Source organism: Pseudoalteromonas translucida KMM 520 (assembly GCF_001465295.1).
GTDB classification, from domain to species: domain Bacteria; phylum Pseudomonadota; class Gammaproteobacteria; order Enterobacterales; family Alteromonadaceae; genus Pseudoalteromonas; species Pseudoalteromonas translucida.
In genome coordinates this window covers 2882668-2939008 of record NZ_CP011034.1, presented here as the reverse complement: position 1 = coordinate 2939008, position 56341 = coordinate 2882668, and the positions used below count along the sequence as shown (strand labels likewise).

Sequence of the window (56341 nt, the reverse complement as noted above, 5' to 3'; positions counted from 1 at the left end):
AAGTGCTGTTTGTTGTACTAAGCGACGTGCATCTGCATCGTTAAAGCCCAGTGCTTTGGCTTTCTCTTCTATGGCTTCCATAAATAAGAAAAAATAAGCAGGCGATGAGCCTGTAACCGCAATAATATCGTTAATTTGCGATTCTTGTTCAACCCACACTACAATGCCAGTGCATTCAAAAACTTGTTGTACAAATTCGTGCTCGCTTGGCGTTTCGCCAGCGCCATATAAACCCGATACACCACGGCCAAGCAGTGAAGGCGTATTAGGCATACAACGTATCATTTTAACGTCTTGGCCAAGCATTTCGCGCAAACGTTTTACGGTTAAACCAGCTGCTACTGAAATAAACAGTTTATCGCTAAAGTCGACACCCGATTCTTGAAACGATTTACATAAATCGCCCATCATTTGTGGTTTAACAGAAAGAACAATTACGTCAGCATCGCGCAGGGCTTCGTTATTGTCACTGGTGGTTTTTACCTTGAAATCGGCTGCTACTTTGGCCAGCTTTTCTTGGTTACGGTTTGTGGCAATAATATTGTTTGCATTAAACCCATTTTTTACCATGCCACCAATAATGGCGTAGCTCATATTACCTGTGCCTATAAATGCGATTGTTTTATCTGACATATATCTGTTATCACCTTTTAAGTTCGTGTGCCAAAAATGTCTGTGCCGATCCTCACCATGGTTGAGCCTGCACTAATTGCAGCTTCAACATCATTGCTCATCCCCATCGACAAAGTATCTACTTGAGGATATTGGGTCTGTAGTTTATCAAAGCAAGTTTGTAATTGCTTAAAATATTGAGTTTGCGTTGTAATATCGTCACTTTTAGCCGGAATAGCCATCAGCCCGCGTAAAGTTAATTGCTCACACTGGTTAATAAAGCTGGCCAGTTCGGCTACTTCATTAAGCTGGCAACCCGACTTAGCTTCCTCATTACTAATATTTACTTGAATAAGCACATTAAGCGCGGCTTTATTGGCTGGTCGTTGGTTGTTTAAGCGTTTCGCTATTTTAATCCGATCAACACTTTGTACCCAAGCAAAATTGGCGGCCACTAGTGCGCTTTTATTTGATTGAATAGGGCCAATGAAATGCCAAATGATATCGCTATATGTGTGTAGTTGCGCTATTTTATCTACAGCCTCTTGAACATAAGACTCACCAAATTGGCGTTGGCCATGCTCGTAGGCAGCAATAATATCGGCACTTGGTTTGGTTTTTGATACTGCAAGTAAGGTTATTTCGTTACTATTTCGTTGGGCATTTTTTGCCGCGCTAGCAATTCTAGCGTAGGCGGATGTAAGTCGTTCTGCTATTGTAACCATATATTTATCAGTTAGTTGTGGAGTCATAAATGGATATTACCGAATTATTGGCGTTTAGTGTGCAACACAAAGCATCCGATTTACATTTATCATCAGGGGTTTCACCTATGATACGCGTAGATGGCGATGTGCGGCGTATTAATATACCAGCACTAGGAGACAAAGATGTAAACAACTTAGTTTACGATATTATGAACGATAACCAGCGCAAGGACTACGAACAAAATCTCGAAGTGGATTTTTCATTTGAAGTGCCTAATTTAGCACGTTTTCGTGTTAATGCCTTTAATACTCATCGTGGTCCAGCAGCCGTATTTCGTACTATTCCCAGTGAAGTGCTCACACTAGATGATTTAGGCGCCCCCGATATTTTTAAAACCATTGCCGATAACCCTCGCGGCTTAGTATTAGTAACAGGGCCTACAGGGTCAGGTAAGTCGACAACACTAGCGGCTATGGTTGATTATATAAATCAAACAAAACATCACCATATTCTCACTATTGAAGATCCAATCGAATTTGTCCACGATAATAAATTAAGTCTGATTAATCAGCGAGAAGTACATCGCGATACACATAGCTTTAAAAATGCGCTACGCAGTGCACTTCGTGAAGATCCAGATGTAATATTAGTTGGTGAATTACGTGATCTGGAAACCATTCGCCTGGCAATGACAGCAGCCGAAACCGGTCACTTAGTATTTGGCACTTTGCACACCACCTCTGCACCTAAAACCATTGACCGTATTATAGATGTATTCCCAGGTGAAGAAAAAGCCATGATTCGCTCTATGCTCTCGGAATCGTTACGCGCGGTAATTTCGCAAACCCTGCTTAAAAAAATTGGTGGTGGGCGAGTAGCTGCTCACGAAATTATGCTTGCGGTACCTGCTATTCGTAACTTAATTCGTGAAGATAAAGTGGCGCAAATGTACTCGTCTATTCAAACTGGCGCTTCGCATGGCATGCAAACGATGGATCAATGTTTAACAAATTTAGTTAATCATGGCATTGTTACTAATATTGCAGCGCAAGCTAAAGCGCAAGACAAAACTCAGTTTGGTGGTTAAGGAATACTAATGGCTTTATCTTTAAATAACTTTTTACAAATAATGATAGATAAAAAAGGCTCTGATTTATTTGTTTCAAGCCAACTGCCTATCAGCGCTAAAATTAATGGTGAATTAACCCCACTTGATGATGAGCCGCTCAGCGATGAGCAATCACTTGAGTTGGTTGAATCGGCAATGAGTGAAAAACAAAAAGCCGAGTTTCATGCAACCAAAGAATGCAACTTTGCGATTGCCACTGACGAAGGGCGTTTTCGTATTTCGGCATTTTGGCAGCGCGATAAAGCGGGCATGGTTATTCGTCGTATTGTTACTAAAATACCTGAAATTGGCGAACTTGGGCTGCCGTCTACACTTACCGATGTGATTATGTCGAAACGTGGTTTAGTGCTATTTGTGGGGGGAACAGGTACGGGTAAGTCAACCTCACTTGCTGCACTTATTGGCTATAGAAACCGTAATCAGCGCGGTCATATATTAACCATTGAAGACCCGATTGAGTTTGTACACGAACATCGTAAAAGTATTATTACTCAACGCGAAGTAGGGCTAGATACCGAAAGCTTTGAATCAGCACTTAAAAGCTCGTTACGCCAAGCACCCGACGTAATATTAATAGGCGAAATACGCTCACAAGAAACCATGGAGTATGCATTAAGCTTTGCAGAAACAGGGCATTTATGTGTGGCTACCTTGCATGCAAACAACGCTAACCAAGCGATAGATCGGATCATGCATTTAGTGCCAAAAGAAAAACACGATAAGCTTAAATACGATCTAGCATTAAATTTACGCGCTATTATTGCCCAGCAGCTGATCCCCACATCTGACGGGCAAGGCCGAGTTGCTGCTATTGAAATATTACTTAATTCACCTATGGTTGCAGAGCTAATTAAAAATGGTGATATAGGCGGTATTAAAGAAACCATGGCTAAATCGAAAGAAATGGGCATGCAGACCTTTGATCAGGCCTTATTTGAATTGTATAAACAGCAACGAATCAATTATGCAGATGCGTTGCACCATGCCGATTCGGCGAACGATTTACGCTTAATGATAAAGCTGCGCAACAATGAGCAGCAAGGGGCGGGCTTTTTACAAGGGGTCACTATTGATGGCCTTGATGATAAAGGCAATATTAGTTAATTTAAGTTAAAGACTTTAGGTATCAGCTTAAAAGCTCTGATACCTAAAGCCTAATACCTAATATTTTTACTCACCGTAACTCGTTTCAAAAAAGCTCTCTAAAATAATCACCGCAGACATGTTATCTACTTTGCCTTTGCCTAAGTTTTTATAACCGCCTTGTTCAAACAGGCGCGCTTTAGCATCGGCGGTGGTTAAGCGCTCATCTTGTGTTTCTACTGGTATGGCATAGTGATTATGCAATCGGTTAGCAAACTTTTTAGCTTTAAAGGTTACCTCTTGGGCGGTGCCATCCATATTTAGCGGTAAACCTACCACCATTAAATCGGGTTGCCATTCGTTTACTTGTACTGCTATGTCATCCCAATTAGGAATGCCATCTTGTGCTTTTACAGCTTTAAGGCTCGATGCGCTGCCAGTGAGCTCTTGACCTATAGCAATACCAATACTTTTGGTGCCAAAGTCAAAGCCCATTACAGTACGCTGGCCTTGCGGCTTGAAGTTTTTTTTTGTCATAAGTTTATCTTGTTAAGCATGACCAGCTTCAGGGCTGAGTTGGCTTATATCAAAGCCCAGCATAGAAACTGCTTTTTCCCAGCGTTTTTCAACGGGGGTGTCAAAAATAATTTTCGGATCGGCTTTAATTATCAACCAGCTATTATCAAGTAGCTCTTGTTCTAATTGACCTTGTTCCCAGCCAGAGTAGCCCAAAGTAATAATAAATTGTTCAGGTGCTTGTGCTGTGGTTAACGAAGCGAGTACATCTTTGGAGGTGGTGATCATGATATCACTGCTGAGCGTTTGGCTCGCAGAGTAACCATGCTTTGGAGAGTGCAGTACAAAACCACGGTCGGTTTTAACCGGCCCGCCAGCATATACGCTAACTTGCGCTGCTTGCTGAGTTTTGTCGTTATCAATTTCTATTTTATCGAGTAATTCACCTACGGTAATATTAATAGGCTGGTTGATTACCAAGCCCATAGCCCCGTCTTCATTGTGCTCACAAATATAGGTAACAGCACGTTTAAAAAAAGGGTCTTGCATCGACGGCATTGCGATTAAAAAATGATTTTCTAATGACTGCATAGATTTCACCCTTTTTAGTTAATGAATTTTTAGTATGGCACATACCCATGTTTTTAAAACAAAATAAGCACTTTCATACGATTTAAAAATAATAAATATTTTAAACCTTACAATATGAAAGCACTTTTAATAACGCTAACTTATTTAGCGAGTCGTTTTTCAATTGCGTCAAACAAAATACCCGTAATTGAAATATCGTACGCTGCTTCAATTTCTTTAACACAGGTTGGTGCGGTCACGTTAATTTCGGTTAATTTGTCGCCAATAATATCTAAACCGACAAAAATTAGGCCTTTTTCTTTAAGTGTTGGTGCAACAGCTTGTGCAATTTTTAAATCGGATTCACTTAGAGGGCGTGCTTCGCCGCGTCCACCTACAGCTAAGTTACCGCGTGTTTCACCGTTTTGTGGAATACGCGCTAAGCAATATGGAATTACTTCGCCATCAACAACCAATACGCGCTTATCGCCTTGAGTGATCTCTGGGATATAATTTTGTACCATGGCAAAGCGGCTGCCATGCTCGGTTAATGTTTCACAAATTACACCAATGTTAGCATCGTCTGCTTTAACTCTAAAAATCGACGCGCCACCCATGCCATCAAGCGGCTTTAAAATAATGTCTTTATGCTGCGCTAAAAACTCACGAATTTGCTTTTGGCTGCGCGTTACTAAAGTGTCGGGCGTGTATTCGCTAAACCAAGCTGTAAACAGCTTTTCGTTTGCATCGCGCAGGCTTTGTGGCTTGTTAACTATGAGCGTACCTGCTTGCTCGGCACGCTCTAAAATATACGTTGCGTATATGTATTCGGTATCAAAAGGGGGATCTTTACGCATTAAAATAACGTCTAAATCGCTAAGTGCAATAGTGGCTTTTTGTTCAAGCTGGTACCAATTGTTTGGATCGTCAAAAACCTGTGCTTTTGCAGCTGTAGCATATGCCTGACCTTGGCGTAGTGAAAGATCATCCATTTCCATATAGTAAATTTCATAGCCACGTGCTTGCGCTTGCATCATCATTGCAAAACCGGTGTCTTTTTTAATATTAAATCCGCTAATAGGATCTGAAATAATGCCTAACTTAATTGCCATGCGCTGTGCCTTAATATGAATATTAATATATATATGTGGGTACTTTTAGTTATTTCAATTAGCTAAGTCGCCAAACTGCAGCTGTAATGCACTTAAAACAGTTAACGCTGCTGTTTCGGTGCGTAATACGCGCGGGCCTAAGCGAATATCTACAAAGTTTTGTTGCTTTGTTTGCGCCATTTCCTCATCAGTAAAGCCGCCTTCAGGGCCAACTAAAAAGCGTACGCCATCTTTGGGTACGGTAATTGTTTTAATACTGTGCTCGGCACGTGGATGCAAAGTGAGCTTAATTGCTGCACTTTGCTGTGCAAGCCATTGCTTTAGATCTACCGGCGGGTGAACAACAGGTACAAAGTTACGCCCAGATTGCTCGGCGGCGGCTATGGCTATTTTTTGCCATTGTTGGTGTTTTTTATCAAGTCGATCGCCCATTAATTTAACGCCGCAACGCTGACTAAAAATAGGGGTGATTTCGGTAATCCCAAGTTCTACCGATTTTTGAATGGTAAAATCCATTTTATCGCCACGTGATACGCATTGGCCCAAGTGAATTTTTAAGGGAGACTCTACATCATGAGTATTTAGCTGTTGCGGCATAACCACGACATTTTTTTTAGTCACCTCAATAATTTCACTAAGGTATTCACCGCCTTCACCATTAAAAATAGACACGTGCTCGCCTACTTTCATCCGCAATACTCGGCCAATATGGCCTGCAGCGTCGTCATCTAATGTAACTGGAGTGTTTAAGGCAATACTCGATGCCTGATAAATATGAGGAACTCGCATGTGGTGTCACTTATTGGTTAGTGCATAAACGTTATATGCCGCTATGGTAAGTAAGCTGTGAGCTAGGTGCAATTATTTATTTTTATTAAATTGCTCACCAGTCTCTATTAGGTTTAGTGACGCTTGTGCTATATCGGTATGGCACGATAAGTGATTTGAATGCCCTGGGTCTGTTACTGGGCTAAACGAAAAGCCATTTTCGTCTTGGCTAACTAAAAAGCGATTTTTGTGTAGTGAGTTATAAATAAAGCGCTGTGTATCATCACCAAGTAAGTAATCAACACGATTAAATAATACGCCTTTAATTTTATGATGATCATGCAAGTAGGTAGCGAGCTCTGACACACTAATTTCATTTTCAAAGTCGCAATAGCAGTAATCTTTTATAAGTTCATCAAACATCATTTTTACTAACTGACGGGTATGGCTACCAGCGGCTATTAATCCGCTGGGTGATTGGCTCTGAGCATGATTAAAAGAGTACTCAGCAAATGCTCTGCTAAACTCATTATCTATATCAACTAACAGATAATTGGTTACATCAAATAGCATAAAGCCCCATTACACTTACGTAAAGTGTTCACAAACTGATTAAATATAGAGTCGTTGTATTTAATCAGTTTGGTGTTAAATTGAAAACATACTAATAAGTAAATAACCTACAGCACAAAAAACCGCAAACTCGATACAAGCAATACCAATATTATCTTGATGATCAATTTCCAGCGAAGTATCGATATTTGGTAACGAAATCTTTTTTATTACATAAGTTAAACTGTAAAGTAGCACCCACATTACACCGCAATGCATCACGAGTGTAAATAAATTTTCGACCATCTTACCATTTTGAAACGCTGCGCTGGACAAACCAGCATACGCGGCCAGCGATAAACCAATTGATTTACCCGCGTAGCGAATACCAATAGAGGTATTTTCAAGGCCAAAGTTACTTTGTAGTGATGCGCCTTGATTAGCTTTGGCAAAGTAGTATTCACGTATTTTACTATCAAAAGCAAACATGCCTTGTAGTACAAAAAAACTTACAAAGGCAATGAGTAAGCTGCTAAAACCTTGAGTGTGAGTCCAAGTATAAAGCCCTAAAGTAATAATACAGTTGGCAATTAACATACCTGAGTCGACCAGTGCGGCGCAGACATTTTGTTTTAAAATAGCGGCTTCTTCATTAAAACGATGCAAAATCCATTTACGATGAATTAAGTGACCTACTTTAATAAATAAAAATAATAAAACGATTAAAAAAATCACTTTTAATGGATTCGATTGCGCAGTGCTTATACTTATTTCATCAAATAAAAATGCTACTGAGGCAATCACTACCGATATTTCTGAGGCAAAACTAATCCCCATTGCAAAGTTATCATGCTGCGCTAACTCATCTTTAAGCGCTTGTTTTGCTTTTAGTTGAGTGATTATTCTTAAGCTCATTATGATCACGCAAATAACAATAAAACTAATAGCAATCGCAAGTAAACTAGTGTTAGATAATGACAAATATGACATGGTTTTCCTAAGTAGTATTTACCTTAATAGGTTTTTAATCATTCTAGTACGGTTATTGATGATATAAAAGAGAGTATTGATGAGTAATGTAAAGCAGCTTCCCATTCAATTACAAAAACTTGGCGAAACACGCTTCGAACAGCTTTATCCACAACAAAAGCAAGAACTAGCACTAGTACGGTTATTAGCCTTGAGTGACTTTGCATGGCGTTGTTTAACATCGCAACCTGAGCTAAAAAACTGGTTACTGTGTAACACCGAAATTAAAAATAGGGTGGTTGTTGCTCCTTTTATTGACTTAGAGCTAAATGATATTGATGAGCGCGATTGCCATAGATTACTGCGGCAATACCGAGAAAAGTACTGGCTTAAAGTGGCTTTTTTAGATTTATGTTGCGACAACCCAATTGCCGACAGTATCAAGTATGTAAGCCAATTAGCAGATAACCTAATAGAAAGTGCAAATCAGTGGGCTTATACACAAGTGGCAAAAACCAATGGCGAGCCTTTAAATGAACAAGGTCAGCCATTACCTTTAATGGTGTTAGGAATGGGTAAGCTTGGCGGGCAAGAGCTGAACTACTCATCAGATATAGATCTTATTTTTGCCTATCCTCGCAATATTAAAACCCAAGGCGGGCGTCGCTCGCTCGAAGCCCAAGTGTTTTATACCAAAGTGGCACAAAAGTTAATAACCGCACTTAATCAAGTGACTGTTGACGGCCAAGTATTTAGAGTAGATATGCGACTGCGACCTTTTGGTGAAAGTGGCCCGTTAGTTATGAGCTTTAATGCAATTGAAGATTACTACCAAGAGCAAGGCCGTGATTGGGAACGTTATGCCATGTTAAAAGGGCGCTTAATTGGCACGCCTAACATTTATTTTAACGAGTTTAACCAGTTATTAAAGCCGTTTGTATATAGACGCTATATAGATTTTTCGGTGATTGAGTCGCTGCGAAAAATGAAATTGATGATTGCTCAAGAAGTACGTCGTAAGCGCCTAACCAATAATATAAAATTAGGTGCAGGCGGAATACGAGAAGTTGAATTTATTGTACAAGCGCTACAAATGGTACGTGGTGGGCGAGAGGCTAATTTGCAAACTCAATCATTATTACATGCCCTTAAAGAGCTTAGTTTAAGTCAAGTAATTGATGATCTTGAAGCAAAAGATCTGCAAAAAAACTACTTGTACCTGCGTAAAGTTGAGCAGTACCTACAAATATTTGATGACCAACAAACGCAAACCCTCCCGGATGAGGAGCTAAATCAGCAACGTTTAAATTATTTACTCAATCAGCCCGACTTTAGCGCTACGTTAAGCTATTTAGAGCATGTAATGGGGCAAATTCATAATGAGTTTAATCATGTAATAGGAGAGGAAACCGAACCGCTAGATACGTGCGAAGGCGCATTTATTAGCGCTTGGGATCATGGAGATGTGAGTTTTTTAAATGATCCCAGGGAAGATTGGCAAACACCACTACACGACTTTAAACAACGTATATCTAAAGCAAAAGTGGGTAATCGAGGGCGTAATATTCTTGATAAATTAATGCCGGTTTTACTCAAACAAATGAACGACTTTAATGCCACTGCCGAAACATTTAATGTTATTTGCCAAATACTCAATAAAATAATTTCGCGTACCGCCTATTTAGAGCTGTTATACGAAAATCCAGGCGCCTTAAAGCAGTTAGTATTATTGTGTTGTTATAGTAAATGGATAGGTGAGCATATTTCGCTTTACCCTATTTTGCTTGATGAGCTAATAGACCCCGCAGTACTTTATAAGCCAACACCTTTAAGCGCCTATAAAGACGAAATTAGGCAGTATTTTTTACGTATTGAGCCCGACGACTTAGAAATGCAAATGGAAGCGTTACGGCAGTTTAAACAAACGCATCAGTTACGTATTGCCGCTGCCGATGCCACCGATGTTATGGATGTAATGAAGGTGAGCGATCATTTAACGGCACTGGCGGAGGCGATTGTTGATCAGGCCGTTAATATTGCATGGCACAACTGTGTAAAACGCTTTGGTATGCCACCTGGTACTAACGACGAAAGCAAAGGCTTTGCGGTTATTGCCTATGGTAAAACCGGTGGCTTTGAAGTGGGTTATGACTCTGATTTAGATTTAGTATTTGTACATAACCACGATGGCAGCAGCCAAACTAATGGTGTAAAGCCAATAGACTCAAGGCAATTTTATTTAAAATTGGCGCAACGTTTAATGCATTTATTTAATACCCGTACCGCCTCGGGTATTTTATATGAGCTTGATACACGACTACGCCCTGAGGGGGCATCGGGGTTGTTGGCAATTAACCTAGAGAGTTTTAATCATTACCAACAAACACAAGCATGGACATGGGAGCATCAAGCGCTAGTACGAGCGAGGCTGATTTTAGGGCAAGCTGAATTTGTTGAGCGTTTTGCGCAAATTCGTAAAAATATACTGTGCCAGCCACGCGATACAAAAGTGCTTAAAGACGATGTCATAAAAATGCGTGAAAAAATGCGTGAACATTTAGCAACAGGAAATGAGCAGCAATTTGATTTAAAACAAGATGTTGGCGCAATGACAGATATTGAATTTATTACTCAGTACCTAGTGCTAAATTATGCGCAACAATTTGAAGAGTTATGTGTGTATTCCGATAATGTCAGAATTTTAACTGATGCTGCAAAGCTTGGCTGCATTACTAAGGCGCAAAAGCAGCAATTAATTCAGGCGTACATTAATTACCGTTCGCGCTATCATGTGTTGAGTTTAGATCAGCAAGGGCGCCGCACAGAGCGAGCACAATTTAGTGATGACATTAAAAACGTAACTACAATTTGGCAAACCGTATTTGAATTAAGTTAGCGCGCGTCACTTTGATACTCAAGTGAGTATCAAAGTGCTAATTATTAAGTTCAAGTTTTAAGCTGTAAGCAGTTAGTGCGAACAAATTCAGAAGGTAGTTCAGTAATTACGGCCGCGCGCTGTTTATGGCATAAGTAAGTGTATACTTCGTTTTCAAAGTCGTCGTTAATTGCACGCCCTACTTGATACAAGGTAGAAATGAAATTGCTGTCTACTCTAAAATGATCTTTAACGACGTAATCTTTACTTAAATACCAATATAGCTCTATGCCTTCATTACTGGCATATTGCGATAACGCCTTTTTTAGTGTTGATCCGTTTTCAAAGCGTCGAGGTTCAACTCTGCCCTTCCAGGTTTTTGGAATCGGTTCAACAATACGCATGCGCTCAGCTAAAACAAGATCGAGAGTTTGTTCTGGCTTTTTAAGCTGCAATACAAACTTACCTTGCTCGTCGCTCACTTTATTACGAATTGATGAGTAAAACCGGCTTAATCCTTGCGCCGCTGCATTGTTTGATTCTTTAAAATCAAATACTGGACCATCACCTAATAAAAAGTAGACTGCGAGAATTATTAGCCCCGCAGCCAGTGATAAATGTTTAACCCAGAACCACATAGTTGATACTCATTTTTATTTTTATTGTCTATTGTTATACCACTACTTTTAATAAAAAGAAGCGCTATTTTCATCGGGGCGTGTTTTAAAACGGCGGTGTAGCCACATATATTGCTCAGGAGCGGCATTAATTGCTTGCTCTATACGTTGGTTAACACGAGTGACGTCGGCTCTGTTGTCGCCACTGGGGAAGTTTTCAAGTTCAGGTAATACCTCTAAGTGGTATTTACCGTGTTCGTCGCGACGGCTAACTAAACTAACTGTTTCACAGTGTTTGCTGGCTGCGAACATTAGCGTTCCTGTGGTTGTTGCTGTATCGGGGACGGCATAAAAAGGCACAAACTCACAATGCTTACGACCGTAATCTTGATCAGGTAAGTAGTAACATATTTTTTTGTTTTTAAGTGCTTTTAATAAACCTTTTACGTCTTTTCGGCCAATTAAATATTCGTTAGAGCGCAAGCGACCATTGGTAGTAAAGTATTCCATAAGCGCATTGTTGTGCGGGCGATAAAAGCCTAAACCTTGGTATTTTAATCCCATTACACGGCTCGCCATTTCAAGATGCAAAATATGCGGGACTAGCATTAACACGCCTTTGCCCGACGCTTGAATGCGCTCAAAGTGTTCAAGCCCTTTAATTGACCCGTAAGCTTTTTGCACTCGCCACTTTGGCCACCACCATGCCATACCAGTTTCGACCATGGCCATTCCGGTATTTTCCATGTTTTTTAATACTAATGCTTGTTGATCTGCTTCGCTCATATCTGGGAAGCAGTGTTTTATATTTACCTCAGCAATATGGCGGCGTCGTTTCATATATTTATGCACTAATCGGCCAAGTTGCTTGCCCATTGCTAGTTGTAGCTTTTGTGGTAGCCACGAAATTAAATATAAAAAGAAAACACCCACCCAAGTTAACCAGTAACGAGGACCCAAAAAAGATATTTTAAAAGGAGATGAGGTAACCACAAAAAAATTCTCTAATAATAAAAACGCTAGTTTAACGCTAAGCGCTATAAAACACAAAAAGCCAGCAAAATGCTGGCTTTTAATTAAAACCGTCAACCTATTTCAGGACGGGACACTAAGCTGTGTTAAATTGCGTTTAAACCTTTATTAATCGCCATTAAGTCAGCATTTGTAAGTGTTCCTGTTGCTTGTTTTAAGCGCAGCGTAGATACCACATAGCGGTAGCGAACATTGGCAAGGTTACGTTTTGCATTGTACAAGTTTTGTGTACTAACAAGTACATCAACAATAGTACGAGTACCTACTTCAAAACCTGCTTCAGTTGCTTTAAGTGCACTTTCGGCAGATATAACCGCTTGCTCTAGCGCTCTAAAGGTCGCTATATCTGAAACCACTTGATTATAAGAAGTAATAACTGTGCGTGTAACTGCGCGATAGTTAGTTTCGTAATCTTGGCTTGCAGCGACGTAAAATGCACGTGCTTGATTAGTTGCAGCAACCGTGGCACCACCTGAGTAGAGAGGCACACTAAAGTTAATACCTATAGTGGTCGAATCGGCACGAGGTTGGTTATCAAAACTTGTACCATTTATGTCGCGATTGGTTAAAGAGTCACCGTAACGCGCATCAAGTGTTAATTTTGGGTAGTGGCCTACTTTCGCTAACTCAATTTGATCTTTAGCTATATCAACTGTGACTTTTGCTACTTGTAAATTTAAGTTTTTTTCTTCAGCCACTTTAACTAAGTCGCTAGAGGGTTTATTTGGCTTTACAGTTGAAAATGTTTCGGTATTTAAAACGTCAAGTTTTGCGTGGTACTTACCTGTTATTTCGCGTAGTAGTTCACGCGCTGTTTCTACGGCATTACCGGCAACAATTTCTTGTGCTACTGAGTTATCAAACTGAGCTTGAGCTTCGTGTACGTCGGTAATTGCAGTTAGGCCTACCGCGTAGCGTTGCTTTGTTTGCTCTAATTGGCGTTCAATAGCGCGCTTTTCAGCTTTAACAAATTCAAGGCTATCGATAGCACTTAATACATTAAAGTAACCATCGGCAACACGCACTATTAAATCTTGTTTGGCAAAATCGTACTGTGCACTGGCTTGTAGAGCTTGTTTATCAGCAATACCTAGGTTATTCCATGCGCCTAAATCAAACAGTGTTTGGCTTAAGCTAACACCACGAGTGAATTGGTCAGTATCGCTTTCTAGTTTAACTTGGTTGAAAGTACTTTCATCAACTTGAAAAGAGGTAGAGTCACTTTTTTCGTAGCCTAAGCTTAAACCAATTTGAGGTAATAATGCGCTCATCGCACGATCACTTTGATAAGATTGCGCATCCGCTTGGGCTTTTGCCTTTAACACGGTAGGATCGTTTGCTGTCGCAATTTCAAAAACTTGTAGTAAATCTTCTGCGTGAGCAGCTGTAGCGCCAATTGCGCATGATAAACTAACCAGCGCCGCAAGGATGTTCTTTTTCATGTGTGGTTCGGTCCTTAGACAAATTTTATACTATTGGGCATGTTAACCTGTTTTGGCTAATAACTAAAAAATAATTTAGTAAAACAATGTTTGTAAGTGTAACAGAATATATTAATCCACTTTAGTTTATTAAAATAAGTAAGAGGTAGTTATATGACCAATAAAAAGTTGATCGAATTTACTCACCAAGATCTGAGATTAAAACCTATTACTAACCTTTACGATGGTTTTTTTAAAATTAACTTATACCAATTTGAACATGCATTATTTGCCGGTGGCGAGTCGCAACTCATTAGCCGTGAAATTTTAGAACGCGGTGATGCTATTGCCGTACTGCCTTACGATCCTGTAACCGATACAGTGTTATTAATTGAGCAAATACGCATTGGTGCAATAAAAAGCAAACACTCCCCATGGCTGTTAGAATGTATTGCAGGTATGACCGACGGCAGTGAGGATTATGCAGCGGTAGTAAAAAAAGAAGCCTATGAAGAAGCCGGACTTAATTTAACCGAGCTCGAGTTTATGCTTTCTTACCTTTCAAGCCCAGGGGGCACGACTGAGCGGTTACATTTATATTTAGCCCGCGCCGATTTAAGCCAAGTACACAGCGGAGTTTACGGCTTAGAAACAGAAGGGGAGGATATTAAAACCCATATATTAACGCTAGATGATGCATTGGCACGGCTTAATAATGGGGAAATAGACAATGCCGCAACGGTTATTTGTTTGCAATGGTTAGCGCTCAATCGTGATGGTATGATCAACAAGTGGGCATAAACTTAATACATAAATAGTAATTTATAAATTGTAATGGCGGTACTTTGACAGCACTTTTAGCAACCCAAAGATATATTCAAAACCTTCCAAAGTATTTAACACTTTGCGAGCATAATTACGTGCGGCTTTTAAAATTATTACCAAGCGAGCAAACTAAACAAAGTATTCGCGAGGTAAAGTTGGGTAACAGTGAGTTTGCTGTAAAAATAGATGATATGGCTAAATACACTATGGATGTGTCAATTAAACAGCTATCAGGAATGGTAAAAGGCATTACCCCGTTATACTTAACCGTTAGGCTTTATAATGACGCGAAAGTGGCCGAAATTATTCATCACGACTATCATCAGCGCATAAAACCTTCTTACGGCTATCCTAATCCTAAAATGCACCAAAAAGATGAAAAATATCAACTTAACGCCTTTTTATATGATTGGCTTGTGGCGTGTGTTGAACATGGCCAAGCCACGCTAAATTGGGATGTAAATAATGGCTTGGTTTGATAATACTTATACTTTTAATAAGCCATCTTTACGTATTGCTCATGTTACAGATTGCCATTTATTTGCTGATAAAAACGCTGAATACTTTGGAGTAAACACCGCCACATATTTTCAACAAGCACTTGAGCATATGGCGTTACAACAACTTGATGCAGTGGTATTTGGCGGTGATTTAACACAAGATCATAGTGTAGAGTCTTACTTATTATTTAGTGAGCTTATAAGCAACAGTACACTTACTTGCCCAGTATTTTGGCTACCAGGTAATCATGACGAGATTGCCTTGCTTGAGCAAATAAGTGGTGGGCAAATAAAAGCAGCAAAGCGCTTGGTGGCTAATAACCTAACTAATAACGCGAGTACTGATATTGAGCTATTACTTATTAACTCCAAAGGGCTCACTCCAGCCGGTTGGGTGACAAGTGAGCATTTAAATGAAATATCCGATTGTTTAACGCAGCCAGTTAGCAAGCAGCTAGTATTTTGCCATCATAATCCGCTGCCAATAAACGGTTATTTAGATAAACACATGCTTGAAAATGGCCCGCAACTGTTAAATACGCTGGTTAATAATGGCAACGTTGCTGCGCTTATTCATGGTCATGTGCATAATGATTATACGCAATGTTTTAGAGGGCTTGATATTTACGCTACGCCGGCAAGCTCAGTGCAATTTACTAAGCAAAGTAAAGTGTGGCAACAGCAAAATAATGGCCCAGCTTATAGAATGCTTTATATACACTCATCGCAAGGGCAAGTGCATATAAATACGGACGTGATATGGTTAAGCGCGTAATTTATATTCACGGTTTTAATAGTTCTGAAAAATCATATAAAGCTGTGCGCTTTGGTGAGCTTATGGCACACTATGATGTTGACTATTATGTACCGCGTTTAAACCACGAACCTCTGCAAGCTATTATCGAGTTAGAGCAGTTAATCACACCTAATACCGCGTTATTAGGTAGTTCATTAGGCGGTTTTTTTGCCACCTATTTATCGCAGCGTTATCATATTCCTGCGGTGGTTATTAACCCAGCGGTAGCACCGGGCAATTTATTACAGCCTTTACTTGGGGCAAATTATAATCCGTATCAAGATTATAATTATGAACTAAACAACCGTCATATAGATGCTTTAAAAGTATTAACATTGAGCGAGTTAAAGCATCCTGAGTTGTTGTACTTGTTGCAACAAACGGGTGATGAAGTGTTAAATTTTCAACACGCAGTAAATTATTATTCACACTGTAAGCAATTAATAGAATTTGGTGGTGATCACAGCTTTATTGGCTTTGAGCGCACTATTGCAAGCATTGTCGATTTTCTTAAATTAAATAAAACTAGTTAGCGCATATAAAGATAAAAATTATGAGTCAGCAAAATTATAACGCCGAAGCTATTGAAGTACTCAATGGGTTAGATCCGGTAAAACGCCGCCCCGGTATGTATACAGATACCTCGCGGCCAAATCATTTAGGCCAAGAAGTTATCGATAATAGTGTCGATGAAGCAATGGCCGGCCATGCCACTCGAATAGATGTGATCTTACACGAAGATAACTCGCTCGAAGTGAGTGACGATGGCCGTGGTATGCCTATTGATATTCACCCTGAGGAAGGTATTCCAGGGGTTGAGCTGATATTTACCAAACTGCATGCTGGTGGTAAGTTTTCTAACAAAAACTATCAGTTTTCTGGTGGTTTACACGGCGTAGGTATTTCGGTTGTAAATGCGTTATCAACCCGTGTAGAAGTGACCGTTAGACGGGATGCCCAGCAATACAGAATGGCATTTGAAAATGGCGACAAAGTTGAAGACCTAAGCGTAATTGGCGTGGTAGGTAAGCGTAATACCGGTACCACAGTACGCTTTTGGCCAGACGTTAGTTACTTTGATTCGCCCAACTATTCAATCACTAAACTTAATCACTTATTAAAAGCCAAAGCCGTGTTATGCCCAGGCTTACGCATTAAGTTTGTTAATAAGCAAACTAAAGAAACCCAAGAATGGTTTTACGAAACGGGTTTAAAAGATTACTTAATTGAAGCCATTAAAGGCTACGAAACATTACCAGATGTGCCCTTTGTAGGTGAGTTTTCAAGCTCAATTGAAGGTGCTGACTGGGCATTGATTTGGCTACCTGAAGGGGGCGAGTCAATAGCCGAAAGTTACGTAAACTTAATACCTACCGCACAAGGCGGTACTCATGTAAACGGTTTGCGCCAAGGTTTACTTGAGGCAATGCGTGAGTTTTGTGAGTTTAGAAATTTATTACCGCGAGGTGTAAAACTCACCCCAGATGATATTTGGGAGCGTTGTAGCTATGTGCTTTCAGTTAAAATGCAAGATCCGCAGTTTGCCGGTCAAACTAAAGAAAAGTTATCGTCGCGCTCATGTGCGGCATTTGTATCGGGCGTAGTAAAAGACTCCTTTAGTTTATGGCTAAACGAGCATACCGATATTGCCGAGCAACTCTCTGAACTGTGTATCTCTAATGCACAGCGACGTTTACGTGCTGCTAAAAAAGTGATCCGTAAACGCGTAACCGCAGGGCCTGCGCTTCCGGGAAAATTAACCGATTGTAGCGCCGCAGATAACGATCGCACCGAGCTGTTTTTAGTAGAAGGTGACTCGGCAGGTGGCTCGGCTAAGCAAGCGCGAGATCGTGAGTTTCAAGCAATAATGCCGCTGCGGGGTAAAATATTAAATACTTGGGAAGTTGATTCGGGGCAAATATTAGCATCGCAAGAGGTGCACGATATTTCGGTGGCATTAGGTATAGACCCAGATTCAGACGATTTAACAGCGCTGCGCTATAATAAAATATGTATATTAGCCGATGCTGACTCGGATGGGTTACACATAGCTACCTTATTGTGCGCCTTATTTGTGCGCCACTTTAAGCCACTAGTAAAAGCAGGGCATGTGTATGTTGCTATGCCACCACTTTTTAGAATAGATATTGGTAAAGATGTTTATTACGCACTAGATGAAGACGAAAAAACCGGTATTTTAGCGCGCATTGAAGCTGAGAAAAAACGCGGTAAAGTAAACGTACAGCGATTTAAAGGTTTGGGTGAAATGAACCCGTTGCAACTGCGTGAAACCACTATGGATCCAAATACCCGACGCTTAGTGCAACTCACCTTGGATGAAGAAGAATTAACCATGGAAATGATGGATATGTTACTGGCTAAAAAGCGCTCTGCAGATAGGCGTCAATGGCTAGAGGATCACGGTAACAAGGCACAAGTTTAATTAGCGTCTGCGTTTAAATAAACAAGGAGAATATATGAATACGGTACTAAAAATAGTGCTATTACTAGGTTTAACTAGCAATACCGTAATGGCTAAAAATATATTAGATAAACTCACGGTAGCCCCGGGGTTTGAGCTTAGCTTATTTGCCAGCGATGTTGAAAATGCACGGCAAGTTGTAGTATCAAAAAAAGGCATAGTATATGTTGGCTCGCGCAAGGCAGGTAATGTGTATGCACTTATTGATCATAACAGCGATGGCGTAGCAGATAAAAAAATGCTGGTTGCAGAGGGCTTAAATATGCCTTCAGGTTTAGCAATGAAAGATGGCGATTTATATGTTGGTGAAGTACACCGCATCATTCGTTTTAAAAATATTGATACGCAACTAAAAAACCCACAGTTTGAGGTGCTTTACGATGCGCTGCCATCAGAGCGCCATCATGGTTGGAAATTTTTACGCTTTGCCCCAACTGGCGAGCTAATAATTCCGGTTGGTGTACCTTGTAATATTTGCGCTGAAGACGAGCGTTTTGGCCGTATTTTTGCGTTAAACGTAGAAACCAAGCAAATTACTACACTGGCGCAAGGCGTACGTAACTCAGTAGGATTTGACTTTCACCCTAGCACACAAGCGTTATGGTTTAGCGACAATGGTCGCGACATGATGGGTGATGACATTCCGCCAGATGAGCTAAATAGAGTCACTAAAGAGGGCGAGCATTTTGGTTTTCCGTATATTCACGCGGGCGCAATTATTGACCCTGAATTTGGAAAAGGTAAAAAAATTGCTGACTATACTTCACCTGCACTAGCCTTACCGGCGCATGTAGCGCCTTTGGGTATTCATTTTTATAACGGTAAACAATTTCCAGCAAACTATAAGCAGCAATTATTTGTTGCTGAACATGGCTCGTGGAACCGTTCTAAAAAGTCAGGTTATAAAGTGGCATTAGCGACTATAGAACAAGGCCGTGTAACTAAATATACGCCATTTATTACAGGCTTTATGCAAGACGAAACAACATATGGACGCCCTGTTGCATTTGCAGAATTAGGTGACGGCAGTCTATTGGTAAGCGATGATTACGCCAATGTGATCTACCGTGTAAGCTATAAGAAAAACTAGGTAAGCTTTAATGAGTGATACAGATACCTTGCTAATGCAAGGAATTGAGCAACAAACAATGGGTCGTTTTACCGAAGACGCCTACTTAAACTATTCTATGTACGTCATTATGGATAGGGCATTACCCCATGTGGGCGATGGCTTAAAACCAGTACAGCGACGTATTATTTATGCCATGAGCGAGCTGGGGTTATCAGCTAATGCTAAGTATAAAAAATCAGCCCGTACCGTGGGTGACGTACTAGGTAAATACCATCCCCATGGTGATAGTGCCTGTTATGAAGCCATGGTATTAATGGCGCAGCCGTTTTCTTATCGTTATCCATTGGTTGATGGGCAAGGAAACTGGGGCGCGGCCGACGATCCTAAATCGTTTGCGGCAATGCGTTATACCGAAGCACGTTTATCTAAGTTCTCTGAAATACTCCTCAAAGAGCTAGGCCAAGGGACGGTAGATTGGACGCCAAACTTTGACGGCACCATGGATGAGCCTGTGGTACTGCCATCGCGTTTACCGCATATATTACTCAATGGTATAACGGGTATTGCAGTTGGTATGGCAACCGATATTCCGCCTCATAATGTGCGTGAAGTAGCCAGTGCCTGTTGCTTATTACTTGATAAACCAAAAACTGAGCTTGAAGAATTACTTACTTTAGTAAATGCGCCAGATTACCCGACAGACGCAGAAATAATTACCCCAAAAGCCGATATTCACAAAATTTATAAAACCGGGCGTGGTTCAATAAAAATGCGTGCGGTTTATACGCAAGAGCAGGGTGATATAGTTATTACTGCACTGCCACATCAATGCTCTGGCGGTAAAGTACTGGAGCAAATAGCAGCGCAAATGAACGCTAAAAAGCTACCTATGGTAGCCGATTTACGCGATGAGTCTGATCACGAAAATCCGACTCGTATCGTCATTATTCCGCGTTCAAACCGCATTAAAGCTGAGCCATTAATGGCGCACTTATTTGCCACCACAGATCTAGAAAAAAGCTATCGTGTAAATTTAAATATGCTTGGCCTAGATGGGCGTCCGCAAGTTAAAGATTTACTGACTATTTTAACCGAGTGGTTAGTGTTTAGACGCGAAACAGTACGTCGACGCCTACAATATCGTTTAGATAAAGTGTTAGCGCGTTTACATATTTTAGAAGGCTTATTAGCAGCCTTTTTAAATATTGACGAAGTGATTGAAATTATTCGCAGCGAAGATAAACCAAAGCCAGTTTTAATGGAGCGCTTTGATTTAACAGACATACAAGCAGAAGCTATTTTAGAGCTAAAACTTCGTCATTTAGCCAAGCTTGAAGAGTTTAAAATACGTGGTGAGCAAGATGAACTAGCTAAAGAGCGTGATAAATTAGCGCAAACGCTAGGCTCAGATCGTCGTATGTCAACGTTGCTTAAAAAAGAAATTCAAGAAGCGGCTGAAATATATGGCGATGACCGTCGCTCGCCAGTTGTTGAGCGCCTAGAAGCAAAAGCGTTAAGTGAAAAAGATTTAATCCCATCAGAGTCGGTCACTGTGGTGCTTTCAGACAAGGGCTGGGCACGTGTTGGCAAAGGGCATGATTTAGATGTGCAAGGGTTAAGTTATCGAGCCGGTGATGCTTATAGAGCCTCAGCTCGGGGTAAGAGTAATCAGCTCGCCGTGTTTTTAGATTCAGCAGGACGAGCTTTTGCAACCGATGCGCATAGCCTGCCCTCAGCACGTAGCCAAGGTGAGCCCATGACAGGGCGTTTTAATCTTAGTGCAGGAGCTAATTTTGAGCATGTAGTAATGGGCGAAGATAACCAAGTTTTACTTATGGCATCAGACGCAGGTTATGGTTTTATTACTGACTTTAAAGACTTAGTGAGTAAAAACAAAAATGGCAAAGCATTGGTAAGCGTACCTAAAGGCGGTTTATTACTGTCGCCAATTAGGGTTAACGAGGTCGCTAGTGATTATTGTATGGCCATTTCCAACGAAGGGCGGATGTTGTTATTTCCGCTGCGCGACTTACCAAAATTAGGTAAAGGTAAAGGCAATAAAATAATTTCTATTCCGGGGGCTAAAGTACAAGCCCGCGAAGAGTTTGTAAAAGTATTAGCAGTAGTGCCTGAGGGTAGTAGTGTAACGCTGCATGCAGGTAAGCGAAAACTAACACTTAAACCAAGTGATTTAGAGCATTATTATGGCGAGCGAGGACGTAGGGGTAATAAACTACCACGCGGCCTACAAAGAGTAGATGAAGCTGTTGTAGAGTTTAGCCCGCAAAACGACGAGCCAATTGAAAATGCTATTGATGAGTAGCGATTAATTCATATTCGCTCATATTAAACGGCTTGCTTATGCAGGCCATTTTTTTGCTATAAATTTAGTTTGTTATAAAATTGAGCGTACACTTGTGCGCTATTTTCTCGTGTAGATCATAAAATAACGTTATAATAGCCGCTGGCTTAACGCGATTATATTTGGAGACGCTCTGTTGCTAGCTGTTATACGTATTTTTATTATGCTGTTGTTTATATTATTAAGTTGTATTTTTGGGTTACTGTTATCAATAGTGAGGCCATTTCATCCTAATAATGTGCATATTATAGCAAGCTGGTTTGGCTCAGTAGCAAAAATGCTGGGCGTTAAAGTTGTACTAAAACATCATCCAGATACTATAAATCTTGGCCCTGCGGTTTATGTGGCAAATCATCAAAATAGTTATGATTTATTTACTATTCCTGCAATGGTGCCCAAAAACTGCGTGAGCGTAGGTAAAAAAAGCTTAAAATGGATCCCATTTTTTGGTCAGCTATATTGGCTTTCGGGTAATATTTTAATTGATCGCGCAAACCGCTCAAAAGCTGCGGGAACTATTTCTAAAGCCGCTGAAAAAATAAAGAAAAATGGCTTATCAGTATGGATGTTTGCAGAAGGTACACGCAGTTACGGGCGCGGTTTATTACCTTTAAAAACAGGTGCATTTCATACCGCTTTAAGTGCGCAAGTACCCATAGTGCCCGTATGTATGAGCACAACGCATAAAACCATTAAACTAAATCGTTGGGATAATGGTACAATTTATATTGAAATGTTAGCCCCCATATCGCTTGATAAAAACATCAGCGCGCGTGAGCACGCTAAAAGTGTGCACAGTATTATGGCTGCTAAAATAACTGAATTAGATGCTCAAGTGAGAGAAAATTAATGGAAAACTGGCGTGAAATAAGTGAAGACATCGTATCTTCATTACTCGAAGATGGTTCAGACCCTGAGATACTTTACGAAGTAGAACATCACTTTGTATGTGAAGACTTCCCTAAGTTAGAGCAAGCCGCATTAGCCGCTTTTAAATTAGGCTACGATGTGGAAGAGCCAGCAGAGCTTGAGCTTGAAGACGGTGCAAAAATTTGGAGTTTTGACATAGTTGTTGAGTCAGAGCTTGATGTTGACGTAATAATGGAAGACGTTGATAAGCTAGCAGCACTTGCTGTTGAATGCGAAGTTGAGTACGACGGTTGGGGCACTTACTTTCAAGAGTAAGCGTAGCAGCTATAAAAAAGGCGAACATTGTAAAATGTTCGCCTTTTTTTGTATTGGTATAATCTCTACAAACTGTATTAGGTAATTAGTGAGCTATATTTTTACCGTGCTAACTTGGATGGTGGACTTTCCGATTATTCTATTCGTGTTTTTACCTGTTCGTTGATGAATAGCTACAAAGTATTCTATAGGGTACTTTATTTTAGAAAGCTGCTCTTCAGAAGGAGAGTGCGCCTTATCTAATATGGTTGGCCATACTATAGACTTTTTGCCTTTGGCTTTATTCAACTCACAAGGTGATTTTTTACCATTCGACATTGAGATTGTTGTGCCATCTAAAGCTAAAAACTGTACAGAACAATTATATAAATTGTTCGTATCTACGTATTCAGATATTTCATAATCAAAAGATATTTCGAGCTTATGCTGCCTTTCATTTAAATTATGAGTTTCGTTAATTTTAAGCTTTGATATTACAGCTTCACTAACGTCAAAGTCTGAATAATTTGTTGATGCACAGCCTGCTAAAGCTAATAAAGCAATTGAAATTCCGAGTTTTTTCATTATTTTCCTTAAAATATAAAGCAACCAGATGTTGCAGTTTGGTGTTTTAAATATTCACGTTTAATTTAGTATTACGTTATATCAACAAGTGCCTTTAATTCTGAGTTTATTTTAACCTTAACCGGAATGTTAGTCGGGTTAGTTATGGAAGGTTTATATTGTTGTATTGGCATTTTATCTAATATTTTTTGTGTCATCCAATCATTAGGTATGGAATCAATTAACTCTCTACTAACCAAGGTTCCGTTAGCATCAATAGTAATAAAAAAAGATGCTTTATCCATTCCTTTAGGTATCCACTTTGGACGCCCAGGTAAGAAAACTACCTTAGATGTTTTAGCAACCCAGTATTGGTTCAAATCAGCTACATCAATCACTACAATATCGTTATTAAAGGTTGGCTTTTTAACCGAGCTACAACCTAATAAGGTCTAAGACGCAAAAATAAACCACAGTACTAATTTGGTCACACAATAACTCTTAAAGCGGTCACTTGCTTAAAGGCATAATAGAGAAAGACTAGGAGGCGATACTATCAGAGCTTCCTAATTATCATTTCTTATATTAGTAACAAATAGTTAAGTGTTTTGCTAGTTTGTTGTAAACAAATTGTTATTTTCATCTTGGTTAAGTTTGTTTTTTGGAGAGTATAGAGGGGGTTATATTTGAATTTTTTTGCGTATTTAGAGTTTAGAGTAGCATCAGATTTTTATTGCATAAAAACCTGATGCTACGCACCTTAAATTACCTAGCGTATTTATAAGCTATCTTTACTTTTATATACAGGTTAAAAGTAAAGATAGCTCTGCTTGTTGCTTTACCCGCAGCGCGTTACTTTCACTGAATAATTAATTTATACTGTTACAACCATTTTTTATTTTTAAAGTACACGCCAATACTGCCGGTAAGCACAACTAAAAACACGACGAATAAGGTAAACGCATAAGGGCTTTCTGTGCCAGGTATGCCGCCTACGTTTACGCCTAATAAACCAGTTAAAAAGCCCAGTGGTAAAAATAATGCAGCCACCACCGACATAACATACATTCGCTGGTTTAGCTGCTCAGATACTTGGTTAGTGACTGTTTGTTGAATAATTTGCGCCCGATCTATTGAGCTGTCTAATTCTTCAAGGTAACGAGTTAGTAAATTAGTGGTTTCATTAAGCTTGGCTTTATCCTCATCGAATAGCCATGAATAGTGATGATTAACCATGCTAATAAGCGCTTCTTTTTGTGGCTTTAAATAGCGTTTTAAAGCAATAGTTTGCCGACGTAATTGCGACAAACCTTGATTATCAAACTTTTTGCTTGGCTCATCTATTTCTTCTTCAAATTCATCTAGAGTTTCATCTAAGGCATCAATAACACTTTCCATACGGGAAGTGAGTTTTTGGGTAATAGTGCAGACGAGTTCAGAAATACTGCGCGGACCGGTATTGTTACTAAATGAGGCTAAAATATCTTGAATAGACAGTAAGCGACGCTTTCGGGTGGTAATAACAATTTCATCGTTGATAAAAAGGCGGATGGAGACCATGTCTTCAGGGCTTTGTGCCGGGTTTAAATTAATACCGCGTAAAAATAACATATGGCCGTTTGTAGCAGGGGTAATGCGTGGACGAGTTTCATCTGCAGTTAGCGACTCTAATTCGTAGTCAGTTAAAAATTCACAGCCTTTTAGCCAAGTGACAACTTCAGCTTGGCTATAATCCATATGCACCCAAAGCTTACCTTGTTCAGGTTGCCAATTATGTAGTTCGGCGCTGTTTTCTATAGTGCGCGCACCGCCTTGCTCATCAAGTACCAGGGCATGAAGTAAGCCATTAATCATAATAATTTCTCATAAATGGTGTGTTTTTAATACCGTTTACTATAGTGTATTTACTTTAGTAAATTAAACTAATCTTTCTTTTTTAAGAAGTTAAATTTATTTAGCGCTTGAAAAAAAGAGGGGGTAGCCCTTAAAGTTGACTAGTTTGTTACGCTTATATTGTTAAACTAGTCGGCTATAAAGATCAATCAAATCAATTTGTCGACTTGATAAATTTATTTTGTTGGTGTTTTTTTTCCTGTAGCGTATAAGACACTTTTTTATTAAGGGCACATTTATGACAGCAAAGATTACCGTTGGTTGGCGTGAGTGGTTGAGTTTACCAGAGCTAGGCATCGAGAAAGTAAAAGCAAAAATTGATACCGGTGCCCGCACCTCATGTATTCATGCACTTAATATAGAAGAGTATGAAGTTGATGGCGAAAAGTGGGTTAAATTTATTACCCAGCCATTGCAAGAAGATGAAGAAACACAAGTTGTTTGCAATGCAAAAGTTAAAAAGAAGAAGCACGTAACCAGCTCTGGCGGGCAAAAAGAGTTACGTTACTTTGTAGAAACAGCATTGCATATAGGCGCACATAGCTGGCCTATAGAAATTACTTTAACTAGCCGTGCAACAATGAAGTTTAGAATGTTACTCGGGCGTACAGCCATGGAAAATCGTATAGTCGTTGACCCGGCTTTATCTCATTTATTATAAGGATGTATTAACTTTTAGAGGGGACTAAGCTTCTAAAATAATACGTACTTATTAAGGTTTAAATTATGAAAATTGGTATTTTATCTCGCAACAAAAAATTGTATTCAACTCGCCGCTTAATTGAGGCGGCTGAAGCACGTGGTCACGAAGTTAAAGTAGTAGATGCACTGCGTTGTTATATGAATATAAACTCTGAGTTACCAGAAATTCACTATCGTGGTGAAAATTTAAAAGACTTTGATGCAGTTATTCCGCGTATTGGTGCATCAGTTACGTTTTACGGCTGTTCGGTGCTGCGTCAATTTGAAATGATGGGCGTGTATCCAGTAAACGAGTCGGTTGCTATTTCTCGCTCTCGCGATAAGTTGCGCTCATTACAGCTTTTATCTCGTAAAGGTGTAGGTATGCCAGTGACTGGTTTTGCTAGCAAACCAGATGATGTAAAAGACTTGCTCGAAATGGTAGGTGGTGCGCCGGTAGTAATTAAACTACTCGAAGGCACGCAAGGTATTGGTGTGGTATTGGCTGAAACGCGTAAAGCGGCTGAGAGTGTTATTGAAGCATTTATGGGCTTAAAAGCTAACATTATGGTGCAAGAGTACATTAAAGAAGCCGGTGGTGCTGACATTCGTTGTTTTGTTTTAGGTGACAAAGTGATTGCAGCAATGAAACGCCAAGCGCAAGAAGGTGAGTTCCGCTCAAACCTTCACCGTGGTGGTAGCGCTACATTAGTGCGCATTACGCCAGAAGAACGTAAAACAGCCGTTGCAGCTGCTAAAGCGATGGGCTTAAATGTAGCCGGTGTTGATTTACTTCGCTCGTCACGTGGTCCTTTAGTGATGGAAGTTAACTCATCACCAGGCCTTGAGGGCATTGAAATAGCAACCGGTAAAGATATTGCAGGTATGGTGATTGATTTCATTGAAAAAACTGCGTCAAGTAAAGGAACCGCAACTCGTGGCAAAGGTTAAAATTAACCGTTCTTTTACCTTATTAGGTGAAAGTGTTGGCGTAGGCGAGCGTAAAACGCTGGCCTTAGAAGCGGCAAAACTTTATACCCACTCTCCACTTAACATTCCAATTGAAGTGGTTAATGGTGTTATGGAAGGGCCGGTACTTATGGTGTGTGCGGCTATTCATGGCGATGAACTTAATGGCGTAGAAGTGGTGCGTCAATTACTTGCTAAAATAGATCCTAACCAGTTGCGTGGCACGCTGATTGCGGTGCCGATTGTAAATGTGTTTGGCTTTATACATAAGTCGCGCTACTTACCCGATAGACGTGATATGAACCGCAGTTTTCCGGGTTCAGAGCGTGGCTCGCTGGCTGGTCGTATGGCATATATGTTTTTTAATCAAGTGGCAGTACATTGTACCCATATTATTGATTTACATACGGGAGCTATTCACCGCACTAACTTACCGCAAATACGCGCTAATTTAGCCGATGAAGCCACCGCACAAATGGCTAAAGCATTTGGTACACCCGCAGTGATAGATGCCTCGTTACGTAATGGCTCACTGCGCAGCGAAGCCGCTAACTTAGGGATCCCGGTTATTACTTATGAAGCCGGTGAAGCACTGCGTTTTGACCCATTTGCGATTGCTGCAGGTGTACAAGGCGTTGACTATGTTATGCGCCATTTAAAAATGATCCGTGGTAAGCGTCCTAGAAAGCTTCCTGAGCCTATTATAGCCAGCTCTACAAGTTGGGTGCGTGCTAATGTAGATGGCATTGTGCGTGCGCAGGTATCGCTTGGAGAGCGTGTTACTAAGGGACAAGTGCTTGCTTATATTAGCAGCCCACTTGGCGACTCTGAACTTGAGTTACCAGCACCACGCAGTGGAATTATTATTGGCCAGCAAACTATGCCATTAGTAAATGAGGGTGATGCAGTGTTCCATATTGCTTATTTTGCTCATGCAAATAGCTTGGTTGAACAACAGCTAGGCACTTTTATTGATGAAATAAATGATTTAGATGATGAGCTTAAAACAGCTGAGTTAAATAACTAGTTGTAATAGTAAGCTACTAAATGTTGGTAGAATAAATTGTAAAGCCGTTTTAGTTAACCCAGTTGGGATAACAAAACGGCTTTTTTATTGCTATTTATTTGGCTTTTTTGGGCCAATAATACGCCTAATTACCGGGGCTTTTGTTGGCTTAGGCTCTTTGTTTAAAACCAGCACCGGACGAGTTACAAATAAGTTATTGGGATAAATAACTCTATGCCCGTCAATATGCTCAAGCACTACATTCATTAAGCCCATTTCTATAATGCGCCCTTCAATACTATTTGCGCCATCAACAATACGTACCCAATAGCCAACGCGGCAGTCATTTTGAATAAACATCAGTAAAAAAGCGGTAAGATTACTAAGTAATGACCAAGCGGCAAACAGTGCAACACCTAACATAGCAAATAGCGACGAACCTAGTACTAGGAGTCCGCGTAGCTCAATACCCCAAAATACCAGCACTAAACATAACATCACAAATGCGAGGATAATTTTAAGTAATAGCTCAGCACGATATTTACGGTGTAGGTCTATTTTTCCTTTAATGGCTTTTTCGAGAAGCTTTTTAGTGCCTTTTAACAGTATCGGAAAAAGTAATAACGCAATAAGGGTAACGACCAGTTTATATTGGGTGCCAAGTAGTGCTAACAATTCCAAAGTTATAGTCTCACAATAATTATATATGCCCAGTTTAACGCTTTAGGGTGCGACGAAATAGCCATTTAAAAAGAATTTTTAACATTTACCAGCCACTGTACTGAATCTACGCCATCGGCACTATCTAGCGGTGCAGCTATATCTATATGGATCATGGTGCCGGCATTAGCACGGCTTGGTGCTAAGCGCAGGCCTATACCTGCATTTTTAAGAACGCGACTATCTTCAACGTTATTTGGGGTGTTAGACCATGCTCGGCCTACATCAAGAAACGCCGCGCCGCCTACTTTAAATAATTGCAGCAAATCATATTCCCAATAGTAGCGCTTTTCTAAACTCACTAAAAAGCTGCGATCCCCATGCTGATAATCCATAGGATAGCCACGCAGGCCGGTTTCGCCGCCTAGTGTAAGTTGTTTATCGTTAGTGAGGTTTTTAGCGTACTGCACCCGAGCTTTTACATACCAAGACTGATCAATGCTGGTATTTAAATAATATTGTATTTGGCTGGTGGAGATCAGGTTTTCAAATTTGTCCTGCTCTTTATTCCAGTAACCATCAATGTCTGCACTAAAGCGCCATAAGGTATTATCGCCACTAAAGTGAGCTTTTTTAAAGTTAAAAGAGTAAACCGCGCGGCTATCATCGTTACTAACAGATTCATCGGAGTAACCCAGTAAGGCTTTTATGTTCCAACCTAAGTTTAAGTCTTCAGTACGATAAATACTGTCGAAATTGCGTACTTTTATAAAATTATCTTCAAACCAGTGTCCGCTTACATAAGGATAGCTTAAACTGCGATCGACGGCTAAGGGGGCAAAGGTTGAATCTATTGCAGCAAAAGTATGTTGCTCATCAACGTAACCTAGGCTGAGGCGCTGGGTCCAGTTATGGCTTAATGCTTTGGAGTGACCAACAAAAAAGCTGTTGTAGTCGGTCGTTTGATCAAACTCGCTAAACTTTTCACCGCGCTGATATAGCGCTTCTTCGCGTTGCTCTGAATAGCTTAAAATACCGTAGCTAAAAGGGGTGTCTATAGCAAAAAACGGATAGGTAAGCTCTAGCAGATGGCGTTTACCATCGTTATTATCGGCGTACTCTAAACGCCCACGATAGCGAGTTGATAAAATATTAGGATCGTCGTATACAAATAAATATCCATTACGATCGCTATCTGTAGTGCGCGACAGCGACAAACGTTTACCCCAGCCAAATAAGTTAGATTCGCGAAAGCCAATACTTGACTTGTTTTCTCCGCCACTGCGACTAAAGCTTATTTCAGGTAGCAGTGTCCATAAGTCACGAGTAACGACGGTAACATTAACGTTCCCTTCACAGTTTTCGGTGGCAATAACTTGAGCATCGTATAAATAGTTTTGTTTACGCAGTAAGCGTTCTGATTCGGCGAGTTTTTTAGGATCAAAATTATCACCGCTCTCAAACAATAAAATACTTTTAATAACCTCAGGCTCGGTTTGAATATGCGCACGGTTAGCAAAGCGAAATAGGGCGTTATTTTCGGCTTCGAGTTCAGTATTAAATACGTTAAGTTGCTGCAAAGTAATATTGGCAATTTTTGCATTACTACTTTGTTTTAACAGTGGCGTTGGTTGATCTAGTTGGCGGCGTAAATTATGACTACTTGATTGTTGCGGTTGCTCGCTTGTGCAATCATTTTGCGCATGAGGGGTTTCTTGCGCAGCTAAACTGAACATAAAAAAGCTTGGAATACAGAAGCTAAAACAACAAGATGAAATCCATTTTTTAGTAATCATTCAAACCCTTTACTGCTACGTAGCAAATTACTACCGTAATATCAGCTTACATCATTGTTACTAAAATGTAAGTTAAAAGTAGAGAGTTTGAAATTATTTAATTGCCATTAACTTAGGTAAAAAGTAAGTGCGGCTAATAAATGCTCAGCGTCATGGCCTTCGCCGTTAATCCAAATACTTTGGCTGTAGTGTTCAAAGTTTAAATTAAATGTTTGCTGCTGATAAGTGAAGCGCAGTTGATGGCGATCGGCACCAGCAGAGTACTCATTAATGGTTATTTCATTGTGGTGTAAAAACAAGCGACTCCACAGTTCAAAGTCTTCGTCGTGGGGCGGCTCTACCGGCGTAATAATAATGCATTGATGCGTGTGGTGATATTCTATTATGGTCATAATGCTCTTAGTTAGTAGCAAGGTAGTTGCGAATTGCAGTTAAAAACTCACCGCCATACTTATTTAATTTAGTAAAGCCAACCCCCGACACTTTTAAAAATTCGCTGTCGTTGGTTGGCATTAGTTGCGCCATTTCTGCAAGCGTTTTGTCGTTAAATACCACGTACGGCGGTACATCGTCGGCATCGGCTAACTCTTTTCGCAGCGCTCTTAAGCGAGCAAATAGTTTTTTGTCGTAATTAAACTGGGCTAATTTATCTTGATAAACGTGCTTAGCTTGCAAGCGAGGCTCTGCGAGTTGCAACGCATATTCGCTTTTTAAAATAGCGCGCGCGGCTTCGGTTAAACGCAGTGATGCACCTTGGGTTATGTCTTGGCTTAATAAGCCTTGATGAATAAGCTGGCGTAAAATACTTAGCCAAAACTCACTGCTTTTGTCTTTGCCAATGCCGTAGGTACTGAGTTGATGATGGTTATTATCGCGAATACGACTAGTGTTTGCACCGCGTAGTAGCTCAACAATATATCCAAGGCCAAAGCGTTGCTCTGCTCTGTACACACACGATAGTGCTTGCTGCGCTACTAAAGTGCCATCAAAACTTTTGGGCGGATTTAAGCAAATATCGCAGTTACCGCACGGTTCTCTTTGGTATTCACTAAAATAGTTAAGCAGTATTTGTCGACGACAGGTTTGTGCTTCGGCAAAACTGGCCATGGCATTAAAGCGCTGCTCTTCGACGCGGCGACGTTGCTCGTCGTCAATATCTTCAAAAAAGCGTCTTACACGGCCTATATCTGCCGGATCAAAATACATTATAGCCTCAGCGGCAAGGCCATCTCGCCCAGCGCGGCCAGTTTCTTGATAGTACGACTCTATGCTTTTGGGAATATCATAATGCAATACAAAGCGCACATTGGGTTTGTTTATACCCATACCAAAGGCCACTGTAGCAACCACTATTTGTATGTCGTCGCGGGCAAAGCCGGTTTGCACAAATTGGCGTTGTTCGTTACTCATACCAGCATGATAGGCGGCAGCGTTAAGCCCCGCGTCGGCTAGTTTTTCGGCTATGTCGTCTACGCGCTTACGGCTGGTGCAATAAATTATGCCGCTTTGACTTTTTTGTTCTTTTAAATAGCGCAGCAGTTGCACCATAGGTTTAAATTTTTCTTCTATGGTGTAGCGAATATTAGGGCGATCAAAGCTGCCGGTATGAATATAGGGTTGTTGTAATTTTAATTGCTCAACTATATCAAAACGAGTGGCTTTATCGGCGGTTGCAGTAAGCGCCATCATAGGTACATGAGCAAAACGTTGTTTTAATTCGCTTAAACGAAAGTAATGGGGTCTAAAATCGTGTCCCCAATGCGATACGCAATGCGCTTCGTCAATAGCAAACAAGCTGATTTTTAAATGCGATAAGCGCTCTAAAAATTCGCGCTGCAGTACTTTTTCAGGGGCAACATACAGGAGTTTAATTAATCCCTGATGGAGTTGTTGGTATACCTGCTGCTGCTCTTCGCGGGCTAAGCTATTGTTTATATATGCGGCTTTAACGCCCAGTGCTTGTAGTTGAGTTACCTGATCTTGCATTAGCGATATTAGCGGAGAAATAACAATAGTTACCCCTTCAAGCACTAAAGCGGGTATTTGATAACACACAGATTTACCGCCACCGGTTGGCAGCAATACCAGCGAATCTTGGCCGTTAATGGCTGCATCAATAACCGTTTTTTGGCCGTCGCGAAATTCACTATAACCAAACACTTGTTTGAGTACAGCTTCAGGGGTGCGCACAAGTGAGCTAGGGGGTGGTGTTAATGTATTCATTGCGGGATATTTTAGTGTTTTTTATACAGGATGTCTTTAGCGAGTGCTGAATGTTTTTTGAATAAATTTATAAGGTGTAAATTTACTCGCGATGGGAGGGGATATTAGCTGACTTTAAGCGGCTAATAAATTTAACTGTGTTGCTAGTTTTAGCCTAGTTATGCTTTACTCCTCTTACCAAGTATAACATAGAGAATAATAATGAATAAAGAAATGTTAATAGAGCACGTAGGCTCGCTGTTTGTAAACAATATGCCGTTTAACCAATTTTTAAAAATATCGGTGGAATCACTTAGCCCAGAACAAGCAAAAATATCGTTTCCTTGGCAGGATATACTCATAGGGAACCCAGCACAAAAAATACTCCATGGCGGCGTCATTTCGGCAGTGCTCGATAACGTAGGCGGCATGTTAGCAGCAGCAAGTGTAATAGATAAGCTAAACGATATTGATATTTTATCTGTGCAGCAAAAACTGGCCACTTTAGGCACTATAGATATGCGCACCGATTACTTACGCCCAGGCAAAGGCGAGAAATTTATAGCCAGCGCCACTTTAATTCGCTCCGGCAATAAAGTATGTGTTTGTAGGATGGAATTGCATAATGAGCAAGCAGTACAAATAGCATTTGGTACGGGCACGTATTTAGTTGGCTAATAAAAGTTTGCGGAGTAAACTGGCGACCTTTTGAATAACTAAGTGTTTATTTATGCCGATTGATACCGAGAAGCGCAAGGGCGCCATTTTGGCTTGCATCGCTTTTACTATATGGGGTTTAGCACCTATATACTTTAAGCAACTCCAGCATGTAACAGCATTTGAAATTTTAACGCATCGTGTTGTGTGGTCGGTGATGTTTTTAATTATTATTGTGTGTATTTTAGGCCAGTGGGATAGAATTAAACGCATTATAGTACAGCCTAAGTTATTGTTAATGCTGGTTTTAACCTCGTCGATACTGGGGTTTAACTGGGGCTTGTTTATATGGGCGGTTAATAATAATCATATGCTCGATGCCAGTTTAGGTTATTACATTAATCCGTTACTAAATGTATTACTGGGAGTGTTGTTTTTAGACGAACGTTTACGTAAATTTCAAATGGTTGCTGTTGCTTTAGCATTTACCGGTGTATTGCTGCAGTTAATAAGTTTTGGCTCATTTCCTGTGGTTGCTTTTTCGTTAGCTATATCATTTGCAATATATGGTTTACTGCGTAAAAAACTGCCAGTGGAAGCGTTGTCTGGTATTTCAATAGAGGCATTTATACTCTTGCCAGTAGCGCTTATTTATTGGTATTTAATGGTGCCTACAGCAACGTCAAGCTTGCCTGCTAATGAGTGGCATACCAATGTTTTACTCATTAGTGCCGGGATCATTACCACCTTACCACTACTGTGCTTTACCGGCGCAGCTAAGCGCTTGCAATACACCACTTTAGGCTTTTTTCAGTACATAGGGCCAAGTTTAATGTTTATATTAGCTGTGATGCTTTACGGTGAAGTGTTTGATGCCGAGCGTGTAGTAACATTTGTTTGTATTTGGAGTGCATTGGCTATTTTTAGTTGGGACTCTTTTAGGCAATCTCGGAAACGTAAAAAAGCCGCTATTGTTGCCTCAGGCGTGGTTTAAAAGTTAGTTAACTTAAGTAAGCCCGTAGCGCGATGTATTTTGTACTCGCGCTAGGCTTGGTGTATGTTTAACTATTTAAATTTAAAACGTAAAAATTAAATAGTTTAAGCAATTACATACTGTCTGACTCGGCGTAATAGTCTTGGCTTATTGGTGCTGGGGTCGCTATTTTTGAGCGGCCAAATAATGTATGGAACTTTGCTTTGCTTGTTGTTAACTTTAAGTATTTAACCCAAGCGCGCTCAATTGCATTGGTTGGCTCTAAAGCACCACTAATAACAGCGACAAATTGTTGCTGATGTTCATTTTGTGGCTCTAGGGCTTTATTATGTAAGCCTTTTAAAACAACACCGTGTTGCTCTAATATACTGGCTTCTAATAAGGTAAAGTTTCCGCTGCGACCAAATCCGCGTGGGAAGTTTTGATCATCAAAAAACTGACGTTGACTAACAAATGCTTGGCGAAGTAGTGAAATATCATTGCTCATTGTTGTACCCTCATACCTTGGTAATTGCTGGAGTATGCGGCAAGTTTGCAAATATTTTAAACAAGTTATTTTTATCGTGAGGATAAAAAATTGGATATCGATTTATTAAAAACATTTGTTGAGGTAGTGCGCACTCGTCACTTTGGCAAAGCGGCTGAAAACCTTTATATCACGCAGTCTGCAGTAAGCTTTAGAATTCGTCAATTAGAGCAAGGGCTTGGTGTTAATTTGTTTATTCGCCAGCGCAATAATATTCAACTAACAGCGCCAGGTGAGCGTTTATTACCCCATGCACAAATGATCATTACCGGCATGCAAAGAGCAAAAGTAGATGTGGCACTTGCCGATAATATGCATAAACAAATTTGCCTTGCGGGTACACCAAACATTTGGGATGCGTTTTTACAGTTTGGTATTACTAATATTGTATCGGCAATGCCCGGTGTGTCTTTGGTGGCTGAGGTAAAAGCACAACAAGAAAGTACCCGCCTGTTATTAGAGCGCACCTTAGATTTAGCTATTTTATTTGATCCACCCAAAGTTGATGAACTGGTAGTTGAGCGAATTTGTGAACTCCCCATTATACCAGTAAGCGCGTTTGATACTGCCAGTTACGATAACTTTTTTGATAACCAGTACGTATATGTTGACTGGGGCACGACGTTCTCACTGTGGCATGCTCGCCAGTTTACTGGCAAAACTCCACCTTACTTTAGAACAAGTACCGGGCGTATAGCACTCGATTTAATATTGCAATGCGGAGGGAGTGCATTTATTCCTCAAGTGCTTGTTGCTGCGCATTTAGAAAAAGGCGAGTTATTTCATGTGAAAGACGTGGAAACCACCTCGCGCGATATATTTGTTGCCTATCACAGAGACAATGAGCAAAAAGAGTTAATAGAAACATTAGTAAATTTATTAACCCAAATGACCCCTAAGTTACCTGTAGAGTAAGGACAATGTTTTTGCTGTATATGTACGTTTGATTGCAACTATTATGTATTTTTATGAATTTAAAAGTGTAAAAATATGACGGCTGTAATATTTTTGTCACTTAACAGTGCCAAACTTCTGTCGCATTAAAAACGAGTCTGTTGTGATTATCGAGGAAATAACATGAAATTTGTAAAGTCGAGCTTATGTATAGCTTTATTAGGTGGTTTATCTTTTAATGCGCTTGCTGAAGTGGATTTTTACGGTAAAGCGAATGTAACACTTCAGTCGTCGGATGATGGCGAAGGCTCTTTTACCGAAATTAAAAGTAACTCATCACGTTTGGGCTTAAAAGGGTCTGAAAAAATATCTGATGGTTTAGAAGCTGTTTATAAGTTTGAATTTCAAGTTGATGTTTCTGACGCCGACTCAAAAGGCGATAATGACGACAATATTTCTGCTCGTAATCAATATATAGGTTTAAAAGGTGCGTTTGGCCAAGTTGTAATTGGCCGTAACGATACCGCGCTTAAGCAGTCTCAAGGCAAAGTTGATTTATTTAGCGATTTAGAAGCCGACCTTAAAAATGCCTTTAAAGGCGAAAATAGAATGGGCAGTAGTGTTTCTTATGCCTCTAATTCTTACCAAGGTTTTAAGCTATTAGCTACGTTTGTTGCAGAGGATAGCGATGCAGCAGATGCTAAAAATGGTTATTCAATGGCTGTAACTTATGGTGACGCAGCTCTTAAAAAGAGCGCAATTTATGCCGCTATTGCTGCCGATAGCGAAGTGAACGGCTACGATGTAGTGCGCGCGTCAATACAAGGTAAAGTAGCCGATTTTAAATTAGGTGCTATGTATCAAACGCAAGAAAAAGTTGATGGCAGTAGCGAGGCCGACGGTTATTTATTAAGTGCAGGTTACACTATGGCTAGCAACACCTTTAAATTGCAGTACCAGGCAATGGATTTTAAAGGCGGTGATGACAAAACGGCTATTTCGGCAGGTGTTGATCATCAGTTAAATAAAAACACTAAATTATTTGGTTTTTATTCTAATTTCGATATGGACAACAACGTTGACCAAGATTACCTAGGTGTAGGTATAGAATATAAATTTTAAGCAGCGCTTAGCACTGTTTTTTTAAACCGTACTTTGTTAAGTGCGGTTTTTTTTGCTTTAAATTATTTACTTAGCCACCCATAATAGAGCATTCATTTGGAATGAGGTGCAACTCCTCAACTGTTCCCGCAACTGTAATTAGCATAACGCTTTAAGTCAGATACAAATAAACTATTTTAACGAGCGGGTTTACTCATCTTCAAATTATGTACTAGCCATAGTTAGTTGCATTGTTAGTGAGCGCATTCCTGCCTAGGGCTAACTATTGCAAACTCAAACGCCATTAAATACACCATTGTTAAGCGTTAATCGCGTGTCGTGGAATATTGGCAGTAAAACTATTCTCAACAATATTAATTTGCAAATAAAGCAAGGTAAGTTCGTTGGCTTAATTGGCCCCAATGGCGCAGGTAAGTCGAGTTTACTGCGGTGTTTGTATCGCTTTAATCAGCCCACAGCAGGGCAAATTAAATTTAATAATACCGATATTTGGCAGTTAAAGAGCCATGAATACGCAAAGCAGGTTGCGGTTGTTTTACAAGAAACTCCATCACAATTTAATTTAACTTTATTAGATGTTGTTGCACTAGGGTTAACACCACATAAAGCATTATTTAGCACCACCACAACAGCCGACACACAAAAAATAATCCAAGCTATAGCGCGAGTTGGTTTGCAGGATCATACAGATCAACGTTTTGAGTCGCTTTCGGGGGGGGAAAAGCAACGCGCGTTAATTGCTCGGGCTATGGTGCAGCAACCGCAACTGTTAATTATGGATGAGCCAACCAGCCACTTAGATGTGAAGTATCAAATTCAGGTAATGGAGCTGGCTAAATCACTTGGCGTTACTGTGTTTGCATCGTTTCATGATTTAAACTTAGCCGCGGCAATGTGCGATGAGCTGGTGGTTATAAATCACGGCGAAATTGTTAATACAGGCTCCCCCATCGATGTGCTCAGCGAGGACATGCTTAATGATGTATTTGGTGTCTGTGCACAAGTAAGCCAGCACCCGCAAATGTCTAAATTAGGTGGTGTTATTCCACATATTACTTACTTTTATGGGTATGAATAATATGCGCATAGTTAACAATCATTCAATAGCACTTTTAGTCACTGTATTAGCTGCGTTATTTACGTTATTTACGGCGCTGAGTTATGGCGCTGCCGACACGTCATTGACGGATGTATTTAAAAGTATTTTCACCTCAACTGAGGGCTCCTTTAACACCCGAATTATTGTTGAATTAAGAATGCCACGCACATTACTGGCATTTTTAGCTGGCAGTGGCTTAGCCATTGCTGGGCTTATTTTGCAAACCGTGACGCGTAATCCGTTAGCTGATCCTTATTTATTTGGGATATCGTCTGGGGCGTCTTTGGGGGTCGTTATACTCATGGCGTTTGTGGGTATTAGTGCGGGCTTTGCATTATCGGCGGCGGCATTGGCTGGCAGTTTAGTGGCTATGAGTTTACTTATATTGATTGCAGGGCGGCAGCAGAGTGGGCAAGTAGAATCTATGCTGCTGGCAGGTGTGGCCTTGTCATTTTTATTTAGTGCATTTACCAGTTTATTACTTTACTGGAGCGATCCTCAGGCAGTTGCGGCTATTTTATTTTGGACGCTCGGTAGTTTTGCGCGGGCGCAGTGGGCAACGCTGTGGTTACCTTTTGTGGTTATTGTATTGTGTACATTTACAATGCTTAGTTTTAGGCGCCAACTTAATGCCATGCTGCTCGGCGATGAAAGTGCTATAACACTGGGTGTGCGGGTACATCGCTTTAGAATATTGATGTTGGTTTTAAGTTCGCTGATAACGGCAGTATTAGTGGCTATGTGCGGCGGAATTGGCTTTGTAGGATTAATGGTGCCGCATATAGTGCGCTTTTTTATCTCCCAAGGTAGCTTATCGGGTTTACTAGTAACGAGTTTGGTGGGCGGTACTTTTATGGTTTGGGTTGATGTGCTAGCGCGCACGTTATTAACGAATCAAGAGTTACCGGTTGGGGTTATTACTGCAGCTATTGGTAGCGTGTTCTTTTTAAGCTTATTGTATTTTCGTAAGCGCCAGGTGTAGGGCTATAAAATGAAAACGTTAATGGTGCAAGGCACTACATCCGATGCAGGTAAAAGTACACTGGTTGCGGCGCTGTGTAGAGTATTTGCTAATAGAGGGTTACATGTAGCGCCATTTAAGCCACAAAATATGGCATTAAATAGTGCAGTTACAGATGATGGTGGTGAAATAGGTCGTGCTCAAGCACTGCAAGCTATAGCGGCAAAGGTGGCACCTGAAATTGACTTTAACCCCGTATTACTTAAGCCAAATAGCGATACTGGCGCGCAGGTTATTATTCATGGTAAAGCCATAAGTAATATGGAAGCTGGCGCGTATCACGATTATAAAAAAGTAGCTATGGATGCAGTAATTACGTCGCATAACCGTTTAGCAAAACGTTTTGATTTACTGCTGGTGGAAGGGGCGGGCAGCCCAGCCGAAATAAACCTCAGAGCCAACGACATTGCTAATATGGGCTACGCCGAAGCCGTTGACTGCCCCGTAATTATAATTGCCGATATAGATAAAGGCGGTGTGTTTGCTCATTTAGTGGGTACTTTGGCATTATTGAGTGAGTCGGAGCAAGCGCGGGTAAAAGGCTTTGTAATAAATCGTTTTAGAGGCGATATAAGCTTGTTACAAAGTGGGCTTGATTGGCTGGAACAGTACACAGGTAAACCGGTGTTAGGCGTATTGCCGTATTTACACGACCTAGCATTAGACGCTGAAGATGCAATTGCTATAGATAATACGCTAACTAATGCCAGCGTTAATATTGCGGTGCTGCTCGTGCCGCACATTAGTAACCATACTGACTTTGATGCACTGCGCTTACATCCCAATATAAATATTAATTATGTAGCGCATACACAAGCGATCCCCGATGTTGATTTGATCATTTTACCGGGGAGTAAAAACGTATTGAGTGATTTAGCCTTTTTAAAAAATGAAGGCTGGGATACACAAATAAAACGCCATTTACGTTATGGTGGTAAAGTGCTCGGTATTTGTGGTGGTATGCAAATGCTTGGCAATAGTATTAATGATCCCCTAGGTGTTGAGTCATCATTACAGCAAATGCCGGGGTTAGCGTTAAGTAATTTTACTACCACACTTACAGCAAAAAAAATATTGAGTAATGTAACCGCAACTATGCAATTAAATAACCAGCAAACAGTTTGTAGTGGCTACGAAATTCATGCAGGAATTAGCCAAGGTGAAGCACTTAACAAACCATTTTTAAGCTTTAATGAACACCCAAATGGCTTTACAGCCGATGGGTTTATTAGTGATGATAACGCCATAGCGGGTACTTATTTACATGGCTTATTTGATCAAGCGAGTGCCACATTACAAATATTAAAGTGGCTCAAAGCCGATACAGCTATTAATCCGGTTAATATTAACCAGCACCGTGAGCAGCAACTAGAGCGTTTAGCAGCCATGTGTGAAACGCATTTAAATATTGCACACATTATTAAAATTTATGAAGGGCATAATCATGAGCGAACAAAGTAAAGATAAACATCAGCAACGCCAACAAAAATTAAAAGATCAAGTTGATGCACGAATAGCTGCAGCGCAACAAGAAAAAGGTATTTTTCAGGTTATAACCGGTAATGGCAAAGGTAAATCGACCTCGGGCTTTGGTGTGGTAGCACGTTGTGTTGGCCATGGAAAAAAAGCCGCTGTGTGCCAGTACATAAAAGGCACTTGGGAATGTGGAGAGCGTAACTTGTTACAGGGTGCGGGTGTAGAGTTTGTGGTAATGGGCACAGGCTTTACATGGAATACCCAAGACAAGGAAAGCGATACCGCAGCCGCGCAAGCTGCTTGGCAAGAGTCAAAGCGACTGCTTAGTGACGCAAGCTTAGATGTAGTGCTGCTCGATGAGTTAACCTACATGGTAACCTATGGGTATATTGATGTAGATGAAGTGCTAGAGGCGATTAGCAACAGACCGCCAATGCAGTCGGTTATTATTACCGGCCGTGCAGCCCATCGTAAATTAATAGAACTGGCTGATACAGTAAGCGAAGTGCGTAATGTAAAACATGCATTTGATGCAGGAGTTAAAGCTCTGCAAGGTTTTGATTACTAATGCTTAAACAGCTTGTTATTGGCTTATTGTTACTCTGTGTATCGCAGCATGCGCAGGCTAATAAGATACAAATTGATAAAGTACAGCCGGCTAAAGCGCTGCGTATTGTGGCACTGGCCCCGCACATAGTAGAAAACCTGTATGCAATAGGCGCGGGAGATAATATTGTTGGCACAGTTGATTACGCCGACTACCCAGCAGCGGCAAAAAACATTACTCGTATTGGCGGTTACTATGGTATTTCAATCGAAAAGCTTTTAGTACTTAAGCCAGATATAGTAATTGCTTGGAAAAGTGGTAATCAAAGCGATGATTTAGCACAAATAGAGCGTTTGGGTATTAAGCTTTATTTAACTGATCCAACTACAGTTACAGGCATTGCCGATGAGTTGCTTATGCTAGGCAAACTTACCGGTAACATTAAACAAAGCGAGCAAGTGGTAAAAGCATTTAATACTAAACTTGCAGCCATTAAAGCCAAGCAACAGGGTAAAAGTAAACTCACTGGCTTTTATCAACTCTGGTCTGAGCCGATGATGACAGTGTCGAAAAATACCGGAATAAGTGAGTTAATGGCTACTTGCCAAGTAACCAATGTATTTGCAAATAGCCGCACCGACTATCCACAAATAAGCATAGAAAATGTGATAGTAGCTAAGCCGCAAATTATAATTATTCCGGATGAAAAATCAGCAACACCGCAACCCACTATTAATTGGCAGCAATGGCCAGAAATACCCGCAGTAAAAAATAAACAATTTTTATCTGTAAATGCTGACTTACTACATCGTTTTTCAGCGCGAATGCTAGATGGGCTGGCCGACATGTGTGATAAAATAGCCGTATCACGCCAACAAATAAAGAACATACAATGAGCGATTGGACTGCATTTTTAAAGCAAGAATTACAGCAAGCATATATGCAGCAAACACTCGACTACGTTGCTAAGCGCCGCAGCGAAGGCGTTGCTGTTTATCCTCCAAAAGAGCAAGTGTTTAGCGCATTTACTGCAACACCGCTTAGTGATATACGTGTTGTTATTTTAGGGCAAGATCCTTACCACGGTGAAGGCCAAGCACATGGTTTGTGTTTTTCGGTATTACCTGAGGTTAAAAAACTGCCACCTTCGCTTAAAAATATTTATAAAGAGCTGGCTAGCGATATAAGCGATTTTGTTATTCCTACCCATGGCTACTTGCAAAGCTGGGCAGAGCAAGGAGTATTTTTACTCAATACAGTGCTTACGGTAGAGCAAGGCCAAGCCCACTCGCATAAACACTTAGGGTGGGAGCAATTTACCGATAAGGTTATTGCGCATATAAACACCCATTGTGAAGGCGTAATATTTATTTTGTGGGGTGCTCATGCACAAAAAAAAGGTAAGGGAATTGATAGCGCACGCCAGCATATTTTAGCAGGGCCACATCCGTCGCCACTGTCTGCTCACCGAGGGTTTTTTGGCTGTAGGCATTTTTCAGCCACTAATGCGTTATTACAATCTCAAGGTAAAACGCCGATTAATTGGCAAGTATAATTTTAACTTTTAAAACCAAAGGCCCGCAATAATGCGGGCCTTTTTAGTTAGTCGTTTAAAAGTCGAGTTCATTAACGGCTATGCTGTCTGTAAAGTAGTCCAACTCCTGTAGTTCTTTGCGTAAACGATACTTTTCTTGTATTGCTTCGATTTCGCGCCATCTTCTTTTTTTATTTTTTTGAGAAGCTTCCTTTTTTGTTTCAGGACCTTCTATTATATTGCTCAGGCTATCCATGAATATCTCCTTTAGACTGCATTTGATACCAGTCTTATTAAAAACATAAGCTATAACGGCTCACTAATTTAATGCAATAGGTATTAACTTCGCGAATACCTATACCATAGGCCTAGCTAAAATAGAATATAAAAGTGACATTTATGTTACTAAAGTGTGATTTGTTGATGAAGGTTTGCTTTATGATGGGTTTATAAGTTTTTTGCATATAAATTGCAGGCATAAAAAAACGCCGCAACTGCGACGTTTTTATACAAGCGTTTAAGCCAATTACATGGCTTTAAAGCGTGCTTCTAATTGCTCTTGGGCATCAGCAAAAGAGCGAATACCTTCAGCTAACTTTTCAGTCGCCATAGCATCTTGGTTATGCAACCAACGAAATTGAGCTTCGCTAAGCGGTGCCGGTTTTGGCTGCTGCGCAACATCTTTTGCTAGTAAATATTCTGGTGCATCTTCAAGGTTACCCAACTCCTCTAAAAGGTTAGGGCTAATAGTTAGCTTATCGCAACCAGTAAGGGCAATAATTTCGCCGGTATTACGAAAACTTGCGCCCATAACTACCGTTTTGTAGTCGTGGCGCTTATAAAATTCAAAAATGCTGCGTACAGACTGCACCCCAGGATCTTGCAGTGGGTCGGTCGGCTTTTCCATACCATTAGCTAGGTGCCAATCTAAAATACGACCTACAAATGGTGAGATTAAAAATACGTTTGCGTCAGCACAAGCACGTGCTTGGGCATCACTAAACAATAAAGTAAGGTTACATTTAGTACCTTCTTTTTCTAGTTGTTCAGCGGCTTTAATACCTTCCCAAGTAGAGGCTACTTTAATTAAGATTTTATCTTTGCTTACGCCTTCTTTTTCGTAAAGGCTAAGTAGCGTGTGCGCTTTCTCAATAGTTGCTTGGGTATCAAACGAAAGACGTGCATCTACCTCAGTAGAAATATAACCAGGTACAATAGCGCTAATTTCTTTACCTAATAATACCGCAAAGTAGTCGCAGGCTAGCGCAAGTTGCTTAGCTGGATCTTGCTCGGTTTCTTTAGCGTAGCTCCATGCTTTATTTAAATAAGGCTTATAGGCTTCAATCTCGCTCGCTTTTAATAACAATGACGGATTGGTCGTTGCGTCTTCTGGTTGATGCTTTTTAATTGCTTCAATATCACCCGTGTCGGCCACGATTGATGAATGTTGTTTTAGCCTTTGTAGCGCGTTAGTCATTTGCTTTCCTCATTCCAAGCAAGTTAAAAGAAAATCTAAACTACTTTAATATTACACCATACTGCAACAGCGAAGTAATGCTTGATAGGTCTTATGTCCTTATCAATATAAAAACGGTTATGTATGAATTATTAAGGTAGGATCAGTCTGTTTAATATTAAACAAAACGTGCTTTTCGTTTCATTTAATGTTGAAATTGACATTAAATAAATTACAAGTCAATAGCTAACTATGATCACTGTTATTTCACCTGCAAAAAATCTTGATTACACCACGCCACCTGCAACCGATAAGTTCACTCAACCGGAATTACTTGAGCACAGCGAAGCACTGATGCAAGTATGCCGTGAACTAACCCCTGCGCAAATTGGCAGCCTGATGAAAATTAGCGATAAGCTCTCAGGGCTTAACGCTGCTCGCTTTAGTGAGTGGGCACAGCCATTTACCACAGAAAACGCTAAACAAGCGGTACTGGCCTTTAATGGCGATGTATATGGTGGTTTAGATGCCAGCACGCTAACGGCTAATCAGCTTGATTACGCACAAAGCCACCTACGTATATTATCGGGCTTATATGGGCTTTTAAAGCCGCTTGATTTAATGCAAGCGTATCGCCTTGAAATGGGCACTAAGCTTGAAAACAGCCGTGGTAAAAACCTGTATGAGTTTTGGGGCAGTGTTATTGCTAATAAACTTAACGAGGTATTAAAAGCCGAAGATGCCCAATACTTAGTTAATCTTGCTTCAAACGAGTATTTTAAAGCGGTTGATAAAAAAGCCCTTAATGCACAAATAATTACTCCACATTTTAAAGACTGTAAAAATGGTCAATATAAAGTAATTAGTTTTTACGCTAAAAAAGCGCGAGGCATGATGGCGCGTTACCTCATCGAAAATAAAGTAACTCAGCTAAGCCAGCTTAAAGAGTTTACAGTAGCGGGTTATTATTTTAGCGCCGAAGCAAGTGTGAAAGAGCTTGAACCGGTATTTTTACGCGATGAACAAAGCTAAAGTTTAAATCTTTACCTAATCTATAAAAGCCATGCACCGCATGGCTTTTTTAATACTGGCGCTATACTTGCAATTGATATGCGAATTCAAGATTGATTTTAATCACATTATAAAGCAATAGGTGCAAGTTACATGTTTAGTATTCCCTCAATTAGCGACGCCGAAAAACTTATCGAAGAAAAACTCGGAGGGTGGTTTGATGTTGTTATAAGCCATATTCCTAATTTTATTGTGGCAGTTATTATTGTCATTCTATTTTCTATGCTGGCTCGCTTTGCCGGTAACTTAATGAAAAATATATTACGCCGCTCCCTCGATTCAAAACAGATAGCTGATTTAATGGCTTCTATATTTAAAGTACTGATATTAAGTGTAGGAGTGTTTATAGCGCTGGATTTTATGGGCTTAAAAGGCACTGTAACGTCATTACTAGCCGGTGCCGGTATTGTTGGTTTAGCGATTGGTTTTGCATTTCAAGATATGACCGAAAACCTAATAGCAGGTATTGCTATGGGTATCCGTAAGCCATTTAAGCCAGGCGATGTAATAAAAACCGATGATGTGTTTGGCTCTGTGCATTCAATAAACCTGCGCAATACACTAATAGAGAGCTTTTATGGGCAGCAAATATTAGTGCCTAATAAAATACTATTTAGAAATGTATTACGAAACTACAGCACACTAGGTGTTAGGCGCATAGAAGTGCCGGTAAGAATTTCATTAACTGAAGACATAGAAAAAGCCGCAAACGTTATTGTGGATAAAATTAATCAATTTGAGTTTGTAATACGCCAAGATGAAACGGCCGTATACGCAGAGAGTTTTGGCGACAGTAGTATTAATTTATTATTATGGTTTTGGATTAAATACCCAGGTGAGCCGGACTTTATGACAGTACGCCACAAGGGAGTTGTGGCAGTACAGCAAGCACTAAATGAGGCTGATATTCGTATTCCATTCCCAATACGCAGTTTAGATTTTGGGGTTAAAGGCGGCGAAAATCTCGATGCAATAATAAGTAATAAAGTAAGTACACCATCGGCTGATCAAGAAGGAGCAGATGGCTCTACAGCCAATAAATAAGGCTAAATAGCTTGGACGCTGGTTAAATTATATTGCGTAAAAGTTACTTTTAACCAGCGCGTATTTACACAGTAATATGTGCTGGTTTACTGATTAAACCAGCAACCAAGTTGCGGTGCCTAAAAAGGCAAAGATACCTACTATATCGGTTACTGTAGTGAGTATTACACTGCCAGCCAGTGCAGGGTCTATTTTCATACGTTTAAGTATTATAGGAATACACGCACCCGCCACACCCGCAACAACTAAGTTCATAAACATTGCAAACGCCAGTACCGCGCCAAGCATTAAGTCCCATTGCCATAGGGCAATAACACTGGCAATTAAAACAGCCCATAAAATACCGTTTAATGCACCAATGGCGAGTTCTTTTATCATTACAAAGCGTTGGTTAGTTTGGTTAATATGACCTACTGCTATACCACGAATAACCAAGGTTAATGACTGGCTACCGGCCACCCCACCCATCGAGGGGACAATGCCGTTAAGCACGGCTAAAATAGGCAGTATTGCTAAAGTACCTTCAAAAAAGCTGGCAACAAAAGCAGCAGCCAGAGCCGTTAATAAGTTAACACCTAGCCAAACAGAGCGTTTTTTTGAGCTTTTTAAAACCGGTGCAAAGGTATCTTCTTCATCATCAAGACCCGCTAAACCTAATAGGTGATGTTCTGCGTCTTCGCGTATTACATCAACGATGTCATCGATAGTAACACGGCCAAGTAGTTGGGCATTGTCGTCAACTACTGGGGCTGATATCCAGTTATGACGTTCAAATAATTGCGCCACTTCGCTTTCATCCATCGAAATAGGAATAGACTCACAGTCTTCATCCATCAGGTCATGAACAATTTTTTCGGGCGAATTGGTTAGTAAGGTACTTAACGATAAAGCGCCTAAAAAGCAGTTATGTTTATCGACAACGTAAAGGTCATCGGTACCTTCTGGGAGTTCGCCGCGCAAGCGAATGTAACGCAGTACCACATCTAGGGTTACATCAGGGCGAATGGTTACTGTATCTGTGTTCATCAGCGCGCCAGCAGAGCGTTCTTGATAGGAGAGTGCTTGCGTAGCACGTTCTCTATCTTGAATGTCCATGGCGCTAACCACGTCTTTATAAACCGTGTCAGGCAGGCTTCGCAGTACTTCACCTAAGTCATCGTGGCCCATGTCTTCAGTGGCAGCAGCAATGTGCTTAGGTTCCATTTGGGCAATAATGCCTAAACGTACATCTTCAGAGAGTTCTTCAAGAACATCACCTTGTACATCTGGATCAACTAATTGCCAGAGCAGGCGACGAACTTTATGCGGTGATGATTCTAGTAAAAGTGCGGTATCACAAGGAGCTGTTTTTGCCAGCATACGCCTAACTTGAACAAACTGACCACTATTGAGTGACTTGGTCACTTGTTGTAATTGTTGTAGTGGGTAGTCTTGTTCGAAAGTTTCGGGCATTGGCGTCCTTAATTTATTTTTATAACGTTAGGGAAGAAGTTAATCATTAACTTCGTTCAGTTTATCTTACTTTTTTTAGCCAAACTAGCTTAAGGTATTACTAACCCCATATTTTAGCTCGTTTACTTGGTTTAAATAAAGTGTCTGCTATTCTTGTTCGTTAAAGCGCTGCGCTATTAATTGGCCAACGGCATGTAACGCATGCTCTGCATCGGGTCCTTCGCACACTACTTTTACTTCTTTACCTTGGCTGCTTTCAAGTAGCATTAAAGCCAGTACGCTATCGCCAGCGGCTTCTTTTTCATCCTGAAATAAGGTAATAGATGCGTCAAATTGTACCGCTAATTGTGCTAATACGGTAGCGGCTCTAGCATGCAGACCAAGTTTGTTTTTTATTAAAAACGTATTTTCTAAGCGCATAAGATACTCTACTTAAGCTGAACAGATGATTATTTAAATTGAATTATTTTTCTTGCTCGCGATGGCGAATTTTTACATTAGGGTGAGACATAGCAAAGCTTTCACCAATTGTTTGCGCTAAATAAACTGAGCGATGCTGACCACCGGTACAGCCAATAGCAATCGTTAAGTAACTACGATTATTACGCTCTAGGTGTGGTAACCACGTTTGTACAAATGTTTGAATTTGCCAAGTGAATTTTTGCACAATACTATGACTAGCTAAATAATCTTTAACGGGTTGATCTAGCCCAGTTAAAGGCTTTAGCTCAGGTTCCCAGTGTGGATTTGGTAAAAAACGCGCATCAAAAACATAATCAGCACCTTTGGGAATACCATGCTTAAAGCCAAACGACTCAAAGGTAATGATAAGCTGTTTGTCTTTTTTACCGAGTATGGTTTCACGCATAGATTCAGCAAGTTGATGCACACTTAAATCGGTTGTATCAATGACATGATCAGCCCGTGTTACGAGTACATCGAGTAATTCTTTTTCTTTTTGTATTGCTAAATCTAGCGGTAGCGAATCAATCGAGAGCGGGTGCAAACGACGCGTTTCTGAATAACGGCGGATTAATGTTTGATCGTCGCTATCTAAATAAAATAACGTTGGTTTAGCAAAGTCGGGCAAGTACTCAAGAATATCGTTAAACTGCTGCTGATCTTTAGGCAGGTTACGCACGTCTATACTAACGGCTATTTTATCGTAGTTATCAGAGACACTGCGCACTAATGAAGGCAGTAAATTTACCGGAATATTATCTACACAATAGTAACCTAAATCTTCAACAACACGTAAAGCAACCGATTTACCAGAACCCGATCGGCCACTTATAATAATTAATTCCATTTACCACCCCTTTATTAGTAACTAGGATTGATCCAAAATAACTTGGTATAACGCTTCATCAGACTTTGCCGCACGCAATTGCTTACAAAACTCTTTATCGTTTAGTTTATCAGCTATTGTGGCTAGTGTTTTCAAGTGCTGCTGGTTATCGCCATCGGGCACTATAAGTGCAACAAAAATATCAACTGGACGATTATCAATTGCATCAAAATTAATAGCGGTTTCGCTTATTAAAATTAAGGCAAGAGGTTCCTGCGCCCCGCTCATACGGCCATGTGGAATTGCTATTCCTCGGCCAATACCGGTACTGCCTAGCTTTTCTCTTGCTAATAAAGCAGTGAGAATATCTTGCTGGGGTAAATACGGCATTTTTTTATGCGCGAGTTCACTGATGAATTCTAAAATTCTTTTTTTACTATTAAAAAGGACCACAGCTTTGCTGCAGTCCTGGCATATAAGTGAGCTTAATTTCATAGTGTTAGTGTCGAGCAAACTTCTCTTTGTGTTTAATTACTTGACGATCGAGTTTGTCAATCAACGAGTCAATGGCAGCGTACATATCTTGGTGTTCGGTCGATGCAAATAGCTCAGCGCCACTTACAAAAATTGTTGCTTCAGCTTTTTGACTTAATTTTTCTACATCGAGAATAACATGCACATTAGTTATGTGATCTGAGTGTCTTTGCAGCTTTGCAAATTTATTATTTACATAGTCTCTTAATGAGTCTGTAATGTCTACATGACGACCAGTTAAGTTTAGTTGCATCAGCATTTTCCTCTTTGTTGTACGTCTTAAATCAAGCTTTTACGTTGATTCGACGGGGGAATAGCCAGAGATTCGCGATATTTTGCAATTGTCCGTCTAGCTACTTTAATTCCTTGCTCAGCCAATATATCTGCAATCTTGCTATCACTCAATGGTTTGGCTAAGTTTTCTGCAGCGATCAACTTTTTAATCAAGGCACGTATGGCAGTTGATGAACATTCGCCACCATTTTCGGTGCTTACATGGCTTGAAAAAAAGTACTTAAGCTCAAAAATGCCACGTGGAGTGTGCATATACTTTTGCGTAGTGACCCGTGAAATAGTCGACTCGTGCATTTCAACTATTTCGGCAACATCGTTTAAAACCATAGGTTTCATGGCTTCTGGGCCATGTTCAAAAAATGCTTGTTGTTGCTTAACAATACAATTAGTTACTTTTAGGAGTGTTTCATTTCTACTTTCTAGGCTTTTAATAAACCATTTAGCTTCTTGTAAGTGCGAGCGAATAAATTGGCTGTCACCACTGGATTTTACCGTACGAGACATAGCCGCATATTGGCTGTTAACACGTATTTTTGGCATGCTATCTGGGTTTAGCTCTACCACCCAGCGGCCTTTTATTTTTTTTACCGACACGTCAGGTATAACGTATTCAGATTCTTCTCTGACAATGGTATCCGCAGGCTTAGGATTAAGCGTATGAATAAGTGTCATTATTTCTTTAAGCTCTTCTTCTTTGAGCTTAGTTTTTTTCATTAACGTACGATAGTCGCGAGCAGCGAGTAAATCGATATGATCAGTTAACACCATTTTTGTTTCGTTAATATAAGGGGTGTCTTTATCAAATTGATTTAATTGAATACATAAGCATTCTTGCAAGCTGCGAGCTGCAATACCAACAGGATCAAATAATTGAATGCGCTTTAGCACGGCTTCTATTTCATCTAGCTCTACTTCGTGTTCGTCATCACTTTCTTGGTTAAAGCTTGCTAAAAGATCTTCGCAACTGAGGGTTAAAATACCAGAGTCATCTACGGCTTCAACAATAGCTATAGCAATAGCTTCATCGGTAGGACTAAAAGGAGTGAGCTGTAATTGCCACATTAAGTATTCATGCAGGGTTTCGGTTGATGCACCTTGATAAATAGATTCATCTTCAGGCATTGGCCCTGATGAAGAGGCAGGCGCTGCGCTCATATATTCATCCCATGATACATCCATGGCCATATCGTCGCTTATGGTGTCTTTGTTTAGTGCTTCACCGCTATCTTGCTCATACTCGCTTGGGGTGTCATCGGCAGAGGCGCTAACAGTAATGTCATCTGCTTTTTGCTCGTTTTTACCAGCTGATTCTTCCGTGTAATCTTGCTCATCAACTTCAAGTAATGGGTTGCTATCAAGTGCTTCTTGTATTTCTTGCTGGAGATCCAAGGTACTAAGCTGCAATAAGCGAATAGCCTGTTGCAGTTGCGGAGTCATTGTAAGTTGCTGGCCCATGCGCAGCTGTAATGATTGCCTCATTTATCTCTAACAATCCTTATAAATTGATATGATTAATCTTAGCAGATGCTTATAGTAATAACATAAATATTACAGTTTGAACTGCTCGCCTAAATAAACATCACGTACTGTTTTATCATTTAATACAAATTCAGGAGTACCAGATGCAATTAGCTCCCCATGAGAAACAATGTAGGCTTTTTCACAAACATCAAGGGTTTCCCTTACATTGTGGTCGGTAATTAGCACGCCAATACCACGGTTTTTAAGATGTTCTATAATTTTTTTAATATCGAGTACTGAAATAGGATCCACGCCAGCAAAGGGCTCATCAAGTAATATAAATTTAGGATCTGCAGCTAAAGCACGTGCTATTTCTACGCGGCGACGTTCACCACCAGATAGCGCCATGCCTAAGCTGTCGCGAATATGTTGCAGGCTAAATTCGTCCAGCAAGCTATTTAGGGTTTCTTCTCTGGCTTGTTTGTTTAGTTGCTTACGCGTTTCTAAAATAGCCATTAAATTTTGATACACAGTGAGCTTTCTAAAAATAGAAGATTCTTGTGGTAAATAACCAATACCTAAACGAGCACGGCTGTGCATAGGAAGTAGGGTAATATCGTTATCATCAATTGATATTTTACCTTTGTCGCTAGGAACTAAGCCTACAATCATATAAAAGGTCGTGGTTTTACCTGCGCCATTGGGCCCAAGTAAGCCAACAATGCTCCCTGCTTTTACTTCAAGGCCTACATTTTTAACAACTTCACGGCCTTTATAGCTTTTTGCTAATAGCTCTGCTTTTAATGTACTCATGGCTGACCTTTATTGAGTTTTTGTTCTTTTTTTGCGTCTATAGGCACTAAAATAGTGTGTACCCGATCAGTTGAGTTTTCATCTTTTTCAGCACTTATAAGCTGTTGTTCTATATCGTAGGTGATACTTTTAGCCGTGATTTTTTGCCCAGCTTGAGAAATGTTTGCATCTCCTACTAGGGTTAAAAAACGTTTCGCTACATCGTAACGTACTTCGTTAGCGCTGGCGCTCATGACAGTGCCATCTGCTTGCTTTTCTTCAAAATATGCAGGGCTGCCCGTGGCAATTAATAGTTGTTTATTATCGCCAAGCTCGTCGCGCTTATGTACTTCTAAACGATCGGCGGTGATACGACGATTACCGTGGATAATCTCGACGTTTTTTTCAAAAATACCAACATTTTCTTTTAGTTGACCTTCTTGTCGGTCAGCACTAATAGAAATTTGATTAGCTAGTGGGGAAGTACTTTGCTCTGCCGCATTACTATTAAATACAAGTATAAGCGATGGAATAATAAGTATTTTTGCAAGGTTATTGGTCATAATATAGTGTTCGCGTATGGTTAATTAGTTTTATCACCTCGGTTGTTAAATTGGCTTCAAGGCCTTTACCGGTGATCTTTAAATTCGGTCCAGTTATAATAACGGGTTGTTCGCTGCGCATAGTGAGTAGCTTTATATCTACTTGAATATTGTCGGCGGTGATTTTGTCTATCATTGCGCCATCAATTAAGTTTTGGGCAGTTACATTACCCTCTAAAATTAATTGTCTTTCATCGTAAAGTGTTGCTTCATCAGCATTTATACGCCAAGTTTGCCTGTCGTCGTACAATATAAAAGTAGGCTTTTCGAATAAGGTAAATCCTAGCTGCTCGTAAAGCTCCATTTTAACCGCAGTTACTTTATGGCTAATTTTACCGTTTTCGTCAAAAGCTGTTTGTTTTAGCTCAATGGCGGTGTAATCGGGTTTAGCTATTACTTCGGAGTCGGCTTTAACAACCGTATTTACCTGAGTAAAATAAGGGTACCAAAGCCAAACCATACAGCTGATGAATAAAACGCTTAAGACTATGCGCGCTATATTCATGAACTAGTGCCTTGGCTGGTTAATGGTTTATTGTTTTCAAGCATAAGTAAGTCGGTTAGCTCTCTTACTGCACCAAAACCACCCGGCATTTGCGTAGTATAATGTGCTAAGCGTTTAATTAGTGGATGCGCGTCGTTTACTGCTACTGCAAAGCCAACTAACTCCATAACAGGCATATCTGGGCCGTCATCACCAATATAAGCAATTTGCTCATCGCTTAAATTAAGTTTGTTTTTAAGTTCTTGGTAGGCAATAAGCTTGTTTTCTTGACCTTGATAAATATGCTGTACGGTTAAGCTGGTCATGCGTTGTTGTACTATTTGCGAGTGCCTGCCGGTAATAACCGCTACTTCAAAGCCGCTGTTAATAAGTGCTTTAATACCAAAGCCATCTTTTGTATTAAATGCTTTTAGCTCTTCACCTTGGTTGCCAAGGTAAATTCGGCCATCAGAAAATACGCCATCAATATCGCATATAAGTAGCTTTACTTTTTTTGCGCGCGCTTTAGCGTCATCACTTAGCGCTTGATAGAGTTCTTCAAATTGCATTTATAATACTCCTGCTTTAAGTAGGTCTTGCATATTGAGTGCCCCAATAGGCTGATTATGCTCATTAATAATAATTAAGCCATTAATACGTTTATGTTCCATAATATTAAGCGCTTGCGCAGCAAGCATATCTTGGGTTGCCGTGGTACACGATTTAGTCATCACTGCATCTATTAGCGTGGTATGAATATCAACGCGTTGCTCTAAAATACGACGTAAATCACCATCGGTAAATAACCCGGCGAGTTGCTGATTATCGTCAACTATGGCGGTCATACCTAAGCCTTTAGCTGTCATTTCAATCAGCGCATCTTTAATGGTTTGCGAAGTAGTTATAATAGGCGTATTTACACCGCTGTGCATAACATCTTTTAAGGTGAGCAGTAATCGCTTCCCTAAACTGCCACCGGGGTGCGATAGTGCAAAGTCATCGGCAGTAAATCCGCGCGCTTCTAACAGTGCTACCGCCATTGCATCGCCCATTGCGAGTGTGGCAGTGGTACTTGCTGTTGGTGCTAAGCCTAATGAGCAGGCTTCTTTTTCTACTTTAATGCATACATGCACGTTAGCAAGTGTTGCCATAGTTGATTGCGTATTTCCTGTCATGGAAATAATTTTTGCACCAAGGCGTTTTAACACGGGAATAATATTAAGTACTTCACTGGTTTCGCCAGAGTTAGAAATAAGCATAACGACATCGTTTTTAGTGATCATGCCTAAATCACCGTGACTGGCTTCGCCAGGGTGCACAAAAAAAGCAGGGCTGCCAGTACTTGCTAAAGTTGCCGCAATTTTATGGCCAATATGCCCCGACTTACCCATACCAATAATTATAATACGGCCGCTGCAGTCATACATAAGCTGACATGCCTGATGAAAATTATCATCTACATATTGTTTTATATCAAAAAGTGCTTGGCGCTCGATATCAAGAACGCGTAGTCCTTGCTCGATAAAACTTAGCTTGGTCATAGACAACTCTTACCCTATTTGACTAAAAATGTAACCTTGGTAAATCAAAAATGCGCTTAGCAGTAAACCACCCTCAACTCTATTGATACGCTGTGCGCCTCTAAAGTTCAATGACATAACAATAAGTGCCAAGGTTGCTGCAATCATAATCAGTACATCACGATTAGCAATAGAAGGGTCGATTACCGATGGGTTGATAATACCGGCAAGTGGTAACACGGCTAAAATATTAAAAATATTTGAGCCCACAATATTACCCAGTGCTAGATCATCTTCATTTTTAAGCACACCTGCAACAGACGCTGCCAGTTCTGGTAAACTGGTGCCAATAGCAATAATAGTTAAGCCAATTACCAAGTCACTTAAGCCAAAGAATTTTGCAATATCGACAGCTGAGCCAACTAAAAAATGAGAACTAACAGGAAGTAATATCAAGCCCACAATTAGCCAAAATACTGCCTTTTTAGTAGGAACGTTATCGGGTACTTCATCGCAGGCCTCGTTTACAAATGGATCATTATTATTTTTAGCTCTTAGGGAAATAATAATAAGTCCAAAAATAAATACAACAAAACCAATAAGTAAGGCAATTGCTTCTGGGTATGAAAAATAGTTATCTGAAAAAATATACCAAGTAGCTAACGAAATAATTAATACCAGAGGTATTTCACGTTTTAAGGTACTTGATGAAACAGACAGCGGGCGCAATAAAGCGGTAATACCCAGTACTAATAAAATATTGGTTATGTTTGAGCCAACGGCATTGCCTATGGCCGTATCGGTTTTGCCTGCTAAAGCGGCAGAAGCCGAAACCATCATTTCAGGTGCAGATGAACCCATTGCAACAACGGTTAACCCGACAATTAAAGTAGGCACGCCAAAGTTTTTCGCCAGTGCTGCGGCGCCATAAACGAACTTGTCTGCGCTCCAAACTAGGCCAGCAAGACCAAAAATTAAAATAACAAATGAGGTAACCATTGTATTGAACCAGTAATTGAAAATACATATTGCGCGAATAGTAACAAAAGCCAATCTGAAAGTATAAATAAAACAGTGGCGAAGAGGACGGTTAATCACTTATTTTATAAATATTTAGGGTATGCTATGCAAAGGTTTAAGCCAAGGTTAAGGTGGTTTGAGCGAGCCTTATAACTGTTTTGGCAATTACATTACAAAATCTTACGAATTGTTTTTTCCATCTTGGTCGAAAAAGCCTTAAAATAGGAATACGAGTGAATATTGTTATGGAGAGCGACTTGTCGCAATCAATAGTAGAAGTCAAGGATGTTTGCTTTTCAAGGGGCGATAGAATCATATATAAAAATATGAGTTTTAGTGTTCCTAAAGGTAAAATCACTGCCATTATGGGGCCAAGCGGCATTGGTAAAACTACCATGCTACGTTTAATTGGCGGTCAGCTAAAGCCTGACTCGGGTGATATTTTATTTGAAGGCAATAGTATTCCAAAAATGTCACGTAAAGCACTATATGAAGCGCGTACCAAAATGAGTATGCT

Annotated in this window: 61 protein-coding genes and 1 riboswitch (2 of these 62 running past the window's edge); of the genes, 28 read left to right on the top strand and 33 right to left on the bottom strand. The window is 40.3% G+C overall.

Annotated features, from left to right (window positions below; all coding sequences use genetic code 11):
* Positions 1 to 633: the 5' portion of a pyrroline-5-carboxylate reductase gene (gene proC, locus PTRA_RS13635; RefSeq protein WP_011329253.1), read on the bottom strand. Its footprint begins 189 nt before the window's first position; 633 of the gene's 822 nt are visible here — the first part of the coding sequence; it begins with the start codon at positions 631 to 633; its stop codon lies beyond the left edge, outside the window.
* 17 nt (positions 634 to 650) lie between these two features.
* Positions 651 to 1364: a YggS family pyridoxal phosphate-dependent enzyme gene (locus tag PTRA_RS13630; RefSeq protein WP_058374185.1), complete on the bottom strand. Its 714-nt coding sequence runs from the start codon at positions 1362 to 1364 to the stop codon at positions 651 to 653.
* A 2-nt stretch (positions 1365 to 1366) separates the two neighbouring features.
* Here PTRA_RS13630 and PTRA_RS13625 point away from each other — a divergent pair, with 2 nt between their 5' ends.
* Together PTRA_RS13625 and PTRA_RS13620 are read left to right on the top strand one after the other, a co-directional pair.
* Entirely contained in the window at positions 1367 to 2407 is a 1041-nt protein-coding gene (locus tag PTRA_RS13625) for a type IV pilus twitching motility protein PilT (protein WP_041454575.1), read from the top strand.
* 9 nt (positions 2408 to 2416) lie between these two features.
* Positions 2417 to 3553 (top strand): PilT/PilU family type 4a pilus ATPase, encoded by a 1137-nt coding sequence (locus PTRA_RS13620; protein WP_058374184.1) that lies wholly within the window; start codon positions 2417 to 2419, stop codon positions 3551 to 3553.
* A 66-nt stretch (positions 3554 to 3619) separates the two neighbouring features.
* On the opposite strand, the gene ruvX is transcribed toward PTRA_RS13620, so the two are convergent.
* The 6 genes from ruvX to PTRA_RS13590 all read right to left on the bottom strand — a co-directional run bounded on the left by ruvX (position 3620) and on the right by PTRA_RS13590 (position 8040).
* Positions 3620 to 4069 carry a Holliday junction resolvase RuvX gene (gene ruvX / locus PTRA_RS13615; protein ID WP_011329249.1) on the bottom strand — a complete coding sequence of 150 codons (450 nt, stop codon included), beginning with the start codon at positions 4067 to 4069 and terminating at the stop codon, positions 3620 to 3622.
* A 12-nt stretch (positions 4070 to 4081) separates the two neighbouring features.
* A complete protein-coding gene (locus tag PTRA_RS13610) occupies positions 4082 to 4639 on the bottom strand; it encodes a YqgE/AlgH family protein (protein ID WP_058374183.1) in 558 nt (185 codons plus the stop codon).
* Positions 4640 to 4779: 140 nt separating this feature from the next.
* On the bottom strand, positions 4780 to 5730 hold the full coding sequence (gene gshB, locus PTRA_RS13605; RefSeq protein WP_058374182.1) for a glutathione synthase: 951 nt from the start codon (positions 5728 to 5730) through the stop codon (positions 4780 to 4782).
* A 54-nt stretch (positions 5731 to 5784) separates the two neighbouring features.
* Entirely contained in the window at positions 5785 to 6519 is a 735-nt protein-coding gene (rsmE, locus tag PTRA_RS13600; RefSeq protein WP_011329246.1) for a 16S rRNA (uracil(1498)-N(3))-methyltransferase, read from the bottom strand.
* Between the two features lie 72 nt (positions 6520 to 6591).
* Positions 6592 to 7071 carry a hypothetical protein gene (locus PTRA_RS13595; RefSeq protein ID WP_058374181.1) on the bottom strand — a complete coding sequence of 160 codons (480 nt, stop codon included), beginning with the start codon at positions 7069 to 7071 and terminating at the stop codon, positions 6592 to 6594.
* A 75-nt stretch (positions 7072 to 7146) separates the two neighbouring features.
* The gene (locus tag PTRA_RS13590; RefSeq protein WP_058374180.1) at positions 7147 to 8040 is read right to left on the bottom strand and encodes a DUF350 domain-containing protein; all 894 of its coding nucleotides are present in this window, start codon (positions 8038 to 8040) and stop codon (positions 7147 to 7149) included.
* A 79-nt stretch (positions 8041 to 8119) separates the two neighbouring features.
* Between PTRA_RS13590 and glnE the strand changes: the two genes are divergently transcribed.
* Positions 8120 to 10915: a bifunctional [glutamate--ammonia ligase]-adenylyl-L-tyrosine phosphorylase/[glutamate--ammonia-ligase] adenylyltransferase gene (gene glnE / locus PTRA_RS13585; protein ID WP_058374179.1), complete on the top strand. Its 2796-nt coding sequence runs from the start codon at positions 8120 to 8122 to the stop codon at positions 10913 to 10915.
* A 50-nt stretch (positions 10916 to 10965) separates the two neighbouring features.
* Here glnE and PTRA_RS13580 read toward each other — a convergent pair whose 3' ends face one another.
* The 3 genes from PTRA_RS13580 to tolC all read right to left on the bottom strand — a co-directional run bounded on the left by PTRA_RS13580 (position 10966) and on the right by tolC (position 13985).
* Positions 10966 to 11532 carry a toxin co-regulated pilus biosynthesis Q family protein gene (locus PTRA_RS13580; RefSeq protein ID WP_058374178.1) on the bottom strand — a complete coding sequence of 189 codons (567 nt, stop codon included), beginning with the start codon at positions 11530 to 11532 and terminating at the stop codon, positions 10966 to 10968.
* A 48-nt stretch (positions 11533 to 11580) separates the two neighbouring features.
* Positions 11581 to 12504 carry an LpxL/LpxP family Kdo(2)-lipid IV(A) lauroyl/palmitoleoyl acyltransferase gene (gene lpxL, locus PTRA_RS13575; protein ID WP_058374607.1) on the bottom strand — a complete coding sequence of 308 codons (924 nt, stop codon included), beginning with the start codon at positions 12502 to 12504 and terminating at the stop codon, positions 11581 to 11583.
* A 125-nt stretch (positions 12505 to 12629) separates the two neighbouring features.
* On the bottom strand, positions 12630 to 13985 hold the full coding sequence (gene tolC, locus PTRA_RS13570) for an outer membrane channel protein TolC (RefSeq protein ID WP_058374177.1): 1356 nt from the start codon (positions 13983 to 13985) through the stop codon (positions 12630 to 12632).
* A gap of 153 nt (positions 13986 to 14138) precedes the next feature.
* Here tolC and PTRA_RS13565 point away from each other — a divergent pair, with 153 nt between their 5' ends.
* The 9 genes from PTRA_RS13565 (at position 14139) to rraB (ending at position 23186) form a co-directional block, all read left to right on the top strand.
* On the top strand, positions 14139 to 14765 hold the full coding sequence (locus tag PTRA_RS13565; protein WP_058374176.1) for an NUDIX domain-containing protein: 627 nt from the start codon (positions 14139 to 14141) through the stop codon (positions 14763 to 14765).
* A gap of 44 nt (positions 14766 to 14809) precedes the next feature.
* Entirely contained in the window at positions 14810 to 15268 is a 459-nt protein-coding gene (locus PTRA_RS13560) for a DUF1249 domain-containing protein (protein WP_058374175.1), read from the top strand.
* Positions 15255 to 16064: a metallophosphoesterase gene (locus tag PTRA_RS13555; protein ID WP_058374174.1), complete on the top strand. Its 810-nt coding sequence runs from the start codon at positions 15255 to 15257 to the stop codon at positions 16062 to 16064. Before PTRA_RS13560 ends, PTRA_RS13555 begins: the two co-directional genes overlap by 14 nt.
* On the top strand, positions 16049 to 16618 hold the full coding sequence (locus PTRA_RS13550; RefSeq protein WP_011329236.1) for a YqiA/YcfP family alpha/beta fold hydrolase: 570 nt from the start codon (positions 16049 to 16051) through the stop codon (positions 16616 to 16618). The genes PTRA_RS13555 and PTRA_RS13550 overlap by 16 nt, the downstream gene beginning before the upstream one ends.
* A gap of 20 nt (positions 16619 to 16638) precedes the next feature.
* A complete protein-coding gene (parE, locus tag PTRA_RS13545; RefSeq protein ID WP_058374173.1) occupies positions 16639 to 18528 on the top strand; it encodes a DNA topoisomerase IV subunit B in 1890 nt (629 codons plus the stop codon).
* A gap of 34 nt (positions 18529 to 18562) precedes the next feature.
* On the top strand, positions 18563 to 19657 hold the full coding sequence (locus PTRA_RS13540) for a PQQ-dependent sugar dehydrogenase (RefSeq protein ID WP_058374172.1): 1095 nt from the start codon (positions 18563 to 18565) through the stop codon (positions 19655 to 19657).
* 10 nt (positions 19658 to 19667) lie between these two features.
* On the top strand, positions 19668 to 21962 hold the full coding sequence (gene parC, locus PTRA_RS13535; RefSeq protein WP_058374171.1) for a DNA topoisomerase IV subunit A: 2295 nt from the start codon (positions 19668 to 19670) through the stop codon (positions 21960 to 21962).
* A gap of 175 nt (positions 21963 to 22137) precedes the next feature.
* A complete protein-coding gene (locus tag PTRA_RS13530; RefSeq protein ID WP_058374170.1) occupies positions 22138 to 22851 on the top strand; it encodes a 1-acylglycerol-3-phosphate O-acyltransferase in 714 nt (237 codons plus the stop codon).
* Positions 22851 to 23186, top strand: a complete 336-nt coding sequence (rraB, locus tag PTRA_RS13525; RefSeq protein ID WP_011329231.1) for a ribonuclease E inhibitor RraB — start codon at positions 22851 to 22853, stop codon at positions 23184 to 23186. The genes PTRA_RS13530 and rraB overlap by 1 nt, the downstream gene beginning before the upstream one ends.
* Positions 23187 to 23279: 93 nt before the next feature.
* Here the strand turns inward: rraB and PTRA_RS13520 are convergent, their stop codons facing one another.
* The 3 genes from PTRA_RS13520 to PTRA_RS13510 form a co-directional block, all read right to left on the bottom strand.
* Entirely contained in the window at positions 23280 to 23750 is a 471-nt protein-coding gene (locus tag PTRA_RS13520; RefSeq protein ID WP_058374169.1) for a hypothetical protein, read from the bottom strand.
* A 71-nt stretch (positions 23751 to 23821) separates the two neighbouring features.
* A complete protein-coding gene (locus PTRA_RS13515; RefSeq protein ID WP_058374168.1) occupies positions 23822 to 24127 on the bottom strand; it encodes a hypothetical protein in 306 nt (101 codons plus the stop codon).
* 484 nt (positions 24128 to 24611) lie between these two features.
* Positions 24612 to 25583 carry a zinc transporter ZntB gene (locus PTRA_RS13510; protein ID WP_058374167.1) on the bottom strand — a complete coding sequence of 324 codons (972 nt, stop codon included), beginning with the start codon at positions 25581 to 25583 and terminating at the stop codon, positions 24612 to 24614.
* A gap of 277 nt (positions 25584 to 25860) precedes the next feature.
* Between PTRA_RS13510 and PTRA_RS13505 the strand changes: the two genes are divergently transcribed.
* From PTRA_RS13505 to PTRA_RS13495, 3 genes are all read left to right on the top strand, one after another.
* Positions 25861 to 26283: an ATP-dependent zinc protease family protein gene (locus PTRA_RS13505; RefSeq protein WP_058374166.1), complete on the top strand. Its 423-nt coding sequence runs from the start codon at positions 25861 to 25863 to the stop codon at positions 26281 to 26283.
* Positions 26284 to 26348: 65 nt separating this feature from the next.
* The gene (gene rimK / locus PTRA_RS13500) at positions 26349 to 27254 is read left to right on the top strand and encodes a 30S ribosomal protein S6--L-glutamate ligase (RefSeq protein ID WP_058374165.1); all 906 of its coding nucleotides are present in this window, start codon (positions 26349 to 26351) and stop codon (positions 27252 to 27254) included.
* Positions 27241 to 28299, top strand: coding sequence for a succinylglutamate desuccinylase/aspartoacylase family protein (locus PTRA_RS13495; protein ID WP_011329224.1), 1059 nt, complete (start codon positions 27241 to 27243; stop codon positions 28297 to 28299). Before rimK ends, PTRA_RS13495 begins: the two co-directional genes overlap by 14 nt.
* Positions 28300 to 28389: 90 nt before the next feature.
* Here PTRA_RS13495 and PTRA_RS13490 read toward each other — a convergent pair whose 3' ends face one another.
* The 4 genes from PTRA_RS13490 to recQ all read right to left on the bottom strand — a co-directional run bounded on the left by PTRA_RS13490 (position 28390) and on the right by recQ (position 32957).
* Positions 28390 to 28959 (bottom strand): mechanosensitive ion channel domain-containing protein, encoded by a 570-nt coding sequence (locus tag PTRA_RS13490; protein WP_011329223.1) that lies wholly within the window; start codon positions 28957 to 28959, stop codon positions 28390 to 28392.
* Positions 28960 to 29024: 65 nt separating this feature from the next.
* The gene (locus PTRA_RS13485) at positions 29025 to 30734 is read right to left on the bottom strand and encodes a ShlB/FhaC/HecB family hemolysin secretion/activation protein (protein WP_058374164.1); all 1710 of its coding nucleotides are present in this window, start codon (positions 30732 to 30734) and stop codon (positions 29025 to 29027) included.
* Between the two features lie 107 nt (positions 30735 to 30841).
* The gene (locus PTRA_RS13480) at positions 30842 to 31126 is read right to left on the bottom strand and encodes a DUF3630 family protein (RefSeq protein WP_058374163.1); all 285 of its coding nucleotides are present in this window, start codon (positions 31124 to 31126) and stop codon (positions 30842 to 30844) included.
* A gap of 7 nt (positions 31127 to 31133) precedes the next feature.
* Positions 31134 to 32957, bottom strand: a complete 1824-nt coding sequence (gene recQ / locus PTRA_RS13475; protein WP_058374162.1) for a DNA helicase RecQ — start codon at positions 32955 to 32957, stop codon at positions 31134 to 31136.
* A gap of 201 nt (positions 32958 to 33158) precedes the next feature.
* Between recQ and PTRA_RS13470 the strand changes: the two genes are divergently transcribed.
* Together PTRA_RS13470 and rarD are read left to right on the top strand one after the other, a co-directional pair.
* Entirely contained in the window at positions 33159 to 33614 is a 456-nt protein-coding gene (locus tag PTRA_RS13470; RefSeq protein ID WP_193038446.1) for a thioesterase family protein, read from the top strand.
* Between the two features lie 52 nt (positions 33615 to 33666).
* Positions 33667 to 34587, top strand: coding sequence for an EamA family transporter RarD (gene rarD, locus PTRA_RS13465; RefSeq protein ID WP_058374161.1), 921 nt, complete (start codon positions 33667 to 33669; stop codon positions 34585 to 34587).
* Between the two features lie 112 nt (positions 34588 to 34699).
* On the opposite strand, the gene PTRA_RS13460 is transcribed toward rarD, so the two are convergent.
* Positions 34700 to 35074 (bottom strand): MaoP family protein, encoded by a 375-nt coding sequence (locus tag PTRA_RS13460; protein WP_011329217.1) that lies wholly within the window; start codon positions 35072 to 35074, stop codon positions 34700 to 34702.
* A 90-nt stretch (positions 35075 to 35164) separates the two neighbouring features.
* On the opposite strand from PTRA_RS13460, the gene PTRA_RS13455 reads away from it, so the two are divergent.
* From PTRA_RS13455 to ung, 8 genes are all read left to right on the top strand, one after another.
* Complete coding sequence (locus PTRA_RS13455; protein WP_011329216.1) at positions 35165 to 36028, top strand: LysR family transcriptional regulator; 864 nt, start codon at positions 35165 to 35167, stop codon at positions 36026 to 36028.
* A gap of 162 nt (positions 36029 to 36190) precedes the next feature.
* Positions 36191 to 37129 carry a porin gene (locus tag PTRA_RS13450; RefSeq protein ID WP_058374160.1) on the top strand — a complete coding sequence of 313 codons (939 nt, stop codon included), beginning with the start codon at positions 36191 to 36193 and terminating at the stop codon, positions 37127 to 37129.
* A gap of 32 nt (positions 37130 to 37161) precedes the next feature.
* Positions 37162 to 37313: riboswitch (cobalamin riboswitch) on the top strand.
* A gap of 81 nt (positions 37314 to 37394) precedes the next feature.
* Positions 37395 to 38207 (top strand): ABC transporter ATP-binding protein, encoded by an 813-nt coding sequence (locus PTRA_RS13445; RefSeq protein ID WP_058374159.1) that lies wholly within the window; start codon positions 37395 to 37397, stop codon positions 38205 to 38207.
* 1 nt (position 38208) lies between these two features.
* On the top strand, positions 38209 to 39210 hold the full coding sequence (locus PTRA_RS13440; protein WP_058374605.1) for a FecCD family ABC transporter permease: 1002 nt from the start codon (positions 38209 to 38211) through the stop codon (positions 39208 to 39210).
* 9 nt (positions 39211 to 39219) lie between these two features.
* Positions 39220 to 40710 carry a cobyric acid synthase gene (locus tag PTRA_RS13435; protein ID WP_058374158.1) on the top strand — a complete coding sequence of 497 codons (1491 nt, stop codon included), beginning with the start codon at positions 39220 to 39222 and terminating at the stop codon, positions 40708 to 40710.
* Entirely contained in the window at positions 40694 to 41293 is a 600-nt protein-coding gene (gene cobO / locus PTRA_RS13430; RefSeq protein WP_058374157.1) for a cob(I)yrinic acid a,c-diamide adenosyltransferase, read from the top strand. Before PTRA_RS13435 ends, cobO begins: the two co-directional genes overlap by 17 nt.
* A complete protein-coding gene (locus tag PTRA_RS13425; RefSeq protein WP_058374156.1) occupies positions 41293 to 42168 on the top strand; it encodes a cobalamin-binding protein in 876 nt (291 codons plus the stop codon). Before cobO ends, PTRA_RS13425 begins: the two co-directional genes overlap by 1 nt.
* Entirely contained in the window at positions 42165 to 42827 is a 663-nt protein-coding gene (gene ung, locus PTRA_RS13420; protein WP_058374155.1) for a uracil-DNA glycosylase, read from the top strand. The genes PTRA_RS13425 and ung overlap by 4 nt, the downstream gene beginning before the upstream one ends.
* Positions 42828 to 42882: 55 nt before the next feature.
* On the opposite strand, the gene PTRA_RS13415 is transcribed toward ung, so the two are convergent.
* Together PTRA_RS13415 and tal are read right to left on the bottom strand one after the other, a co-directional pair.
* Positions 42883 to 43062 (bottom strand): DUF3545 family protein, encoded by a 180-nt coding sequence (locus tag PTRA_RS13415; protein ID WP_011329208.1) that lies wholly within the window; start codon positions 43060 to 43062, stop codon positions 42883 to 42885.
* 270 nt (positions 43063 to 43332) lie between these two features.
* A complete protein-coding gene (gene tal / locus PTRA_RS13410) occupies positions 43333 to 44283 on the bottom strand; it encodes a transaldolase (RefSeq protein ID WP_058374154.1) in 951 nt (316 codons plus the stop codon).
* A gap of 231 nt (positions 44284 to 44514) precedes the next feature.
* Here tal and yaaA point away from each other — a divergent pair, with 231 nt between their 5' ends.
* Together yaaA and PTRA_RS13400 are read left to right on the top strand one after the other, a co-directional pair.
* Complete coding sequence (yaaA, locus tag PTRA_RS13405; RefSeq protein ID WP_011329206.1) at positions 44515 to 45294, top strand: peroxide stress protein YaaA; 780 nt, start codon at positions 44515 to 44517, stop codon at positions 45292 to 45294.
* A 132-nt stretch (positions 45295 to 45426) separates the two neighbouring features.
* Positions 45427 to 46377, top strand: coding sequence for a mechanosensitive ion channel family protein (locus PTRA_RS13400; RefSeq protein ID WP_058374153.1), 951 nt, complete (start codon positions 45427 to 45429; stop codon positions 46375 to 46377).
* Between the two features lie 93 nt (positions 46378 to 46470).
* Here PTRA_RS13400 and mgtE read toward each other — a convergent pair whose 3' ends face one another.
* From mgtE to PTRA_RS13340, 12 genes are all read right to left on the bottom strand, one after another.
* A complete protein-coding gene (gene mgtE / locus PTRA_RS13395) occupies positions 46471 to 47829 on the bottom strand; it encodes a magnesium transporter (protein ID WP_011329204.1) in 1359 nt (452 codons plus the stop codon).
* Positions 47830 to 47976: 147 nt separating this feature from the next.
* Positions 47977 to 48249 (bottom strand): HPr family phosphocarrier protein, encoded by a 273-nt coding sequence (locus PTRA_RS13390; protein WP_011329203.1) that lies wholly within the window; start codon positions 48247 to 48249, stop codon positions 47977 to 47979.
* A 43-nt stretch (positions 48250 to 48292) separates the two neighbouring features.
* Positions 48293 to 49138 (bottom strand): RNase adapter RapZ, encoded by an 846-nt coding sequence (rapZ, locus tag PTRA_RS13385; protein WP_058374152.1) that lies wholly within the window; start codon positions 49136 to 49138, stop codon positions 48293 to 48295.
* 21 nt (positions 49139 to 49159) lie between these two features.
* Entirely contained in the window at positions 49160 to 49612 is a 453-nt protein-coding gene (gene ptsN / locus PTRA_RS13380; protein ID WP_041454569.1) for a PTS IIA-like nitrogen regulatory protein PtsN, read from the bottom strand.
* Between the two features lie 4 nt (positions 49613 to 49616).
* Positions 49617 to 49904 carry a ribosome hibernation promoting factor gene (gene hpf / locus PTRA_RS13375; protein ID WP_011329200.1) on the bottom strand — a complete coding sequence of 96 codons (288 nt, stop codon included), beginning with the start codon at positions 49902 to 49904 and terminating at the stop codon, positions 49617 to 49619.
* A gap of 26 nt (positions 49905 to 49930) precedes the next feature.
* On the bottom strand, positions 49931 to 51424 hold the full coding sequence (locus PTRA_RS13370) for an RNA polymerase factor sigma-54 (RefSeq protein WP_058374151.1): 1494 nt from the start codon (positions 51422 to 51424) through the stop codon (positions 49931 to 49933).
* Positions 51425 to 51493: 69 nt separating this feature from the next.
* Positions 51494 to 52219, bottom strand: a complete 726-nt coding sequence (gene lptB / locus PTRA_RS13365; RefSeq protein ID WP_058374150.1) for an LPS export ABC transporter ATP-binding protein — start codon at positions 52217 to 52219, stop codon at positions 51494 to 51496.
* Complete coding sequence (lptA, locus tag PTRA_RS13360; RefSeq protein WP_058374149.1) at positions 52216 to 52761, bottom strand: lipopolysaccharide transport periplasmic protein LptA; 546 nt, start codon at positions 52759 to 52761, stop codon at positions 52216 to 52218. Before lptA ends, lptB begins: the two co-directional genes overlap by 4 nt.
* Positions 52751 to 53305 carry an LPS export ABC transporter periplasmic protein LptC gene (lptC, locus tag PTRA_RS13355; protein ID WP_058374148.1) on the bottom strand — a complete coding sequence of 185 codons (555 nt, stop codon included), beginning with the start codon at positions 53303 to 53305 and terminating at the stop codon, positions 52751 to 52753. The genes lptA and lptC overlap by 11 nt, the downstream gene beginning before the upstream one ends.
* Entirely contained in the window at positions 53302 to 53853 is a 552-nt protein-coding gene (kdsC, locus tag PTRA_RS13350; RefSeq protein ID WP_011329195.1) for a 3-deoxy-manno-octulosonate-8-phosphatase KdsC, read from the bottom strand. Before kdsC ends, lptC begins: the two co-directional genes overlap by 4 nt.
* Positions 53854 to 54825, bottom strand: coding sequence for a KpsF/GutQ family sugar-phosphate isomerase (locus PTRA_RS13345; RefSeq protein ID WP_058374147.1), 972 nt, complete (start codon positions 54823 to 54825; stop codon positions 53854 to 53856).
* Positions 54826 to 54834: 9 nt separating this feature from the next.
* A complete protein-coding gene (locus PTRA_RS13340) occupies positions 54835 to 55803 on the bottom strand; it encodes a calcium/sodium antiporter (RefSeq protein WP_058374146.1) in 969 nt (322 codons plus the stop codon).
* 266 nt (positions 55804 to 56069) lie between these two features.
* On the opposite strand from PTRA_RS13340, the gene PTRA_RS13335 reads away from it, so the two are divergent.
* A protein-coding gene (locus PTRA_RS13335) for an ATP-binding cassette domain-containing protein (RefSeq protein ID WP_083497546.1) crosses the window boundary here: on the top strand, positions 56070 to 56341 show its 5' portion. The gene runs 544 nt beyond the window's last position; 272 of the gene's 816 nt are visible here — the first part of the coding sequence; it begins with the start codon at positions 56070 to 56072; the stop codon falls past the right edge of the window.

What these genes read in the sequence shown, in the direction of transcription:
- PTRA_RS13440 (WP_058374605.1), top strand. Translation starts at nt 38,209, where the DNA reads ATGCGCATAGTTAACAATCATTCAATAGCACTTTTAGTCACTGTATTA.
- PTRA_RS13485 (WP_058374164.1), bottom strand. Translation starts at nt 30,734, where the DNA reads ATGATTACTAAAAAATGGATTTCATCTTGTTGTTTTAGCTTCTGTATT.
- PTRA_RS13520 (WP_058374169.1), bottom strand. Translation starts at nt 23,750, where the DNA reads ATGAAAAAACTCGGAATTTCAATTGCTTTATTAGCTTTAGCAGGCTGT.
- PTRA_RS13435 (WP_058374158.1), top strand. Translation starts at nt 39,220, where the DNA reads ATGAAAACGTTAATGGTGCAAGGCACTACATCCGATGCAGGTAAAAGT.
- PTRA_RS13415 (WP_011329208.1), bottom strand. Translation starts at nt 43,062, where the DNA reads ATGGATAGCCTGAGCAATATAATAGAAGGTCCTGAAACAAAAAAGGAA.
- PTRA_RS13400 (WP_058374153.1), top strand. Translation starts at nt 45,427, where the DNA reads ATGTTTAGTATTCCCTCAATTAGCGACGCCGAAAAACTTATCGAAGAA.
- PTRA_RS13630 (WP_058374185.1), bottom strand. Translation starts at nt 1,364, where the DNA reads ATGACTCCACAACTAACTGATAAATATATGGTTACAATAGCAGAACGA.
- rapZ (WP_058374152.1), bottom strand. Translation starts at nt 49,138, where the DNA reads ATGGAATTAATTATTATAAGTGGCCGATCGGGTTCTGGTAAATCGGTT.
- rraB (WP_011329231.1), top strand. Translation starts at nt 22,851, where the DNA reads ATGGAAAACTGGCGTGAAATAAGTGAAGACATCGTATCTTCATTACTC.
- rimK (WP_058374165.1), top strand. Translation starts at nt 26,349, where the DNA reads ATGAAAATTGGTATTTTATCTCGCAACAAAAAATTGTATTCAACTCGC.
- PTRA_RS13345 (WP_058374147.1), bottom strand. Translation starts at nt 54,825, where the DNA reads ATGACCAAGCTAAGTTTTATCGAGCAAGGACTACGCGTTCTTGATATC.
- PTRA_RS13590 (WP_058374180.1), bottom strand. Translation starts at nt 8,040, where the DNA reads ATGTCATATTTGTCATTATCTAACACTAGTTTACTTGCGATTGCTATT.
- ptsN (WP_041454569.1), bottom strand. Translation starts at nt 49,612, where the DNA reads ATGAAATTAAGCTCACTTATATGCCAGGACTGCAGCAAAGCTGTGGTC.
- PTRA_RS13390 (WP_011329203.1), bottom strand. Translation starts at nt 48,249, where the DNA reads ATGCGCTTAGAAAATACGTTTTTAATAAAAAACAAACTTGGTCTGCAT.
- PTRA_RS13555 (WP_058374174.1), top strand. Translation starts at nt 15,255, where the DNA reads ATGGCTTGGTTTGATAATACTTATACTTTTAATAAGCCATCTTTACGT.
- PTRA_RS13620 (WP_058374184.1), top strand. Translation starts at nt 2,417, where the DNA reads ATGGCTTTATCTTTAAATAACTTTTTACAAATAATGATAGATAAAAAA.
- PTRA_RS13480 (WP_058374163.1), bottom strand. Translation starts at nt 31,126, where the DNA reads ATGACCATAATAGAATATCACCACACGCATCAATGCATTATTATTACG.
- rsmE (WP_011329246.1), bottom strand. Translation starts at nt 6,519, where the DNA reads ATGCGAGTTCCTCATATTTATCAGGCATCGAGTATTGCCTTAAACACT.
- PTRA_RS13460 (WP_011329217.1), bottom strand. Translation starts at nt 35,074, where the DNA reads ATGAGCAATGATATTTCACTACTTCGCCAAGCATTTGTTAGTCAACGT.
- tal (WP_058374154.1), bottom strand. Translation starts at nt 44,283, where the DNA reads ATGACTAACGCGCTACAAAGGCTAAAACAACATTCATCAATCGTGGCC.
- rarD (WP_058374161.1), top strand. Translation starts at nt 33,667, where the DNA reads ATGCCGATTGATACCGAGAAGCGCAAGGGCGCCATTTTGGCTTGCATC.
- recQ (WP_058374162.1), bottom strand. Translation starts at nt 32,957, where the DNA reads ATGAATACATTAACACCACCCCCTAGCTCACTTGTGCGCACCCCTGAA.
- PTRA_RS13370 (WP_058374151.1), bottom strand. Translation starts at nt 51,424, where the DNA reads ATGAGGCAATCATTACAGCTGCGCATGGGCCAGCAACTTACAATGACT.
- ruvX (WP_011329249.1), bottom strand. Translation starts at nt 4,069, where the DNA reads ATGACAAAAAAAAACTTCAAGCCGCAAGGCCAGCGTACTGTAATGGGC.
- PTRA_RS13580 (WP_058374178.1), bottom strand. Translation starts at nt 11,532, where the DNA reads ATGTGGTTCTGGGTTAAACATTTATCACTGGCTGCGGGGCTAATAATT.
- PTRA_RS13540 (WP_058374172.1), top strand. Translation starts at nt 18,563, where the DNA reads ATGAATACGGTACTAAAAATAGTGCTATTACTAGGTTTAACTAGCAAT.
- cobO (WP_058374157.1), top strand. Translation starts at nt 40,694, where the DNA reads ATGAGCGAACAAAGTAAAGATAAACATCAGCAACGCCAACAAAAATTA.
- PTRA_RS13510 (WP_058374167.1), bottom strand. Translation starts at nt 25,583, where the DNA reads ATGATTAATGGCTTACTTCATGCCCTGGTACTTGATGAGCAAGGCGGT.
- parC (WP_058374171.1), top strand. Translation starts at nt 19,668, where the DNA reads ATGAGTGATACAGATACCTTGCTAATGCAAGGAATTGAGCAACAAACA.
- PTRA_RS13610 (WP_058374183.1), bottom strand. Translation starts at nt 4,639, where the DNA reads ATGCAGTCATTAGAAAATCATTTTTTAATCGCAATGCCGTCGATGCAA.
- PTRA_RS13565 (WP_058374176.1), top strand. Translation starts at nt 14,139, where the DNA reads ATGACCAATAAAAAGTTGATCGAATTTACTCACCAAGATCTGAGATTA.
- PTRA_RS13425 (WP_058374156.1), top strand. Translation starts at nt 41,293, where the DNA reads ATGCTTAAACAGCTTGTTATTGGCTTATTGTTACTCTGTGTATCGCAG.
- gshB (WP_058374182.1), bottom strand. Translation starts at nt 5,730, where the DNA reads ATGGCAATTAAGTTAGGCATTATTTCAGATCCTATTAGCGGATTTAAT.
- parE (WP_058374173.1), top strand. Translation starts at nt 16,639, where the DNA reads ATGAGTCAGCAAAATTATAACGCCGAAGCTATTGAAGTACTCAATGGG.
- lptC (WP_058374148.1), bottom strand. Translation starts at nt 53,305, where the DNA reads ATGAATATAGCGCGCATAGTCTTAAGCGTTTTATTCATCAGCTGTATG.
- PTRA_RS13595 (WP_058374181.1), bottom strand. Translation starts at nt 7,071, where the DNA reads ATGCTATTTGATGTAACCAATTATCTGTTAGTTGATATAGATAATGAG.
- tolC (WP_058374177.1), bottom strand. Translation starts at nt 13,985, where the DNA reads ATGAAAAAGAACATCCTTGCGGCGCTGGTTAGTTTATCATGCGCAATT.
- PTRA_RS13470 (WP_193038446.1), top strand. Translation starts at nt 33,159, where the DNA reads ATGAATAAAGAAATGTTAATAGAGCACGTAGGCTCGCTGTTTGTAAAC.
- ung (WP_058374155.1), top strand. Translation starts at nt 42,165, where the DNA reads ATGAGCGATTGGACTGCATTTTTAAAGCAAGAATTACAGCAAGCATAT.
- PTRA_RS13625 (WP_041454575.1), top strand. Translation starts at nt 1,367, where the DNA reads ATGGATATTACCGAATTATTGGCGTTTAGTGTGCAACACAAAGCATCC.
- mgtE (WP_011329204.1), bottom strand. Translation starts at nt 47,829, where the DNA reads ATGCCCGAAACTTTCGAACAAGACTACCCACTACAACAATTACAACAA.
- PTRA_RS13550 (WP_011329236.1), top strand. Translation starts at nt 16,049, where the DNA reads ATGGTTAAGCGCGTAATTTATATTCACGGTTTTAATAGTTCTGAAAAA.
- PTRA_RS13450 (WP_058374160.1), top strand. Translation starts at nt 36,191, where the DNA reads ATGAAATTTGTAAAGTCGAGCTTATGTATAGCTTTATTAGGTGGTTTA.
- lptB (WP_058374150.1), bottom strand. Translation starts at nt 52,219, where the DNA reads ATGAGTACATTAAAAGCAGAGCTATTAGCAAAAAGCTATAAAGGCCGT.
- PTRA_RS13340 (WP_058374146.1), bottom strand. Translation starts at nt 55,803, where the DNA reads ATGGTTACCTCATTTGTTATTTTAATTTTTGGTCTTGCTGGCCTAGTT.
- lptA (WP_058374149.1), bottom strand. Translation starts at nt 52,761, where the DNA reads ATGACCAATAACCTTGCAAAAATACTTATTATTCCATCGCTTATACTT.
- glnE (WP_058374179.1), top strand. Translation starts at nt 8,120, where the DNA reads ATGAGTAATGTAAAGCAGCTTCCCATTCAATTACAAAAACTTGGCGAA.
- kdsC (WP_011329195.1), bottom strand. Translation starts at nt 53,853, where the DNA reads ATGCAATTTGAAGAACTCTATCAAGCGCTAAGTGATGACGCTAAAGCG.
- PTRA_RS13505 (WP_058374166.1), top strand. Translation starts at nt 25,861, where the DNA reads ATGACAGCAAAGATTACCGTTGGTTGGCGTGAGTGGTTGAGTTTACCA.
- yaaA (WP_011329206.1), top strand. Translation starts at nt 44,515, where the DNA reads ATGATCACTGTTATTTCACCTGCAAAAAATCTTGATTACACCACGCCA.
- hpf (WP_011329200.1), bottom strand. Translation starts at nt 49,904, where the DNA reads ATGCAACTAAACTTAACTGGTCGTCATGTAGACATTACAGACTCATTA.